This window comes from Aequorivita echinoideorum (assembly GCF_018476645.1).
In the GTDB taxonomy this organism is placed as follows: Bacteria; Bacteroidota; Bacteroidia; order Flavobacteriales; family Flavobacteriaceae; genus Aequorivita; species Aequorivita echinoideorum.
Genome location: NZ_JAHCTB010000001.1, coordinates 461,372 through 519,042 on the forward strand (window position 1 = coordinate 461,372; position 57,671 = coordinate 519,042).

The window sequence follows — 57,671 nt, forward strand, 5'->3', positions numbered from 1 at the left end:
GAAGAGCGTTATCTCAGTCTTGATGCGATAGCGCGCCGCGCTCTGGCCATTGCTACTGCGCACCACCTTTACGTCATATTCGTCAAATATAATTTCCTTTTCGTGATAACTGGGATGTTCCTCATCCAGAAAGTTGCATTTCAAAAAATTATCCTCAATCTTCACATTCTTGCAATGTATGGAGGAGGTATAGGCCCCGGTATCTATTTTCACTTCAATATCAAATAAATTTAGGAGTGGGAAATCTGCCTTGTCTATTCTTCCTATGTTTCTTTTCAAATTTTTTTAGAATTTTATTTCGATAGCTATCGGAATTGCAATTTAAATAATAAAAAACCCAAATTGCAAATCGCAAATCGCAAATCACAAATCACAAATTGCAAATTGCAAATCGGAAATCGGAAATCGGAAATCGGAAATCGGAAATCGTAAATTCAAAATAATAAAGTTTAAAAAAAGGACGGCATCTTTGGTTCAATGGGACGGCATCTTTTTATTGGAACGTGCGCTTCAATCGTAAAATACTATCACTTAAGTTACTATGAACCAATTGATAACTTTCAAATTTTCTGGTCGCAAGACCTACTTTTTATTCCGTTCAATAAAACCTATCACACTTTTTGATACGTTTTTCCCCGAGGTGTTCTCAATGCCCTCAAGTCCCGGCGTACTATTGATCTCCAAAACTAGCGGACCATTTTTGGACTGTAAAATATCCACCCCGCAAAAGGATAGATTCATCGCCCAGGCTGCCTGCACCGCTATTTTTTCCTCTGCCGCAGAAAGGGAAATTATTTCTGAAGTTCCTCCGCGGTGGAGATTACTTCTAAAATCCCCAATCTTGCACTTGCGCTTCATAGCGGCGACCACTACCCCATCTACTACAATGGCACGAATGTCTGTTCCTTGTGCCTCCTCAATATATTCCTGAAGGATAAATTTTACCCCGGCGGCGTTTAATGTTTCAATGGTTGCCAAGGCATTCTGGGCGCTTTCCGAAAGTATAACGCCCTCGCCATGCGTACCCTCCAAAATCTTGATAATTACCGGCCGGCCGCCAAAACTTTTAAGTTGTTCCTCAAATTCATAATAGGAAGCGAATAAGGTTCGCGGCATCGAAATTTTATTTTTTGCCAAAAGCTGAAAACACGTCCATTTATCGCGGCTGTTTACAATTCCCTGTGAGGACACCACCGTAAACACCCCCATCGCCTCAAATTGCCGAACTACATTAGTGCCATAAAAAGTGTTGGAAGTCCCAATACGCGGAATGATAGCATCAATGTTTTCCACTTTTTCATTCTCGTAATAAAGTACGGCGCTGTTATTTTCCACGGACAACCTGCAGTAGGTTGGATCCAAAACTTCCATAGCATGGTTTCTGGCCTCGCCCGCCTTTATAAGGCTTTTGGTGGAATAAAGAGCTTCCCCGCGGGAAAGGATGGCAATGTTCATAAATACATATTGTTGCCGCAATTTAACGAAAAAGAAGGATGGCAATATTGCCCTAAAAAACTTTAATCCTTAATTAACATATTGCCCCTAAAAACGTTTTCAATAAAATATACAAACAAGTATCTTTGATGCTATGGTCAAGGCTTCGGTAACTCTTCAAATTTCCACGCTTCCCGATTCTCCCGGGGTTTACCAATACTATGATAAAGATGGAAAATTGCTGTACGTGGGGAAGGCAAAAAACCTAAAAAAACGCGTTTCATCCTATTTTACAAAGAAGTTTGACAGCAACCGTACGCGCGTTCTGGTAAAGAAGATTGAAACCATAAAACACATTGTTGTAAAAACCGAAACCGACGCGCTTTTACTGGAAAACAACCTCATAAAAAATTACCAGCCGCGGTACAATATTATGCTCAAGGATGACAAGAGTTATCCGTGGATTTGCATAAAGAATGAACGCTTTCCCAGGGTTTTCCCCACCCGTAGGCTTATAAAGGATGGCAGCGAATATTATGGCCCCTACACCAGTATGAAAACCGTACACACACTGCTGGATTTAATAAAAGGCCTCTACCCGTTGCGCACCTGCAATTATGATCTTGCGGAAGAAAAAATAAAGGCCGAAAAATACAAGGTCTGTTTGGAATTCCATTTGGGGAATTGCGCCGGCCCTTGCGAAGGGCTTTATTCTGAAAAGGAATACCACGAAAACATTGAAGCCATTCGCAATATTGTAAAAGGAAACTTCAAAGATTCGCTGCAAAAATTTAAGAGCCAGATGAAGCAACTGGCTGCCGACCTAAAATTTGAACAGGCCCAACGCGTAAAGGAAAAGATTGATATCCTTGAAAATTACCAGAGCAAGTCCACCGTGGTTAACCCCAAGATCAATAATGTGGATGTTTTCACCATAATTTCTGATGACAGCTACGCGTACGTCAATTTCCTGCAACTCTCTCACGGTGCCATTATTCGCTCCCATACGCTTGAAATCAAAAAGAAATTGGACGAGTCTGATGAAGAGCTGCTTCAACTGGCCATAATTGAACTTCGGCAGCGGTTCAATTCACTTTCAAATGAAATTTATGTTCCTTTTGAAGTTGAAGTTGGCGAGGATATAAAAGTGCACGTTCCAAAACTTGGTGATAAAAAAGCGATACTCGATCTATCTGAAAGAAATGCGAAATACTTCAGAATGGAAAAATTCAAACAAGCAAAGATTGTTGATCCAGACCGTCATGAAAAAAGAATCATGGCGCAGATGAAGAAAGACCTACGCCTTTCCGAAGAACCCCGCCATATTGAGTGTTTTGATAACAGTAACATTCAAGGAACAAATCCCGTGGCGGCGTGCGTAGTTTTCAAAAATGGAAAACCGAGCAAAAAGGACTATCGTAAGTTTAACATAAAAACGGTGGAAGGACCGGATGATTTTGCCTCGATGGAAGAAGTAGTGTACCGCCGTTATAAAAGATTGCTCGCCGAAGAGCAACCTTTACCGCAGCTCATCATCATAGATGGTGGTAAGGGACAGCTTTCATCCGCGCTTAAAAGTTTGGATAAATTGGAGCTCCGCGGAAAAATAGCCATTGTGGGTATTGCAAAAAGACTGGAAGAACTTTTTTACCCGAACGACCCCGTGCCGCTTTATTTGGATAAAAAATCGGAAACGCTGAAAATAATCCAGCAACTGCGGAACGAGGCACACAGATTTGGGATTACCTTTCACCGAAGCAAACGAAGCAAACAAGCGCTCAATACCCAGCTGGAGACCATTCCCGGCATCGGTGAAAAAACGGTGGTTGAGCTGTTGAAGCATTTTAAAAGTACAAAACGGATTGCTTCGGCAAATTTTGATGAACTCTCAAAAGTTGTGGGCAGCAGCCGCGCCAATAAGTTGATAGCTCATTTCAATAGTAGCAATTAGCAAAAAAATTAAAAATTATAAACACTTAAACCTGTGATCTTATAAACTTATAAACACTTAAACCTGTAATCAACAAACTCAACAATGAAAAAAATACTTTTTATAGTATTTGTTTTAATAAGCACCGTAGCCTTTCCGCAGCAAAAAGGTGAGGATCTAAAAGTAGGTCTGGTGCTGAGCGGCGGCGGCGCCAAAGGTCTAGCGCATATTGGGGCGTTGAAGATTATTGAGCAATCCGGAATTCGAATTGATTATATTGGCGGGACCAGTATGGGTGCCATTATAGGTTCGCTTTATGCTGCCGGATATTCCGCGAAGCAACTGGACAGTATTTTCTTGGCGACGGATTTCAACACGTTGATACAGGATGAAATTCCGCGCAGCGCAAAAACTTTTTATGAAAAGGAAGAATCTGAAAAATATGCGCTTGTGCTTCCTTTTGATAATTTTAAAGTGGGTTTTCCATCCGGTCTTTCCAAAGGGCAGAATGTTTACAATCTCTTTTCAAGATTGACAAGCCACGTAAACGATATTTCGGATTTTAGCCAGCTGCCAATTCCTTTTTTTTGCGTTGCTACAGATGTGGAAACCGGAAAGGAAGTAATTCTTGACCGCGGCTACCTGCCACGGGCGGTTACGGCGAGCGGTGCGCTGCCCTCGCTTTTTAGCCCGGTAGTTATCAACAATCAGGTTTTAATTGATGGTGGCGTGGTAAACAATTACCCCATAGAGGAACTGCGCGCCAAGGGAATGGACATTATTATAGGCGTGGATGTGCAGGATAGTTTGAAATCCCGGGAAAATCTAAAGTCGGCTTTTGAAGTTTTGGTGCAGGTAAACAATTACCGAACAATCAAGGATATGACCGAAAAACGGAAAATGACGGATGTGTACATCAACCCAAATATTGAAGATTTTTCCGTGGTTTCCTTTGATGCGGGAGAGGCAATTATAGATGCGGGAGCAGAGGCTTCTGCTCCATTTATTGAGCAAATGATGGATATTGCGAGCAGGCAACTTCCGCGTGAGCGCAAAAAAATAGAATTTCTGGAAAGGGATTCCCTATATGTAAAGGAAGTAAAGATTGAGGGCACAAAAAATTACACACGAAGCTATGTTCTTGGAAAACTAAAACTTCGCACGCCTTCAAAGATTACATACAAAAGTTTGAGCGAGGGAATTAATAATCTATCTGCCACCGGAAATTTTCAGGATATAAATTACCGGATCTTTACGGATGATAATGATAAAAGCACGCTGCTTTTCAGTCTAAGGGAAAATGACAGCAAAATGTTGCTTCGTATTGGCGCACATTACGATGATCTTTATAATGCGGCGGCACTCTTAAATGTTACGCGCAAACGTGTTTTCACAAATAACGATATTGCTTCGCTGGATTTTATAGTGGGGGACAATATTCGGTACAATTTCAATTATTATATAGACAAAGGATTTTACTGGAGCGTAGGCTTCAACAGTAGTTATAATAATTTTGAAAAAAATGTAGATTTAAGTTATGTTTCATTGGATCAGCAACAAGCGGAACAGAACGTAAGCTTAAATAAAATTTCTTTGGATTATAGTGATTTCACCAATCAAATATTCGCAGAAACCCTTTTTCAACGCATATTTACTTTGGGCGTAGGTGCAGAGCACAAATATTTACGTTATCTATCTGAAACCATTGGTATAGACGAAAACAATCTGCCACGGACGGTTTTTGAAAGCACAAATTATTACAGCGGTTTCGGGTTTTTGAAGTACGATACGTTCGATAATAGTTTCTTCCCGAATAGCGGCGTTTATTTTGAAGGTGATTTCCATTTATATCTTTTTGCCGAAGGAAGGAATGATGATTTTGAGCAGTTTTCCATAGCAAAAGCACGCTTTGGGTATGCAAAATCTTTTCTGAAGAAATTTTCGGCAGTGTTAACCACGGAAGGCGGATTTAAGATTGGCGGAAATAATACGCGCTCGCTTGACTTTTCATTGGGAGGTTATGGTTTCAAGGAAATCAATAATATTATTCCGTTTTATGGATATGAAGCGTTAAGTCTTCGCGGCGACACCTATTTGAAGTCTTCTTTGTTATTTGATTATGAAATTTTCAGAAAAAACCATCTTAACATCGCAGTAAATATCGCAAATGTTGGTGACGATCTATTTACCGATGGTAAATGGATTGACGGTTTGGACTACAGTGGATTTGCATTGGGCTATGGACTCGAAACATTTTTTGGCCCCATTGAATTGAAATATTCATTTTCTCCGGAAACCCACAATAGTGAATGGTTTGTGAATGTAGGCTATCGGTTTTAATAGTTTCTTGGCCCAAAGGCACATATATTTTTACGATATTTGTAAAGCAAACTTAGAAAATATGCCATTTTATCATCAATTGGGAAAAATTCCTCCCAAACGCCATACACAATTTCGCAAGCCAGATGGATCACTTTATTCCGAACAACTTTTTGGGACCATTGGTTTTGACGGAATGTATAGTAACATTTATCACGAAAATAGGCCCACGCAAGTAAAGGAGATAAAAAAGCAGTATAGCGTGGCGCCGAAAATTGCAAAACAGAATAACATTCAATCATACCGCTTAAAAGGATTTGAAGTAAACCCAGAAAAGGATTATCTAGATAGCAGAAAAACGGTGCTAACCAATAGCGATTGCAGCATTATTTTGGCCGCTCCGCAAGAATCCCAACGCGATTATTTCTATAAAAATACCGATGCCGACGAATTGATTTTTATTCATAAAGGTTCGGGTAAACTTAGAACTTTTTTGGGCAATCTTGATTTTAAATACGGAGATTATCTGCTGATACCGCGTGGTGTTATTTACAAAATTGACTTTGATACAGATGATAACCGTCTCTTTATTGTAGAATCACGCCGACCTATTTACACACCAAAAAGATATAGGAACTGGTTTGGCCAACTTTTGGAACATTCACCCTATTGTGAGCGCGATATTCGGAAACCGCAAGAGCTTGAAACCCACAATGAAAAAGGGGAATTTCTAATAAAAGTGAAAAAAGGTGATGAAATTATAGAAATGGTTTATGCCGCACACCCATTTGATGTGGTAGGGTATGATGGTTATAATTTCCCGTACGCCTTCTCCATTCACGATTTTGAACCCATAACCGGCCGAATCCACCAGCCGCCACCGGTACACCAAACCTTTGAAACAGATGCGTTTGTAGTCTGCAGCTTTGTTCCGCGGTTGTATGATTACCACCCAAAAAGCATTCCCGCGCCCTACAATCACAGTAATATTGATAGCGATGAGGTACTTTATTATGTAGATGGCGATTTTATGAGCAGAAATGATATTGCGGCCGGGCACATTTCATTACATCCCGCGGGAATTCCGCACGGGCCACACCCGGGCGCAACTGAGCGAAGTATCGGCAAAACGAAAACAGATGAACTTGCCGTAATGGTAGATACCTTTAAACCTTTAATGGTAACTGAAGATGCCATGAAAATTGTTGACGGTACGTATTACCAAAGTTGGTTGGATCATTAAAACCTAAAATATATTGCCTACAATTTTAATAAAAATGGATTTCGATTTTATTTTTACAGCAATGATCATTTGCCAAAACATATTCATATTGAAAAAGAAAATAAAACAGCAAAATACAATCTCGAACCTATTGAACTAGTCAAGTCACGTAAATTTACTACTGCTGAAATAAGTAAAATACGCATTCTAGTGGAAGAAAATTTAGAATTATTTAAAAACAAATGGGATGAATACTTTAACAAATAATAAATCAAGTAATGCTGTTGACTTGTCTTTTTCAAAAGATTTTATAAAAATCACTTTTGAAGATGCCAGACAACTTTCGGTTCCCTTAGAATGGTTTCCGAGGCTCCGAAATGCTTCAAAAGAAGATTTAAACAATTGGAGATTTATTGGTGATGGAGAAGGTATCCATTGGGAAAGTTTAGATGAAGATATTTTAATTGAAAACCTTTTGATATAATACTATCAATTTTTTAAAAATAAATTATGAGCAAAGAAGTAAAATCAGTCGATTATGGGCTGGAGAAAATATTTGAAGGAGCAGAAGATTTTCTGCCATTGTTGGGTACCGATTACGTAGAATTTTATGTGGGTAATGCTAAGCAATCTGCACATTTCTACAAAACCGCTTTTGGATTTCAATCCTATGCTTACAGCGGTCTGGAAACAGGATCACGAGATTCGGTAAGTTATGTTTTGAAACAGGATAAAATACGTTTGGTTTTGACTACGCCGCTCAATAGTGCTTCACCTATAAATGACCATATTGTAAAGCACGGTGATGGTGTAAAGGTAATTGCACTTTGGGTTGATGATGCGCGTAGTGCTTTTGAGGAAACTACAAAACGAGGCGCAAAACCCTATATGGAGCCAAAAGTTGAAAAAGACGAAGACGGCGAAATAGTGAGAAGCGGAATCTATACCTATGGTGAGACCGTCCATATGTTTGTGGAACGGAAAAACTATAACGGGAAATTTTTACCGGGCTTCCGTGAATGGAAAAGTGACTACAACCCAGAACCTACCGGCTTAAAATATATTGACCATATGGTAGGAAATGTTGGTTGGGGCCAAATGAACAAATGGGTAAAATGGTACGAAGATGTTATGGGTTTTGTGAATTTCCTATCATTTGATGATAAACAAATCCATACTGAATATTCAGCATTGATGAGCAAGGTAATGAGCAACGGTAATGGCCGAATAAAATTCCCCATAAACGAACCAGCTGAAGGAATAAAAAAATCACAGATTGAGGAATATCTGGATTTTTATGAAGACAGTGGCGTACAGCATCTAGCAGTGGCAACGGACGATATTATTAAAACCGTTAGCCAGCTAAAAGCACGTGGTGTTGAATTTTTACCGCCACCGCCACAAGCCTATTATGATGATATTCCAAGAAGGCTTGGTTCCCATATGGAAATGATGAAAGAGGACATCAATGAACTGAAAAATCTTTCGATTATGGTTGATGCCGATGAGGAAGGATATTTACTTCAAATTTTCACAAAACCTGTTGAGGACAGGCCAACCCTCTTTTTTGAGATAATTCAGCGGATGGGAGCCAAAGGCTTTGGAGCTGGAAATTTCAAGGCGCTTTTTGAATCCATAGAGCGTGAACAGGCCCAGCGCGGAACTTTGTAAAAAGTATGAAATATTCTGGAGACTCCATCGTCTATAGATGGAGTTTCCTTATTTTGGAACAATAGTTGTAAAACCAAAACCGAAAACTTAATTGCCGGTTCCATGAAAAAGCTACTTACGCTTTTATTTCTTTTCAATGTATTTTTAATTTCTTCCCAAGAGAAGGCCTATGGCGACGGTGAATATTTTAAATTCCGCGTCCACTATGGCTTTGTTACCGCCGGTTACGCAACGCTGAATGTAAAAAGCACCACGCTTAACGGAAAAAATGTATACCATGTTAAGGGTTTTGGTGAAACCGTGGGTATGTCCAGTTGGTTTTTTAAGGTCCAGGATGATTATCAATCCTACATAGATAAGGAATCAAATACACCCTATCGTTTTATTCGAAAGATAGATGAAGGCGGCTATACTAAAGATATTGTTATCGATTTTGATCATTACCGAAACAAGGCAACCGTTAACGATAAAAAAAAAGATGAAGTTGAGGTATTCAGCGTTTTGGACGGAACACAGGATATGATTTCCGCTTTCTATTACCTTCGAAACAAGCTCGATATTTCAGACATAAAAGAAGGGGAAACAGTAGAAATGAATATGTTTTTTGATAAGGAAAACTATAAATTCAAACTTAAATTCCTTGGCCGCGAAGTTTTAAAAACAAATTTTGGTAATATTGCAACTTTAAGGTTTCGGCCATACGTGCAGTCTGGCAGGGTTTTCAAGGAAAAGGAAAGTTTGACCGTATGGATAAGTGACGATGCCAATAAAATTCCGCTTCTCATAAAGGCAGATTTGGCAGTGGGTTCGTTAAAGGCAACCTTAACTGAATTTAAAGGACTTCAGCATTCTTTCAAAATAATTGCTGATTGAAATAGAATATATAATACAGAAATTTCCCCGTATTGAAGCATTTAATTTTAGCAACATTAGCAGCCATAATTTTTACCGCGTGTGAAAACACGAAAGACGATATAATTGAAGAAACCATTCCGCAGGAAACCATTATTGAGCAATATGGTTATATTCTTAACGATTTTAATGTAGTCCGCGATACCATTAGAAATGGAGATACTTTCGGGGATATTTTGAATGCGAATGGTGTATCGCAGGATCAAATCCTTGAGGTAGCAAATAAATTCCGAGATAGTTTTGATGTTCGAAAAATAAGAGTTGGAAAACCCTATGTGTTGCTAAATTCAAAAGATTCCCTGAACAAAACTCAGGTCTTTATCTATGAAACCAATAAAGTAGACTATGCAGTTATTGATTTCAGAAATGAAATAAACTGCTACAACAGCCAAAAACCCGTTCATTATGTAGAAAAAGTTGCTTCCGGGGTTATTACCAGCAGTCTTTCAGCCACTATGGAGGAGCAAAACCTGAGTCCTTACATGACGGACCAATTGGCGAGTATTTATGCTTGGACTATCAATTTTTTCAAACTACAGCCGGGCGACCGTTTTAAAGTTGTTTACTCACAGAAGTTTATAAATGATACAATTCCGGGTGGTCTAGATGAAATAAAAGCCGCATACTTTGAGCACGGCGGAAAAAAACTGTACGCCTTTAAATATACCACGGACTCCATTGAAAATATTTCAGGTTATTATGATGAAAATGCGAATAATTTGAAGAGAGCATTTTTAAAGGCACCGGTAAAATTCAGCAGAATTTCTTCGCGATATAACCTCACACGCAGAATTAAATATTACGGCTACAAATTGCGCCCACACCGCGGGACAGATTTTGCAGCGCCCATTGGCACTCCCATTCTTGCCACGGCAGACGGAACCGTAACCAAATCAGAACGAAAAGGCGGAAATGGAAATTATGTGAAAATAAACCACAATAGCACCTACGATACACAATATCTTCATATGAAAGCGCGCAACGTAAAAGTAGGTCAGCGCGTGAGCCAAGGTGATGTAATTGGCTGGATAGGAATGACTGGCAACACGGGAGGTCCCCACGTTTGCTATCGCTTTTGGAAAAATGGTAAGGAAGTAGATCCGTTCAAGGAAGATACACCATTTTCACAACCATTGCCCAAAGCAATCCACGAGCAATATTTTTCAACCATTGCGCCCATTAAAGATAAAATGGACTGCCTGGTTTTTTAATCTTTCCACCATTTAAATTTGTTAATAAACTGTTACTAAGTAACAGGCAAGAGCCTATTTTTCAATTATTTAATTGAATAATTTTAAGATGCCAATAAATTCTTGTTGATTTCTTAACTATTATTTATTGAATAAACACATACAGAAATATAATTTTGACCCTGTTTTAATTAAATAACTACTTATGAAAAAACTCTTACTTATTATGCTGTTTCTGAGTACTTTTGCTTCGTTTTCGCAAGGGAAGGTCACCGGAAAAATTATTGATGCACAATCTGGACAACCCCTTTCTGGTGCTAATGTGGTAGAAACGGGAACATCGAACGGGACAATCGCTGATTTTGATGGCAACTTTACAATCAACGTAAAATCTAATTCGGGAACCCTTACTTTTTCTTTCGTAGGTTTTCTTGAGACAACAGCATCATACACCTTAAATAACGGAATTGCGAATGTGGGTCAAATTTCAATGACTACAGATACAGATGCTCTTGAAGAGGTAGTAATTACTGCTTCCGGAGTTGTAGATATTGCAAAGGATAGGGAAACTCCCGTGGCTGTTTCAACCATTCGCTCTGAAGAAATTCAGGAAAAATTAGGATCGCAGGAATTTCCTGAAATCTTGAACAATACACCTTCCATTTACGCCACCAAGCAAGGGGGAGGTTTTGGTGATGCGCGTATCAACATTCGTGGTTTTGATACGCAAAATTCGGCAGTGCTTATTAACGGTATCCCCGTGAACGATATGGAAAATGGTATTGTATACTGGAGCAACTGGGCGGGACTGTCTGATGTAGCTTCTGCAATACAAGTTCAGCGTGGTTTGGGCTCTTCAAAACTTACGGTTTCTTCCGTGGGTGGAACCATCAACGTTATTACCCGTAGTGCGGATAGGCAAGAAGGCGGCTTTTTCAGCGGAACCGTGGGCAACAACAATTACATTAAAAACGTAGCTTCCTATTCTACGGGCTTATCTGAAAATGGATGGTCCGGTTCATTCCTTTTCAGTAGAACTGAAGGGGATGGTTATGTAGATGGAACTGAGTTTGAAGCATACAATTACTACATAGGCGTAGGTTACAAACCGAATGATTCACATTCCTTTGAATTCACTTTAACCGGTGCTCCCCAACAGCACAACCAGCGCGGTTTTGCCCCGGCAATTTCAGATTATATTCAATATGGAAGTAATGGCGAGCCTAGAATAAAATACAATAGCGATTGGGGACTGCGCAACGGTCGCGAATTCACATTCGCCGGAAATTTTTATCACAAACCATTGGCATCGCTTAACTGGGAATGGGATCTTAGCGAAAATTCAAAAATAAGCACTTCAGCCTATGCCTCTTTTGGTCGTGGGGGCTCTGTAGGATCTATCGGTAGAATTAATAGAAACCAATCTTTTGCACTTCCCAAAACCGAAAATGGTTTAGTTCCAGTCGATGCCATCATTGCCTATAACTCGGGTGGTTTTGTACCAGAATTGGGCGGTGTCCGCTTTGGATATTCTGGCGGTGGCGGTGCTTTCCAGGGCCAATTTGTTAATGGAAACAACAGCAGTTCACAATTTGTAAGTGATTCCGGTTTTATCAATGGAAGGCAAAACGGTATATCCCAACGGTCTTCGGTGAACTCCCATAACTGGTATGGTTTGATTTCAAATTTTGAAACAAATCTAAATGAAAACCTTACCATGGATTTTGGTATCGATTTACGTTCATACACAGGTTTCCACTACCGAAGATTGGTAGACCTTTTGGGAGCTGACGTTTATGTGGATAGCGATAATATTAATAATCCATACAGATTTTTAACTGAAACATACGAGCCCACCGTCGGCAACACCTTCAATGTATTTAAAAGTATTGATGATGAGGAAAAAATTGATTACTATAATGATGGAAACGTAAGCTGGCTGGGCGCTTTCGGGCAGTTGGAATATTCAAATGAAACCATTTCAGGTTTTGTGCAGGGCGCAATTTCAAATCAAGGTTTTCAACGGGTTGATTATTTCAACTATTTGGATTCTGACCCTGAGCAGGAATCCAAAACCGAAAATATTTTAGGTGGTAATATTAAAGGTGGCGTTAACTTCAATATTGATGAAAAGAACAATATTTTCGCAAATGCTGGGTATTATTCAAAACAGCCACTTTTTGATGCCGTTTTTCCGAGTTTTGTTTCCAATGAAATCAATGAAAATTTGGTCAATGAAAAAATTATTGGAACTGAAATAGGTTACGGGTTCCGTACACGCGGGTTTCGTGCCAATTTGAACTTGTACCGTACCAGTTGGGATGATCGTTTTTCAACCATTTCGCAAAATATTGATGTAAATGGCACCCCGGAAGATTCAAACGATGACATACGCGGAACGGCAAATATCCAAGGCATCAAGCAGGTACATATGGGAGCTGAATTTGATTTCACTGCACGCATTAATGATGTGCTTTCTTTCAACGGTATGGTTTCTTACGGAGACTGGCGCTATGACGGAAACGTTTCCGCCGCCTTTTTTGATGAAAGTAACCAGCCCATTCTTGAAAACGGGCAGCCAAGCGTGGGGACATTGTATCTAGACGACATCAAAGTAGGAGATGCGGCCCAATTCACGGCCAGTTTGGGTACTTCGGTAAACATCTTAAAAAACTTAAAAGTGGATGCAAACTACCGTTTCGCCGATAAACTTTATGCAGAAATAAATGCCGAGGATTTTGACACTCCAGACAATAATGGTTCTTTGGAATTGCCGAGTTTTGGCCTGCTGGATGCGGGATTGTCCTTCAGTGTTCCTTTTATGGAAAGATATAAAACGTTGGATTTCAGATTGAACATAAACAACGTTTTGGATAAAACCTATATTTCTGAATCTGATACCAATTTCTTCGCACAGCCCGGTGATCCAACCTACGATGGTATCGCTACTTCAAACCGTGTATTTTTCGGTTTTGGAACTACTTGGAATGCCAGCGTTCGCTTGAATTTCTAAAAAAGAATTTCTTCTAAAGATGAAAACATTCTCCAAAGTACTATTTTGGGGAATGTTTTTTATTTAAATAAAACTATCTTTGGAAACATTCCGAAAAAATCGAAATTTATGTATTCCACTATTCAATTTATACATTCTTACTGGGCATATTTAGTAGTAATTGTAGTGCTTTTGGCAACATTGAATGCCCTAGCGGGATTGTTCACAAAAAAGGAATATGGCGCAAATGATTTCAGGATTTCGCTCTTCGCATTGATTATTACGCACATTCAGTTCTTGATTGGGCTAGTTCTTTTTTTCATTTCACCCTTTGGGCTAAAAAATATTATGAATTTAGGAATGGGTGAAGTAATGAAGGATCCAAATTATAGATTGCTTGCGGTTGAGCATCCACTTGTTATGATTTTGACGGTAACATTCATAACCGTTGGATATTCCAAGCATAAAAAGAAATTACTTTCTGGGAAAAAATTTAAAACCTTGGCCATATTTTATACCATCGCGGCTATTCTATTATTGAGCAGAATTCCTTGGGGACAGTGGTTTTAGAAAAAATTAAATGAGCATAAAAAAGAAAAACCTGTTAGCCAAACTAACAGGTTTTTTTTATTTGTAAAATATTAATTTTATTTCTGAAGATTCTTTGCCTCGATACTAAGCGTGGCGTGCGGAACCAAACGAAGACGATCTTTGTTGATGAGCTTCCCGGTTACGCGGCAAATTCCATACGTTTTGTTTTCAATGCGCACCATCGCATTCTTCAAATCACGGATAAATTTTTCCTGACGAATTGCAAGCTGGGAGTTTGCCTCCTTGCTCATTACTTCGCTGCCTTCGTCAAAAGCTTTGAACGTAGGCGAAGTATCATCCGTCCCATTATTGCTATCGTTTTTATAGGAGCTTTTAATGAGTTCCAATTGTTCAATTGCTTTGTTTATTTTATCCTGTATCAAACCTCTGAATTCATCCAACTCAGCGTCTGAAAATCTTGTACGTTCTTGTTCTACCATTTCCATTTTATTTTGTTATTTCAAACCCGAAGGTTATCTTTTTTTAATACTTATTTTAGTTTCAATATCATCAAATGCAATCTCGATTCCGTTTGGGATATCCGTTTCAAAACGAAGTTCGTCCGTTAACGTTTCTTCTTTTATGTATTGAAGGTTTTGTTTTACTGCTTCCTTCAATATTTCATTTTCACCAAGGGTTATTTTTACCCTATCCGTTACCTCAAACCCGCTGTCCTTTCTCAGATTTTGGATTCTGTTTACCAATTCCCTTGCAATACCCTCGTTTTTCAATTGGGGGGTAAGGGTTACGTCTAGCGCTACGGTTATGCCGCCAGCATTTGCAACCAACCAGCCCTCAATATCTTGCGAGCTTATTATTACATCAGCGAGCGCCAAAGTAGTATTTTTTTCGTTAACCAAAACAGTTATTTCACCATCTTTTTCAAGTTTGGAAATTTGTTTTTGGTCAAAGCCCGAAATAACCGATGCCACTACTTTCATATCTTTGCCGAAACGTGGGCCTAGCGCCTTGAAATCTGGTTTTATCTGCTTTACCAGCATTCCAGAACCTTCATCGATTAATTCAATTTCCTTCACGTTCACTTCACTTTTAATCAATTCTGAAACCGCAAGTATTTCTTCTTTTTCTGAAGTTTCCAAAACGGGAATCATAATTTTTTGAAGGGGCTGCCGCACTTTTATTTTCTCGCGCTGCCGCAATGAAAGAACAAGCGATGAAATGGTCTGCGCCTTTTGCATCTTGTGTTCCAGCTTTTTATCAATGAACGAATTGTCCGCTTTTGGAAAATCGGTCAAATGTACCGAAGCTTTTTTATCTTTTTCAATAGGTTGTGTTAAATCTATGTAAAGCCTATCCATAAAGAAAGGGGCAATGGGCGCACCCAATTTTGCAATGGTTTCCAAACACGTAAAAAGCGTTTGGTATGCTGATATTTTATCATCATTGTAGCTGCCTTTCCAGTATCTTCTTCGGCTGAGGCGTACAAACCAGTTGCTCAAATTTTCTTGGACAAATTCTGAAATTGCCCGCGTTGCCTTTGTTGGCTCATAATCTGTGTAATAATCATCCACTTTCTGTATAAGCGTGTGCAATTCTGAAAGTATCCAGCGATCAATTTCCGGGCGATTTGCCAGCGGAAGGTCTTCTTCAATATACTTAAAATTATCGAGATTGGCGTACAAACTGAAGAAACTATAGGTATTATATAGCGTTCCGAAGAATTTATTTCGCACTTCCGCGATGCCATCTTGGTCAAACTTCAAATTGTCCCACGGATTTGCATTGCTAATCATATACCAGCGTGTGGCATCTGGCCCATAAACGTCTAAGGTTTCAAAAGGATCTACTGCATTGCCGAGACGCTTGCTCATTTTTTGGCCGTTTTTATCTAAAACCAGTCCGTTTGAAACCACATTTTTGTAGGCAACATCATCAAAAAGCATAGTCGCAATGGCGTGAAGCGTATAGAACCAGCCACGTGTTTGGTCCACTCCTTCGGCAATAAAATCGGCCTTGCGCCAGGTATTTTCAACTTTCGCTTTATTTTCAAAAGGATAATGCCATTGCGCATAGGGCATGCTTCCGCTGTCAAACCAAACATCAATCAAATCTGCTTCACGTTTCATCGGTTTTCCGCTGGGCGAAACGAGCGTGATTCCATCTACAATATTATTATGAAGATCCACCTTTGCATAATTTTCTTCTGAAAAATCGCCTATTTTGAAATCCTCAAAAATATCGTGTTCCATGAATCCGGCCGAAACTGATTTTTGCATTTCAGTTTTTAATTCTTCCACAGAACCGATGATAATTTCTTCTTTTCCATCCTCTGTTCTCCAGATGGGAAGCGGAATTCCCCAATATCGTGAACGCGAGAGGTTCCAATCATTTGCATTTGCAAGCCAATTTCCAAAGCGTCCTTCACCGGTAGCTTTCGGTTTCCAGTTTATTTCTTTATTAAGTTCAAACATCCTATCCCTAAATTCAGTCACTTTTATAAACCAGGAATCTAGTGGATAATACAAAATGGGCTTGTCCGTGCGCCAGCAATTGGGGTAGCTGTGCAAATATTTTTCAACCTTAAATGCTTTGTTCTCGGTCTTCAGTTTTATCGCAATTTCAACATCCACGGATTTTTCGGGAACGTCAGCATCATCATAATATTCATTTTTTACGTATTTGCCAGCAAATTCCTTCATCTCTGGGCGAAATTTTCCCTGAAGATCTACCAATGGAACCAAATTTCCATTTTCATCTTTTACCAACATAGGTGGCACCTCTGGAATTGCCTCTTTTGCCACCTTGGCGTCATCTGCACCAAAGGTTGGTGCAGTGTGCACAATACCAGTTCCATCTTCGGTTGTAACAAAATCACCAGAAATTATTCGAAACGCATTTTCGGGATTTTGAAACGGGTGCGCATAATCCAGCAATTGTTCATATTTTATTCCCACCAAATCTGCTCCCTTAAATTCCTTCGCTATAAAATACGGAATGGTTTTATCGCCCTGTATATAGGATTCCAAAACATCCTCATTTGGTTTTTCCTCGTAGTTTTTTGAGAATTGACTGGACACCAAATTTTTTGCCAGCACCACATTTATGGGTTGGAAGGTGTATTGGTTAAATGTTTTCACCAACACATAATCAATCTTTGCTCCCACGGTTAATGCCGTGTTACTTGGAAGTGTCCACGGAGTTGTGGTCCAAGCGAGAAACCAGATATTATTGGATTCCTCAGCAAGAAAATCCGGCAAAGTCTCTGCCATTGCCTTAAATTGTGCAACTACTGTAGTATCCGTAATATCTTGGTACGTTCCCGGCTGGTTGAGCTCGTGCGAACTCAAGCCGGTACCCGCTTTTGGGGAGTATGGCTGAATGGTATAACCCTTGTAAAGTAAGTTTTTATTGTAAATTTCCTTAAGCAGAAACCATACGGTTTCCATATACTTTGGCTCGTAAGTTACGTACGGATCTTCCATATCTACCCAATACCCTGCGCGTTCGGTAAGATTGTTCCAAACATCGGTGTAGCGCATGACTGCTTTTTTACAAGCCTCGTTGTACGCCTCCACTGATATTTTTTTGCCGATATCCTCCTTCGTGATTCCCAATTCTTTTTCAACCCCAAGTTCTATGGGCAATCCGTGCGTATCCCAACCCGCTTTTCTATCAACCTTAAAGCCCTTCTGCGTTTTGTACCTGCAAAAAATATCTTTTATGGCGCGTGCCATCACATGGTGGATGCCCGGAAGCCCGTTGGCAGATGGCGGTCCTTCAAAAAACACAAAAGGCTGGGCATCTTCACGAATGGCAATACTCTTTTCGAAAATATTTTCGTCTTTCCAAAAAGTGAGTATTTCTTCCGCAAGTTTTGGCAGATCCAAGCCTTTGTATTCCTTAAATTTTGTGCTCATGAATTTTATTCTTTTGATAAAGAGTGCAAAAGTAAGGAATAAAAAAGAAAATAGAATGCGCGAAACAGATGCAAAATACTTGAAATACCAATGCCGAATAGCTGTGGAATTTCAAAAAAAAGCGCTTAATGAATTTTTTCCGAAGATTTCAATTTCAATTATTTGCTTTTTCATCAAAACGGTGATATAATTTTGATTAATGCATTTTTTCCCTCAAATTTGAAGTTCTTTTTTTAAATAGCATAACAAAATTCGACAATGAAAAAATGCCTGCTACTTCTTATTGCCCTTCTCTCGATTGCCTCTGTAAATTCTCAAATTCTCGACCCCGTAAAATGGTCCACAAGCATTAAAAAAATATCTGAAACCGAATATGATTTGGTTTCAAAAGCATCCATTGAAAAAGGCTGGCATTTGTATTCACAGGAAGTGCCGGAAGATGGGCCGCTGCCCACATTATTTACATTTGAAGAAAATAGCGCTTACAAAACCATTGGAAAACCGAAGGAAAGTAAAGGCCATACGGTAAATGATCCTGTTTTTGACATGGTTATTACTTTTTTTGAAAATTCAGCAACTTTTACACAGCGAATTAAACTCACCGGAAATACTGGCACCACCGTTAAGGGTGAAGTGGAATTTATGGTTTGCGATGATCAACGTTGCCTCCCTCCGGCCTATGTGGATTTGGTCTTTAAAATTCCAGCTCCCGAAAAAACAACAGAAAATGCCGTAACCGAAAACACCACCGAAACTCCGGAAGAAACGATTGATACTCCAGTAGAAATTCAGGACACAACTAAAATTGATTCTTCTGAAACTGCTATTGCAAATGATTCTATACGCGCCGCATCGGGAAATGAGGCATCGGTCGCCGCTTTGGAACAAAATGAAAAGCACGAGAAAAAAGGACTTTGGACTATTTTTATAATTGCATTTCTTTCAGGATTTGCTGCTTTGCTAACCCCTTGCGTATTCCCAATGATACCGATGACGGTAAGTTTTTTTACCAAACAGAGCAAAACCCGAGCTACCGGGATTAGAAATGCCATAGTTTATGGGATAGCAATTATTTTAATTTATATTTTTTTAGGCGCGGTCGTAACATGGGTTTTTGGCGCGGATGCTTTAAACGCATTGTCTACCAATGTTTGGTTCAATGTGATATTTTTTATTCTTTTAGTGGTTTTTGCCTTTTCATTTTTGGGCGCTTTTGAAATTATGCTTCCAAATTCTTGGGCAAATAAAGTTGATAGGCAAGCAGACCGTGGGGGAATGATAGGTATTTTCTTTATGGCACTTGCCTTGGCAATTGTTTCATTTTCCTGTACGGGACCCATTGTGGGAACGCTTTTGGTTGAGGCAGCTTCGAAAGGCGGAATTGCTCCGTTTGTTGGAATGTTTGGCTTTTCATTGGCTTTGGCATTGCCCTTTGCACTTTTCGCGGCTTTTCCGGGTTGGATGAATTCTTTACCAAAATCTGGAGGATGGCTTAATACCGTGAAAGTATTTTTGGGCTTTTTGGAGCTGGCATTAGCCTTCAAATTTTTATCAAATGCAGATTTGGTTCTTCAGCTTCACTGGCTGGAACGGGAAGTATTCCTCGCAATTTGGATTGCTATTTTTGGCACACTGGCACTTTATCTCTTTGGAAAGATACAATTGCCGCACGACTCGCCACTCTCAAATATTTCAGTTGGCAGATTGAGCTTGGGACTTCTCATTTTGGCTTTCACAGTATATATGATTCCCGGACTTTGGGGCGCACCTTTAAAATTAATTAGCGGATTTCCTCCACCAATGCAATATAGCGAATCTGCCTACGGCGTTGGTTATACTAAAACAAGCAGCGCTGGTGGAATTTCTGAAAAAACGGATTTTCCCGAAGGTGCACATTTGGGACCGCAAGATATCCTATCCTTTGACGATTACGAGACCGGATTGGCCTATGCGAAAAAAGTGGGAAAACCAGTAATGATTGATTTTACGGGTTATGCTTGCGTTAATTGCAGAAAAATGGAGGAGCGTGTATGGAGCGAACCAAAAATTTTGAAAGTTTTGAATAATGATATCGTGCTCATTTCGCTTTATGTGGATGACAAACGCCCGCTACCGGATGGCGAAGAGATTGTTTCAGAAATTTCTGGTAAGAAACTTCGTTACATTGGCCAAAAATGGAGTGAATTCCAAATTCTGAAATACAAGGCAAACGCCCAGCCATTTTATGTTTTGATGAACCATAACGAAGAAAATTTAATTGATCCCGTTGGCTACACGCCAGACATCGATGAATATTATAATTGGTTACGTACAGGGATTGAAGCATTCGAAAAATAGTAATGACCGGAGGATAAATTAAACGATTCCCTTTTGAAAAAATATTGTTATTTATTCCTCATCATCCCAATGATGGCACATTCACAAAATTATGTGGACCTACTTAAAATAGGATATGGCCAAACTTTCAATAATAATTTTGAAGACGCAAACAGCAGTACATATGTAAAATCGTTTGACGTTGGCCTTACATTGCCCATAGTTTTAAATAAAAGTCACGCATTAATAACGGGAGCTGATTTCAGCCGAAATAATCTGCAGCTTTTCCCAGAAACCAATTTTAAAAGTCTTTACAGTACCAATGTGAAATTGGGATTGGCCTCTACGTGGACTGAGAAATGGAGCACCACGGTTGTTTTGCTTCCTAAAATTGCTTCCGATTATCACATTATTACTTCCAAAGATTTTTACGTGGGCGGTTTTGCCTTGCTTAAATTGAAGAAAAAGGAAAATCTCATCTATCGTTTCGGCGCATATGGTTCCCAGGAGGCTTTTGGGTTTTTCACCACTCCCATAATTGGATGGTATTATTTAAGCCCCAATAAAAAGTTTGAAATGGATATGAGCTTGCCTATTTCAGCTGATGTCAATTATACTTTCGGAACAACCACTTTGGGCCTAGATTACTACGGAATAGGAAGAAGTTTCAGGCTTCATTATGAAAATAGCACTTCACTCTATGCAGATCTAAGTTCTTTGGAATTTGCCGCCTATGCGCAATTCAACACTTTTGAAAAAAGCGTTCTATTGCGTGCGAAAGTGGGATACAGTAGCAACGATTACGAGGTTTACCGAAGCGATGAAAAAATAGATTTGGGCGTTTCAGCATTTAGTTTTGGGGATGATAGAACACAATTAAACCCAAGTATTTCTGGCGGATTCTTTTTTCGAATGGAAGCCATTTATAGATTTCAAATTGAAGCGAAGAACGATACCGAAATTCCTACTTCAAAATAAGTTAATTTTCAGCTTAAGCTAGTACTTCAATACAATAATTTATTATTGAATATGTTGCTTCCATCTCAAAATTTCTATCTTTAATATATGGAAAGAGCTTGTCCTGAGTGCGGGAGAAAAATTTTGGGGCGTGCAGATAAAAAATTCTGTAGCGATGCGTGCCGCAATTCGCGCAACAATCTATTGAACAAGGATAATAAAAACTTGATACGGAATATCAACAATATGCTCCGAAAAAACTATCGCATTCTCGAATCCCTTAATATTGAAAATAAAACCAAGACTACCAAGGATAAACTCCTGCGATTGGGCTTCAGTTTTGATTATTTCACGGGAATTTATACCACCAAAACTGGTTCCACTTATTTCTACTTATACGATCAGGGCTATCTTCCGCTAGAAAATGATTATTATCTACTCGTTAAAAAAGAGATTTAGCTGAATTAAAAATCATAAAAAAACCGCTTTAAGTTTTCTTTATATTGGGGAGAGAAAACTTAAAACGGGAAATTGAATTTTTCCGAAATTGGAAAATTCATTTTTTATCTTCTAAATTATTCAAAGGCTGTATAATCAAACTTTTGGCCGCCAACTGATACCTCAGCCATTAAGCCGCCTTTGGGCATTGTAAATACGGCGACACCATCATTATATTTTACATTTAAAGTAGCATCTTCTTTTACTGCAACCGCAGAAACCTGTCCAGTGAACTCAAGGTCGTCATCCATAAATTCCTGTAATGCCGCGTCAGTTTTAAAGAATATAACCTCGCCATAAGCTTCTCCGCCTATTTGCGCACCTATATCAAGTTGTTTCATCTTCGCCATTCCTACCAAAGTGCCACGCTCGTAAACGGCACCGTTTCCTGAGGCTGCACCTACTATCAACGCTCCTTTCCCAACATTCGGGAAAATTACATACGCCTTTGCATCATCAAAATAAGTTTGGATTTTTTTGTTTGTTTTAATCATTTCTGCTTTTACCATTTCAGCATCCTTGATTACTTTTTTGTCATCTGAATTTTGCGCTATTAATGTCGTTCCGATAAATAGCACCACAAGGGTAAAAATTTTTGTCAGTTTCATATGTGTAGTTTTTTTTGTTACCGACAAATCTAATGACTAAAAAATAACACTGGCGTTAATTACCTGTTAGTAAGTGTAAAGGGAATGCCAAAATTTAAACGTAGATATTTGTAAAAAGAAAACTTCATTACAAAAGAGTAATGAAGTTTTTTATGATGCCAAATTGGATTTTATAAATATTCGCTAAAGTGCATTTTTATAATGTCCGTCAAATAATCTTCATTTAACGGTTTGCTGTAAAAACCGCGCACGCTGCTGTACACATTTGCCCTTTCTTTGTCCCTCTCGTCAATGGAATTGCTGAGCATGGTTAAAATAATTTCACCTTTTTGCGCTACCTCCAGTTTTTCATATTCCTCTAAAAATTCCCAACCATTCATTCCGGGCATATTGATATCCAAAAAAATGAGGGTGGGTTGTGGATGGACGCCCTCCAATTCACTTCTTAAATAATCCAGTGCCTCTTGGCCACTATAGGAAATGTGGATATTATCCGTGATTCCCATTTTGCGGATTTTGCGCTCGTGGTAAAAGTTATCACTTTCTGAATCGTCAATCAATAAAACATTTTTCAGTTTTTTCTTCATTGGTTATTTTTTTATGGTGAAATGAATGGTGCTACCAACACCAAAATCTGAGGTAACCCAGATGTTTCCGTGGTGCAATTCTACGATTTTTTTACAAAATGCCAAACCTATTCCTTGTCCGTCATAATCTTTGGTGCTGTGAAGTCTGCTGAACATATCAAAAATCTTCGTGAAATCCTTATCCGGAATACCAATCCCGTTATCCTTTATATGAAAGTTGAAATAACTGACCGTTTCATCAACAGTTATCTGAATATTCGGGGTTACATCTGGCGCGGTGAATTTAATGGCATTGCTAATTAAATTTTGAAATAATTGCTTCAGTTCAAGCTTGTAGCCGTGGATTTTTGGCATTTCATCACTCTCTATTACTATTTCACGTTCTTCAATAATAGCATCAAAATCATCAATAATATCATTCAATATTTCATTAACATCAACTTCTTCCATTTCGCCGCTTGTGCCCAATCTAGAAAATGACAGCAATCCGCTTATCAATTTTCGCATCCGGTCCACGGCACTGTTTATAAATTCAAAATACATGGTTGCCTCACCTTCCACTCGCTCTGGATAATCTTCCTGAAATATTTCAAGATAATTTGAAACGGTACGTAGGGGTTCCTGGAGATCATGCGAGGCAACATACGCAAAATGGTCCAATTGCTGGTTTTTTGCCAATAGCGAAGCATTTAAATTTTCTGATTCCAAAACGGCCTTTTCCTTAGCCAGAATTTCAGCTTCCTTTTGAAGGTTTGAATTGTGAAGATCCGTCAAAGTGCTTTTCAAATTTGCGTTTGAAAATTCCAGTCGCTCCTTTGTTTCCAATAATTCATTCATTAAAGGTTGTACGCGTTTTACCAAATTATAGATACTCAAAAACAGAATTACCGCCGCAATGCCTATGGTTATCAAAATAATGTATTTCCATATTTCGTAATTGTCCGCGCGCTCATCCAATAGACTGTTCTCAAAATCAATCATCATCTCCAAATTAGCCTGGATTTGATCTGCATTTTCTTGGTCCAACTTACCTTTCAAGACAATTTCCTCGACGTTACGCTCTTCGGAAAAAAGAATTACTTCAAAATCTGAAAAATTGAGATTTACTAGGCTGTCAACTAATTTTAACCGCTGCAATTGATTCTCATTATCCTGCATTAAAACAGATATTTCGGTAAATCTTTCATTATAATCCTTGCGCGCATTCTCAAAAGAATGCCTGTACCCAATCTGGTTCGTAAAAAGATAGCCTAACTTTTTACTTTCCATTTCGTTAATGGAGGACATCAACCGCCTAATATTGTTTTTAACCTCCCAGGTGTGGGCAACCAATTCTGCCGAAGCCGCATTTTTTATAAAGGAAAATGTTATCAAAAAAACAACCAATAACAGTGAGGAAATGAGCACTATAAAGTTATTGAGCCCAATATTTCGGATTCTTTTCATTTAACAGAGTTGTGAAGTTTCGGATTAATGCGTTAAATTTAGTTTTTAATTTGTTAATGAACTGATGCAGTATTAAATAATTTTAACACTTTAAATAAATTCTGAACCACCAATGAAATTACCAGATTGCCTTAATTTTTTAATTGTAGAAGATCTGGTTTCAGATTCATTTTTACTTCAGCGACAAATCAAAAAACTTTCAGACCACCCAGAAATTCGTTTTGTGGATACTGAGATTTCCCTCATCAACGCTCTAAAAACCTACATTCCAGATATGGTAATCACAGATTTTAACCTCGTGGGGATGGACGCTTTTGATGTGATACGGATCATTAAAGACTATAACAGCAAAATTCCGGTGGTTGTTATTACCGGAAATTTAAAAAATGAGGAAGATTCCCAGAAATTGCTGGATGCGGGCGCTTCCGGATTTTTTCTGAAAGAGCCCATAAATACTTTACACGAACGGTTGCTGCCAGTTTTCGAAAAAATTATAACCCAAAGCCAAAAACAATTGGAAACATTGGGCAACGAGCGTAAAAAATATGATAACCAAAAAGCCCAAAGTGATTTTTTAAGGGAATACACATTTAGTGAGACCAACTCCCGTAAAGCTCCACAAGAGAAAGAATCCGGATTTCTCTATTCAATTTTGAAATTCTTTGGAATGAAGGGTTCGTAAAAACCTTAAACATAATTGAAACTGAGAAATGGTTTCAGAATTGCCAAGATATTTCGGCCGTAGTCGGGATCTTTCTGCATTTCAATATAAGTGGCAAGTTCCACAATTTCCTCATCACTATAAAGCGTGCTGAAACCAGAATGGTACAGTTCAAAAATACCATCATTTATAGGTCTTTCTAATATTTTGAAGATTTTGTCATGTCTTTCATCGTGACGAATTTTTTCAAATAAATCTTCAACTACTTTTTTTTCGCCTTCTAAAATTTGAAAATGTGCCTTCCTTGTACAGTAAAATCCCAGTAATATGATGCAGATTATTATATGATTCAACCTGATGGAACAAGTTGTGAAGGACAATATTGTCCATTAAATCTACTGAATTGCTGATATAACATATTGAGTGAGGCATGAGCTTGGGACTACAATTTAAAATTAGATATTGTTTTTAAGAATGGTTTTTAAAGTATTGTTAAATGTTATTTAATTAAAATTTTTAAAGTGCAAGCCATCATTAACTTAGTAGAAAAACATAATAAAAAACAAATGCTATGAAAAAGACTAAGATTTTATTTTTGGCGGCGGTAATGATTGCAGCCGTCGGATTCGCGCAAACACCACTTCAAATCAAAGATTTGAACAATGACGGAAGTTATGACATTGATGAATTCAGCAATTCCTATTCAAAAGGATATAACGATTATGATGCCGACAAGGACGGTAGAATAAACGATGTGGAATTTTATGATACTACGTACAACCGTCTGGATATAAATAGGGATGGAAGATTGACAAACGAGGAATGGACAGCAGGAAATCGTTATTATGGAAACTACATCCCCGCAAATAGATATGCAAATAATCCACCCCAATATATTTCTAGGGCTGAATTTGCTGACAGATTTAAGGATACAGATTATTACAGAAGTTACGATACCAACAGCGATGGCTACATAGATTCTTCAGAAATGAACCAGAATACATTTAATTTAATCGATAAAAATAAAGATGGAACATTGGACGCAGATGAATTGAAGGATTTTCAATAATCTGTTTTTGAAGAGACATAAGAAAGCTTCTTCCAATGTTGGAAGAAGCTTTTTTATGTAAAAAACCATTCCGTAGTGGAATGGTTTTTTGGCTAATTCGATTATGTATTTAATAATACTGCTTTACAAAGCTGATAAATCACTTATTTTTTTGAAACTTGTCTCGTGATTTTTTGTTTCTTTTTTCAATTCATCATACATTTCCTCCAATTTTTTTAAAATTTAATAGATCAAATATAATCTCTTAAATCATTGTTTGTTAATTCATTACAAATTTTATGTAACTCAATAAATCGAAATTTTTGGATTCTTTATTCTTCCTCCCATAGGCGTTTGCCTTGTCCCGGTTGCAAATTGACGTAAGTATCTACAGAATCTTCATCCGTTTTATTTTCTTCAGGCTTGTCTAATTTTCCTTTTTTTTGTTTTCTATACTCGCGCTCTTGTTGCGCATTGTGTTTTTTAGGGTTTTCAGTTCTTTGTTCTGGCTCTTTCTTATTTTTTTCCTTTGTGCTCATACCTAAATTTTTTTGTTATATCTAAAATAACCACGTAAAATCATTTTTTAAATCTGTATAACACAGCTTTGGGAGATATTTCTCATAAGTTTAACTTCATCAGATAACTAAGCAATAAGAAATAAACAGTCAAAAAAAAAACCTTTACATATTGTGAAGGCTCTTTCGGAAAAAATTAATGTTATTTATTTCAAATTTTGATTTTTCCTTCCTCTCCCAAATCAGGTTCGTTACCAGTTATTGCACCCCCGACCATTTTTAAGAGCGAAACAAATTTTCCATTTTTGGTATCCCAGTAGTAAACTTCATTGGGCTTTACTTCAATTGCAGAAATATTTGGATCATCAATGCCATCAAACCAAGCATCATCACTATTCCCGTAAAGTTTTTTAATTATGGTTTTATCGGTACGAATACTAGCAGACCCGTAAACGCTCAAAAATTCAAAAGAACTTGTTTTTGAATAAATAAGATGCGTTTTTCCATCGGTTTCAATCGATTTATTATGCGTACTGGTTTTATTGCTTAAAAACCAAATGTTTCCAGCATCATCCACCTTTTTCGTGCTCATGGGAACCACATGAAATGGCTGGTTATTCAAATGTGTTGCCATCATACAGAAATCAATGGATTCCGCGAGTTCTTTCAATTTTTTCTTAGCTTCATCGCTATACAAATTTTTTGTGCTCATAGTTTTTTATTTTGAAGGTAACAAACTATATGTTTCTTCAGATTAAGAAAATCATAATTTTTAGGAAGAATTATTTCTTCGGAAGATAAACTGACTTCACATTAACAAATTCCTTCATCCCGAAGCCTCCGTGCTCCCTTCCATAGCCTGAATCCTTGACCCCACCAAAGGGCATATTGGGCTGTGCAAGACCAAAACCATTGATAAAAACCATTCCGGTATCAAAATGATCGGTTGCGAGTTTTATGGCATTTTTCTCATCCTTTGAAAAGATGGCGCCGCCGAGACCAAATTTACTGTCGTTGGCAATGCGCATGGCGTCTTCGGTATCCTTGGCTTTTATTAACGAGGCCACCGGCCCAAAAAGTTCATCATCGTATGCCGGTTGGCCAGGTTTTACATTTTCCAAAACGGTAGCGGGATAGTAAAAACCTTTGCCTGTGGGTTTTTCTCCGCCACATAAAACCTTGGCGCCTTTTTTCACACTTTTAGTAACCTGTTCGTGAAGGTCATCACGCAAGTCCTCTCTTGCCATAGGCCCTATCTTGGTATCACTATCCATGGGATCTCCGTGTTTCATTTTTTTCATTTGCGCTACAAATGCTTCCTTAAATTCATCATATATTTTTTCAACAGCTATAAATCTTTTTGCTGCCACGCACGTTTCGCCATTGTTGTAGATTCTACCTTGTACGCACATTTTTACCGCAAGATTTAAATCAGCATCATCCAGAATAATGTAGGCATCGTTGCTCCCCAATTCCATTACGGATTTTTTGAGCGCAGCTCCAGCTTTTTTTGCAATTTCCTTCCCAGCTCCGGGGCTTCCCGTAAGTGTTACACCGCGAACCAATTCGTGTTTTATGATGGCGTCACTTTGGTTATGGCTTATTTTTAGAACGGTAAATAAATTTTTCGGCAAACCTGCTTTTTCAAATATTTTTTCTATCAATAATGCACAGCCAGTTACATTCTCGGCGTGCTTCAAAAGAACACCATTTCCTGCCATAAGATTGACAATTGCGTACCGAATTACTTGATAGGTGGGAAAATTCCAGGGCTGGATACCATAGATTACGCCAATGGGAGAATAGGCAATCAATCCCCTTCCCCCATCCTGAAGCTCACGCTCCTCATTCTTCAACATTTCCGGGCCATTTGTGGCGGTGTACTCGCAAATGCCAGCGCACAAGTCCACTTCCTGTTTTCCCTGTTTGAGCAATTTGCCCATTTCTTGGGTCATCAATTCGGAAAGTTCGTCTTTATGGTTTTTTAATTCTTTACCAATGGCTTTGATAATTTTTGCCCGTTCTTTATGCGATTGCTTTTTCCATTCCAAAAAAGCTTCGTGGCATTTTTTTACGGCCTTGTCTGCCTGCTCATCGGTCATGAAATCGTATTTTTTGATTGTCTTGCCCGTTGCCGGATTTATGGTTGTAATTGAAGTTTGTTCTTGGGTTTTCATAAATTTTCTTTTTGATGAAATATAAAATTTCTAGATTTTAAATCATGCCAAAGAATTGTTATTATTAGAAGGCGAGGAATATTCTTTCATAAAAAAATCGACGAAAAACCTTTCCCAATCAAATATTTCTTAATTTTAACCTTTCAAATTTATTTTCTGAAATATAAAACACTCCTCTCCCGTTACGAAAACATTATTAGAATAATATTTCATTCAATTAAAACAGAAACGCATAAGATGCGTTATTAAAAAGTGGTACAAAAAGTGCAAGCCACTTTACATAGCATTGAGAGTACAAAATCACAAAGAATTATGTGAGGTATTAATTTGTGATTTATTTGTGGTGGCGTTCCTTTGGAGCGCCATCTTTTTTTAATTTTGAAATGAATATGAAATTGAAAATACGGTCTGCCACGCCTGAAGATTATTTGTCTGTGGCCCCATTGATGGTGCAGGCTATGAATTCCTTGGCGTGTTCGTTTGCCAATTCTGAAAATATGGAAGATGCCGTCCCGCTGTTTAAACATTTTTTTCAGAAAAAACAAAATCAGTACAGTTATGAAAATACGCTGGTGGCAGAAATTTCAAATAGCATTGTGGGGTCAATCACCGGTTATGATGGCGCTTTACTTCTAAAATACCGCAAGCCGTTCTTGGAGTATATTTCAGAAAATTATGGGGTTCAAAATTTAATTCTGGAAGAAGAAACCGTTGCTGGAGAATATTATATTGATACGCTTAGCGTGGCAGGTGCATTTCAAAATAGAGGAATTGGCGGACATTTGGTGCGACATTTTATTGAAAAAGCTTCAAATGAAAGTTTCGAAAAAGTTGGCTTACTCGTAGAAACTGAAAATATCCGCGCTGAAAAATTGTATTTATCACTGGGTTTTCAATGTGCTGGTGAAAAAAGATTAGCAGGAACTATTTATAAGCATTTGCAAATTTCCTTTTAAAATTTACGAGTATAGTGCATTAAGTACGGCAAGTGATTTTGGGGCTTGGTAGCCTTGAACGTGAAACCGATAATAGGTAAGCATTAAATCCAAAACTTTGCTCCTGTTGGCTTTCGACATTTTTATCTCGCTGATTTCTTCTGTTTTCTTATTGAAAAATAGCTTCAAATATTCTACGTTTTCGCCTTCAACGCAATAATTTCCAGTATCCTTCTCTTGAAAATTTCCTTCCAAAATATTGAAAAATTGATATTGAAGATTTGATGAATCTGGATAGAAACCTAAATATGCGCTTAATTCCAACAGAAAATGAATGTGAAAATTGGCGACCTCATCCACGCTATCCATCCAAATAAAGGATTTTTCCATAAACGAATACAATTCCGGATTCGGTTCTTCCTCCTTTATGCAATTTTTTAAAATTTCTGATAAAAACATCACCAACCCAGATTTTACAATATCTGTATGAAGCGTTTGATAGGGAAAATGGATTTTTGCTTCCTTTATGTATTCAAGGGTTCCCTTATTTTTGTGCTCGGCAACAATTTCCAGCTGTGTTAATGGTTGGAAAAATGAGGTTTTTAGTTTTCCCTTTTTTGATTTTAATATGCCGCGGAGGAGGTAATTTTTTATACCCGAGGTTTCGGTAAAACAGGAAACAATCAAATCGGCCTCCGCATATTTTATAGCTGAAAAAACAATGGCTTTGGTGGTTACAACCATCAGCGAATAATCATAATCTTTGAAACCTTTGTTTCTAAACCATCTTCTGTAGTAATGAGCGCCAAGTAAACGCCGGAGCGCACTTTGTATCTTCCAAACGCAGTAGTGTCCCAAAGAACGCTTCCACCTTCTGAAGTAGTTTCAAAAACGAGGTTTCCTTCAATATCAGTAATTTTTACGTTCGCTTGTGATGTGAGACCATCAATAGTAACATTGCCCGCAAATCCTGGTCTTACGGGATTTGGGAAAGCATGAACGTTCTCCAAATTATCATTGGGTGCGGTGGCGGTTCCTTTATATGCTACCAATCCGTTTACGGTAGCAAAATAAACGACGCCAGTAAAAGGGTCTATAGCAATATCCTGTACGTTATTGGATGGCAAAGGTGAATTTTCCCGCGTAAATCGTAAGAGTGTTTCTTGACCGTTCGGGGATAAATAAAAGACACCCGCTGTGGCGGTTGAAATCCATTTGTTGTTGGAACCATCTACTTCTATATCTGTTATTGATTGATTGAATAATAATTCTTGCCCCACACCATTTTCATCGATAATAATAGACTGTACTTCGGGCGTAGCACTATCTTCAAAAAAGCTGCCGGGGCTAAATAGAACGCGCAACCCTTGACGTGTACCTATCCAAATCCTGTTTTGGTTGTCCAGGGCGAGAGCGCGGATATCTGGATTTGGAAGACCATTGTCCACGCCTACAATATTAAATCTATTATTTGAAGGATTGTACCCGACAAGACCACTTTCAACAGCACCAAAAAAAACATTTCCCTCTCTGCTGATGACAACTTTTGAAAGTGCGATTTCATCTTCGCCCGTAATAATATCTGAAATATCTATTTTTTGAATTTGACCTTGGGGGTTTACCCTAATTAAACCTTCATTTGTTCTTGATTGAACGGTCCATAGATTACCCTGCCGGTCAAAATCCATCCCGTATAATCTTATACCCAAAGCTTCATCATTTCCGGGAATAACTAATGGACTATTTGTTTCATCGTAAAGAATTGTTGGGTTTAGCCCCTCAATTTTCAGCAATCCTTTTTGGTAGGATGTCATATAGACTTCATCGGGATTTTCCGGATTGATTGCCACTTCAATTAAATCATTTATTTCCTTTCCAATGGTGCCGGATAATTCTTCGTATTGAATATTTGTCCAAGTGCTGTCCTTTAAATTGCTTATTCCAAAAAAACTTAAGGGATATGGATTAAATGTAACCGTTATTTCCCCATAATTTACCCATAATTGTCCCGGAGACGCATCAATTGAAAATGGTCTGTTTCTAAGAGGCCCGCTGGGTAAAACTTGTGTGGGCTGGTTTGACCCAAAGGGTACGATGAGCAATCCATCCTCGGCGGTTCCCAAAAATAAATTTTCGTTAAAGGCATACCCCGTTTGTAATTGAAGGTCGAACCCTGTAACCGAGTTGGCAGAATCCTCTAAAACAAATCCTTCCGAATATGCTTGAATTGAGGTGGTGGTTGTAATCGTCAAATAATCTTCATTTGCTTCAAAATCTACAACATTAGAAAAATTTCCTACCGGATTCAAGGTAGCATCTCCGTCATAAATTGCTACTCTTCCTATGGCATCGAGCACATATATTTCGTTCCCAATAAGTTGCACACCTCTATAATTTCCGAAGACAGCCGTGGGCCAATTTTCAAAATCAATGAGATTATCATCCGCAACCATCGCGCGCTGCAATCCATTCTCAGCTGAAACTGCATAAATAAAAGGCTCTTGAACAGTAGTTTGATAAATATTTATTTGGCTTCCCAACGGCCCTATGAAATAAGTGTCACCAAATTCAAGCGCTTCAAGATCATATACTGAAATGCCGTATTGTGTAGCGATGTAGATGTTACCATTAAACTCGTGAAAATGATTGATACGCTTTCTATTAGGTGGAATGGTCTGCTTTTCGAGGATATCCACCACTTTTAGAATTCGATTCTGGTTAAGGATGACCACTTCAATCAAGCCTGATTCATAGCCAATGATTAACCTATCAAAAGCTTCACTGTAATAAATGGTCGAAATAGGTTCTCCCGAAAGTCCTTGCACCGAAGAGATAGTTTCGGTTGCGCGCGTAGCCAAATCATACACAAATATGGCATTCTCTGAGGCTACAAAAATCTGGTTGTCACCCTGCGAAATGTCCTGAATGGAAGAATACGAAAAATAACCAATCCAGCTATCTTCAAAATTCTGGGCAGTGAGCAGAAGAGGAAAGGAAAAAAGAAGTGTGAGTAATAACCTCTTCATATTTGAAAATCGTTTTTCTTTATTAACACGCTAAAATACTATTTATTGCTGTATGGCAATGAAAAAGCCTTTTCAAAACCTTCCAAAAATGAAGATCTTAAAAAGGCCTTTTATTAATAAGTTTATTAATTATACAACACCCTGTGCGAGCATGGCATCGGCAACTTTTACGAAACCAGCAATGTTTGCACCTTTTACATAATCTACATAACCATCTCCATCCTTACCGTACTTTACGCACGCTGCGTGAATATCATTCATAATGTTATGAAGTTTTTCATCCACTTCTTGGGATGTCCAACTTAGGCGCAATGAATTCTGGGACATTTCAAGACCGGACGTTGCCACACCTCCTGCATTTGAAGCCTTTCCAGGCGAGAATAAAATTTTTGCTTTGTGAAATTCAGCAATAGCTTCTGGCGTGCAAGGCATATTGGCACCTTCGCCTACACAGATACATCCATTGTTAACCAATGTCTTGGCTTCGCTTCCGTCAAGCTCGTTTTGGGTAGCGCAAGGGAGCGCGATATCGCACTTTACACCCCAAGGACGCTTTCCTTCCACATATTTCGCTCCGCGGAATTTTTCAACATATTCTGAAATACGTCCGCGTTTTTCATTTTTAAGCTCCATCACAAAGGCGAGCTTTTCTTCATTTATTCCTTCCTCATCATAAATGTACCCATCAGAATCTGAGAACGTAACTACTTTCCCGCCAAATTCCATAGCTTTTTGTGCGGCATATTGTGCCACGTTTCCTGAACCGGAAATAACCACAATTTTTCCTTTGAAGCTTTCACCTTTGGTCTCTAGCATATTTTTAGCGAAGTAAACATTGCCATATCCCGTAGCTTCCGGGCGAATAAGTGAGCCGCCATAAGAACGACCTTTACCAGTCAAAACGCCGGTAAATTCATTACGTAAGCGCTTATACTGTCCGTACATAAAACCTATTTCACGACCGCCCACGCCTATATCCCCTGCAGGAACATCAGTATCTGGGCCTATGTGGCGGGCCAATTCAGTCATAAAGCTTTGGCAGAAACGCATTATTTCAGCGTCGCTCTTTCCTTTAGGATCAAAATTTGATCCCCCTTTACCACCGCCCATCGGCAATGTGGTCAAACTATTTTTAAAGGTCTGCTCAAAGCCCAAGAATTTCAAAATGCTAAGATTTACAGATGGATGAAAACGAAGTCCCCCCTTGTACGGTCCAATTGCAGAATTGAACTGAACACGATATCCCTTATTTACTTGAATCTCACCTTTATCATCCGTCCAAGGCACTCTAAATAATATAGTGCGCTCTGGCTCTACCATACGCTCAAGCAATTTTTTATTTTGGTACATCTCATTTTCCTCAATAAAAGGAATTACCGTCTCGGCAACCTCGGTTACTGCTTGAAGAAATTCTGGTTCATTGGGATTTTGTTTTTCAACGTAGGAAATAAATTCTTTTACACTTTGTTTCATTTTTCTGAAATTTTTTCGCCTAAAGCTTTGCTGAGCTTTAAACCCTTGTTTTTATGTAATTTAACAAATAATTTTTTAAATACTCCAACAATTAAAACCGTTACGATAACGTTTGATTTTAAGGTCGTGCAAATATAAGTTTTATGCGAAAACTTAATGCTAAAATTTTTCAAATTAGCTAAATAGAAATTATAAATTTCCCTGTTACAGATGTTTTTATATATTTGCTATGTCTCAATCTAAACCTATTTAATAATGAATGCCAAAGTATTATTATTGGTATTTTCCCTTTTAATCTTTTCAGGTGAGAAAATTTATAGCCAATTTGGGTTTTCACATGAGGTTGGGGTAATTGTTGGTCCCGTTGCTTTCTATTCAGATTTTGGACAGCGAAATGATTTTGAAACAAATGCCGGAAATACTGGAATTGGCGTTGGTATAATCCATTATTTAAATTTTGCCTATCGCGCAGATTGTAACTGCTATACGCGGGACAAATATTTTAATGATCATTTCAAGGTTCGCACAGAGCTGGATTATCATAAAACAAGTTTGGAGCATTACGGCGAATCCGTAGAGCCGGATAAAACTTCGTTATTTGCTGACCAATTACGGGCAACAACGGGTTCCTCCGAAGTTATTGAATTAGGTGCCCAATTGGAATTTTACCCCTTTAGCATTCGTGATTTTATGGCAGGATCCTATAAAATTGCTCCATTTCTTTCCTTTGGGATTCATTATGTAAATTTTAATCCGGAAATAAAAAGTGATATTTTCCCACCGCTGGACACCCACCCCAAATACATCAATTCATTTCAACAGGATTCTGGCTCTACAACGGCATTTGTGGGCAGTTTTGGATTCCGTTTCAAACTCACGCAGCTGAGCGATCTGATGCTTGATAGCCGTTGGCATTATTATAATTCTGATTGGGTTGACGGTTTGAATCCTTCTGAAAGAAACAATAACGGTGCGGTTCCCGTTCCCGAAAACAAAGCCAATGAATGGATATATTGGCTGAATATTGGCTACGTTTATTATTTAGATTGAAATTTTAAAAAATAAAAAAAGGGCGATTTCAAATAAAATCGCCCTTTTTTTTTATAACGAATTCTAATTTATCCGATTGCTTGTGTCAAATCGGCAATTAAATCATCGGCATCCTCAATTCCCACGGAAAGTCTTATTAGAGAATCCACAACTCCTGTTTTTTCCCTTTCCTCCTTAGGAATACTTGCGTGCGTCATACTCGCCGGATGGCCCGCAAGACTTTCAACACCTCCCAAACTTTCCGCCAATGTGAAAATTTTCAGGTTTTCAACAATTTTTATGGCGTCTTCATAATTGTTCCCTTTTGTCACGAAAGAAATCATTCCACCAAAATCCTTCATTTGTTCTTTGGCAATTTTATGATTTGGATGACTTTCAAAACCGGGCCAGTACACTTTTTCAATCTTGGGGTGGTTCGCCAAAAATTCTGCAATAGCCTTTCCGTTTTCAGAATGGCGTTGCATACGTATATGCAAAGTTTTGAGACCGCGTAAAACTAAAAAACTATCCTGCGGCCCGCAAACCGCACCACTCGCATTTTGAATAAAATAAAGCCGTTCGGCCAATTTTTCATCCTTTACCACAAGCGCGCCCATGACCACATCACTGTGTCCGCCGAGGTATTTAGTGGCGCTGTGCATAATTATATCCGCGCCCAAATCCAACGGTTGTTGCAAATATGGCGTGGCAAACGTGTTATCAACTCCTAAAAGAATGTTGTGTTTTTTTGCGATTTTTGCTGCCGCTTTGATATCTATAATATTAAGCATGGGATTTGTTGGCGTTTCTACCCAAATCAATTTTGTTTTTTCATTTACATAATCTTCTATTTTTGAAGCATTTTCCATCCCAATAAAATGAAACTTTATTCCAAAACCTTCAAAAATTTTGGTGAACAATCGGTATGTTCCGCCGTAAAGATCATTTGTGGAAATCACCTCATCGCCGGGTTTCAAAAGTTTCATAACAGCATCAATGGCTGCTAAACCACTACCGAAAGCAAGACCAAATTCACCATTTTCAATACTCGCAAATGCACGCTCCAAAGCGGCGCGGGTTGGGTTTCCGCTTCGCGAATACTCAAAACCCTTGTGCCCGCCAGGCGTGGATTGCGAATAAGTGGATGTTTGGTAAATGGGAGGCATTACAGAACCATATGCGGGATCTACATTATGTTGGCCGCCGTGTATCGTCTTTGTGTTAAATTTCATATATAAATTAAAAGTTTTAGGATGAAAATTGTGAATGCCAAATATCGATTTCAGGATTTAATATAACTTTCACAATAGCTCATTTTAAAGTTATTACTTTTGAATAGCAAATGTACTAGTTTCATTTGTGATAGCTAACCGACTCTTAGTTTTAACGTATGAATAACAGAATAGCTCTCTTGCTTTTGGCCATCTTGTTTTTGGCAAGTTGTGATAAAGAAAAAAATATTGAAATAGCTTCGGAAAGTTTTACGGAAAAGGAGCTTTCTATCTGCGAGGGCGTTGAATGCCCAGAGGTAACTATCAATTATGTTGAAATAATTGGTGACGGTGAAATTTCAGAAAAAATAAATAAAAAGATTAAAAATTTCATTTTCAGTTCCCTTTTAATGGGCGAGGATACCATTCCCACGGCCAAAACAATTCAAGAAGCGGCAACCGGTTTTGTGGAAGTTTACAATGCGGATAAAGCACAATTTCCAGATTTGGCGGGAGCCTATTTTGCAGAGATTTCGGTCAACGAAATTTATAATTCTCCAGAGCATTTATGCTTTGAGCTTCGGCAATACTTGTACACCGGCGGCGCACACGGATACGGTACTACTTCATTTTTGAATATCGACAAAAAAACTGGGGAGGAACTTACCTTCAAGGAAATTTTCAAAAATGAAAAGGATTTCAAATCTTTCGCCGAGAAAAAATTCAGGAACCAACAGCAAATCCCTTCCGAAGCACCCATTACCGCAACGGGACTTTGGTTTGAAAATGATAAATTCTTTTTACCGAAGAGCGTTGGATTCACAAAGGATAGCCTCATTTTTGTGTACAATCAATACGATATTGCCAGCTACGCAGACGGCCAAATAGAATTGAAAATTGAGATGAAGGAAGTGGCTCCTTTTTTAAACATTCAATAAATTTATGTTATGCAGAAAGTATATTATCTATCTACGTGCGATACCTGTAAAAAAGTGATGGAAGAAATTGAAATACCTTCCTCTTTTATAAAACAGGATATTAAAGTACAAGGAATTACGGAGGAAGAACTTGAGCAGCTTTTTAATCTAACTGAAAGTTATGAAGCGCTTTTTAGCCGAAGGGCAAAACTCTACCAAGAGCGAAATTTAAAGGATCAAGAACTTTTGGATGAAGATTATAAAAACCTATTGCTGGAACACTATACGTTTTTGAAACGCCCCGTTATTGTAAACAATGACAAAATATTTATAGGAAGCAGCCCTAAAACTGTAGCCGCTGCAAAGAAATCAATTCACAGCAATTAATAATTTAAATTTCAATTATTTGCGAAAAAAAACCCGAAGGAAAACTTTATAGATCTTTTGGCTTTTCCCCATACTTTCTGGTTTCTTCCTTGGTGATCACTTTAAAATTCTCGGTTTTTTCCATTGTTCTTAAATTCTTCAATAAATTTTCTGGGAGGCCGACCAATTTTCGTTCATTCAAATCAATCCAACCGCCCATCATTTCGCAACGGGCAAAATTTTTCCCGTCGTGGTCATAAAAATTATGCAAAAACTGAAAATACATCCCATCTTCAGAAATTCCCTTTAATTGAAGTGAAACCCGAACCGGCTTTCCTGGAAAAACTTCCTTAAAATAAAGCATTCTTTCAGAAAATGCCACTGGGCCCAAATTGAATTCCTCCAATTGGCGTTGATCCAACCCACTTTCCATCAAAAAGCTCATGCGTGTATGGCTCATAAAGTCAATATATGCACTGTTTCGAAGGTGCCGGTTAGCATCTACATCACTCCATCTTATTTCAAATTCTTTCAAATACATAATTTCGTTTTTTACAAATTTAAGCTACTTTTGTTATGCAAGCATAGTAAATTTGTTTTGTTTCTGTTAAAATTTCCTTTTGAAAATGCCCATAATCTCATCAATCTACAAACCAAAATTTCCCTTTAAAAATGCGCATTTCAGTACTATTTATTCCGCAAAATTTCGTCCGTCACCTCCCCTTCTTCAACAACGCGAACGATTGGTTTTGGCGGACGGCGATTTTCTGGATATTGATTGGTCTTTCTCAAAAAACACTACCCACAAGGTTGCAATTTTATTGCACGGTCTCGAGGGAAATTCGCAAAGAACCTATATTAAAGGAGCCGGAAAAATCCTGAGCGAAAATGGGTGGGACATTGCCGCAATGAATTATCGCGGGTGTAGCGGGGAGGAAAATTTGGCATATCAATCTTATAACGCTGGAAAAACAGATGATCTTGAAGCGGTAATTAACAACATTCTCGAAAAAGATAAATATGCTGAAATCGCTCTTGTAGGTTTCAGTTTGGGCGGAAATCTTTTGCTTAAATATTTGGGGGAACGGCCAACTATTCCGAATGAAATCAGCAAAGCCGTTGCCATTTCTACACCACTATATCTGAAAGGTTCTATGGAAGCGCTCTCAGAATTTTACAATTGGGTGTATCGCAATACATTTTTGAAGAATCTTAAACAAAAATATAAACTGAAAATGAAGGATTTTCCCGAGAAAATGAATCCGTCAGATTTGAAAAAAATAACGTCCCTGCTTCAATTTGACAATATTTATACCGCCCCAGCACACGGATTCACGGATGCTTTCGATTATTACGAAAAAAACAGCAGTCTGTATTTTTTACCGCATATTGAAATTCCCGTCTTCATTTTAAATGCTGAAAATGATAGTTTTCTATCCGAAAAATGTTATCCGCGCAATCTTGCTTCAGAAAAAAAGAACGTGTTTCTTGAAATTCCAAAATATGGTGGACACGTAGGTTTTCATCAATCAAATAATCTCTATTATAACGAAAGCCGAACGCTGGAATTTTTGGACAAAGCATCGTTTACCATTTGATTGGTACACAAACAATTCAGAATTATATACCTTTGCGCTTCACAAAATTTGCGATATGATCCAATCGATGACCGGCTACGGCAAGCAGGTAGTGCAATTGCCCTCTAAAACAATTACCATTGAAATAAAATCCTTGAATAGCAAAGGGCTGGATCTTAACACTCGGGTTCCTTCTGCATATCGTGAAAAAGAGCTTGAAATCAGGGATCTTTTGGCAAAAAACCTGCAGCGCGGAAAGGTTGATTTTTCATTGTACATTGAGGTAACTGGAGAGGAAACTACAACCCAGATTAATGAAGCTGCCGTAAAAAATTACATTAAACAGCTGGCACACGTAGTAGATGGCGATCCCGTGGAATTACTGAAAATGGCAGTTAGAATGCCCGATGCTCTTAAAACGGAGCGCGAGGAGATTGATGAAAGCGAATATGCTGCAATTTTAGGTGGAATTGGTGATGCGCTTGAAGCAATTAATAAATATAGGACTGATGAAGGTCTGGTATTGGAAAATGATTTTTTTGAACGATCGAAATCCATTTCCAGTTTATTGGATAATGTTATCGCTTTGGATCCGGAGCGCATCGATAATGTAAAGGAAAGACTTCGCAAAGCAGTTTCAGAGATAAAGGAAAAGGTCGACGAAAATCGTTTTGAGCAGGAATTGATTTACTATCTTGAAAAATATGACATTACGGAAGAAAAAGTGCGGCTGAAAAATCACCTCGATTATTTTGAGGAATCACTGAAATCACACGATTCCAATGGAAAGAAATTGGGGTTTATTACCCAGGAAATCGGTCGGGAAATCAACACGATTGGCAGTAAGGCAAATTATGCGCCAATGCAGCAAGTTGTGGTACAAATGAAGGACGAATTGGAAAAAATCAAGGAACAAGCACTTAACGTTTTATAGATGGAAGGAGGAAAATTATTGGTTTTTTCAGCTCCTTCGGGAAGTGGGAAAACTACTATAGTGCAACATCTGCTGAAACAGGAAGACCTTAATCTTGAATTTTCGGTATCGTGTACATCCCGTGAGCCGCGCGGAGATGAGGAGCACGGTAAAAATTACTATTTTATTACCCTCAAAGATTTTAAGCAGCACATTAAAAACGGTGATTTCCTTGAATGGGAAGAAGTGTACCGGGACAATTTTTATGGCACTTTAAAAACAGAAGTCGAACGCATTTGGAGCCACGGAAAAAACGTGATTTTTGATATAGATGTGGTAGGCGGACTTCGTATAAAAAAGAAGTTTCCGGATAAAACGCTTGCCGTTTTCGTAAAGCCACCAAGCATTGATGAACTTAAAATACGTTTAAAAAAGAGAAAGACCGAAAGCGAAGAACGCATCAATATGCGGATTGCCAAAGCTTCGGTAGAGCTTGCCACGGCGCCACAGTTTGATAAAATCATCGAAAATCACGATCTTAAAACCGCGCTTCAGGATGCGCATGATTTGGTTGCAAAATTTATCAATTCCCCATCAGAAGATTCTTCTAAATAAGCTTTCAATTAAAAAAAACGAATTATAAAGACTTCAAAAAAAATCGGGCTATACTTTGGGACTTTCAACCCCATTCACATTGGGCATTTGATAATTGCAAACTATATGGTGGAATTTAGCGACCTCGACGAAGTTTGGTTTGTTGTTACACCGCACAATCCCCACAAAATCAAAAAAACGCTTTTGGAAGACCACCACAGGCTAGCCATGGTACAACTTGCGGTAGAGGACTATCCCAAATTGAAGGCGAGCAACGTGGAGTTCAACCTTCCCCAACCCAATTATACGGTAAATACCTTAATTTATTTGGAAGAAAAATTTCCTGATCAAAATTTTTGTTTGATTATGGGGGAAGACAATTTGAAAAGCTTACAAAAGTGGAAAAACTATGAAGTGATTTTAGAACGATATCATCTTTATGTTTACCCAAGAATTTCAGAAGGAATTGTTGAGAATCAATTCAGCAGTCATCCAAAAATCCAGCGAGTTCCTGCGCCGGTTATGGAAATTTCTTCCACATTTATAAGAAAAAGTATTAAATCCAATAAAAACATAAGGCCGATGTTGCCTCCGGAAGTTTGGAATTATTTAGATGAAATGAATTTTTACAAATAATTCTACAAAAATAAACCGCCCCAGTTAATTAACACTTAATGGAGCGGTCTCAAACTAAATAACCAACCAAAATTATTGAAAATACCTTCTTGATTATCAAATATGCAGTTTCAACATTTTAAAAAAATAACGCTTCCGTAGATTGAAACATTGCCTGCATAAATCATAATCTATTGTTAAAATTGAAAATGGTCTTTTGTTCCCATATTTTTGCGTTAATTTTCGGGAAACCTCTACATACTAACAATAAAAAACCAAATCTATGTCCCATACACCAAAATTTGCCGTTTTTGGCGGAGGAAGCTGGGCCACAGCAATAGTTAAAATGCTTTGTGAGACGCAGCAAGAAGTTTGCTGGTATATGCGCAGCACTTACGCGCTGGAACACATCAAAAAGCAACAACACAACCCCAATTATCTCAGTTCGGTTGAATTTAATTTGAAACAATTAAAACTGAGCAATAACATCAACGAGACGGCATCGTGCGCCGACTATCTTATTTTTGTAATTCCTTCGGCTTTTCTGCATCAGGAGCTGGATAAATTGACGGTGTCGCTTGAGGAAAAGGTGGTTTTCTCGGCTATAAAAGGAATTGTCCCAGAAACAAGCTTGATTGTAGGAGACCATTTCAATACATTTTACAAAGTTCCGTTCAACAATATCGGCGTAATTTCTGGCCCTTGCCACGCCGAAGAGGTAGCACTGGAACGCCTTTCATACCTTACCATTGCCAGTGCAGATGAAGAAAAAGCGAAAATTGTTGCAGATGCCTTAAGCAGTGATTACATAAAATGCACCTTGAGCGATGATGTTTTGGGCACCGAGTACGCGGCAATGCTGAAGAATATTTATGCTGTTGCTGCCGGGATTGCCCACGGACTTGGCTACGGCGATAATTTTCAAAGCGTGCTAATGAGCAATGCCATTAGGGAGATGAAAAAATATGTGAAAAAAGTCCACAAAATGAAGCGTGACATTAATGATTCTGCATATTTGGGCGATCTTTTGGTGACGGGATATTCCGTTTTTAGCCGAAACAGACTCTTCGGAAATATGATTGGAAAAGGGTACACGGTAAAAAGTGCACAACTGGAAATGAGTATGGTTGCCGAAGGTTATTATGCCACAAAAAGTGCTTATTTACTGAATCAACAAAAAGGTAAAAAGAAAGCGAAAACACCAATAATAAATGCAGTTTACGAAATTCTTTATGAAAATAAAGACCCAAAAAAAACCATCAAAAAATTGACGGAAAAATTAAATTGAAATTTAATTTTAAAAACAAAAAACTCCGCTAATGCGGAGTTTTTTTATGATACATTTCGAAATAAAACTACTCGTTTTTCAATTTTGGTAATTCCTCAAAACCCATATTATAAAATGTAAAGGCAAAAATATCTGCATATTGCTCGATGGTTTTACTTACGGGAGTACCAGCGCCGTGGCCGGCATCGGTTTCAATTCTAATTAAAACAGGATTACTTCCAGTTTGTTTCGCTTGCAATTCCGCAGCAAATTTAAAGCTGTGTGCAGGTACTACCCTATCATCGTGATCGCCAGTAGTAATGAGTGTTGCCGGATATTGCACGCCTTCTTTTACATTATGCACCGGTGAATATCCTTTTAAATATTCAAACATTTCTTTACTATCCTCGCCAGTGCCATAATCATACGCCCAACCCGCACCGGCTGTGAATGTATGGTAACGAAGCATATCTAGCACGCCAACTGCCGGAAGTGCAACTTTCATTAAATCTGGGCGCTGGGTCATTGTAGCACCCACCAAAAGTCCACCATTTGAACCACCGCGAATCGCCAAATATTCTTTTGATGTAAAATTATTTTCAATCAAATATTCTGCGGCAGCTATAAAATCATCAAAAACATTCTGTTTCTTGGTTTTGATGCCTGCGTCGTGCCATTTACTTCCATATTCACCGCCCCCGCGAAGGTTTGCCACCGCGTAAATGCCTCCACGCTCCATCCATACCGCATTTGTGATGCTAAAGCTTGGCGTCAAACTTATATTGAATCCACCATATCCATATAAAATGGTCGGGTTTTTCCCGTCAAGTTTTATCCCCTTTTTGTGTGTGATAATCATCGGAATTTTTGTTCCATCCTTTGACGTATAAAAAATCTGCTTGCTTTCGTAATTTTCTGGATTAAAATCGATTTCTGGTTTTACATATAATTCTGAATTTCCAGAAGCAATATCGTATTTGTAAATACTGCCTGGCGTAACGTAATTTGTAAACGAATAATATAATTCCGTGTTTTCTTTTTTCGTTCCGAAGCCTCCCACAGAACCTATTCCGGGTAATTTTACTTCACGCGTTAAATTGCCATCATAATCATACTGCTTCACATTTGAAACCGCATCTACCATATAATTTGCGAAAATGGAACCACCTCCCTTTCCAGCAGAAAGTACATTTTCGGTTTCCGGGAGAAAATCCTTCCAATTATCCGGCGTGGGATTTTTAGCATCTACGGTAACAATTTTCTTGTTTGGCGCATCCATATTGGTAACTATATAGAGCTTAGAACCTACATTTTCAAGTATGTAGGAATCACTATCAAAATTATCCAGCACCGTCACAAAATCTGATTCCGGTTTTGTAAGATCTTTTATAAAAAGTTTGTTTCCGGTGGTCGAAGTACTCGCAGAAACCACTAAATAACGGTTATCCTCGGTTACGTTTCCACCCACGTAGCGGTATTTTTCATCTGGTTTTGCGCCAAATATTACTTTATCCTCACTCTGCGGAGTTCCCAATTTGTGAAAATAAAGCTTGTGCTGATCCGTCTTTGCAGATAGCTGGCTCCCTTCAGGCTTATCATAACTTGAATAATAAAAACCTTCAACACCTTTCCAGGATAGACCGCCAAATTTTACATTGGTAATGGTATCGCCACGCAATTCCTTTGTTTCGGTATCCATTAAAAGTACTTTTCGCCAATCGCTTCCACCTTCAGAAATACTATAGGCAAGCAAACTTCCATCTTTGGTAAAACTTACGGCACCCAGTGAAGTTGTACCATCTTCCTTGAATTTATTGGGATCTAAAAACACTTCAGCGCTCTCGGGATCATCGCCTATTTTGTAACGATAGATTACGTATTGGTTTTGCAAGCCATCATTTTTGTAAAAATATGTGTAGTTGCCTTCCACGAACGGGGCACCCACTTTTTCGTAATTCCAAATTTCAGAAAGCCTGTCCTTCAATTCATTACGGTATGGAATTTTTTCCAAATATCCGTACGTGACTTCGTTTTGAGCTTTTACCCAATCTTCGGTTTCTTTGCTACGGTCGTCTTCAAGCCATCGGTATGGATCTTTTACGTCAACCCCGAAGTAGGTATCTACGGTATCAACTTTCTTGGTTTGTGGGTAGTTCACGGAAATTTCTTCTTTTTTTGGTTCTTCTTTACAGCCAAATATGGCGAATAAAACAATTGCGGGAAAAATGCTGAATTTCATTTTTGAATTTCTTTTAATGAATTGTAAAAATAACGTTTTATGCCGAAAGGAAACAACATACAAAAAGGCTTCCGAAGAAACCTAATTTTGAAATTTGTTTGAAAACTTTCAGTGAAACAGTGGCCTGTAAACTTTCCAGCTTTTATAAATGAGAATAGTATTTAAAATTACCACCACCAGTGCCATATACAATCCAGGAATATCCAGAAATAAATGGAATAAAAGGATGTTAATGGATATGGGCGCAAGCAGCAATAGCGCAAAGGCAACCCATTTATTAGCGAGGAGCAGAACGCCTACAATAATTTCAAGCATACCAACTAATTTTAAGAAATAGCCAGTACTGCTGAGCGAATCTATAAAAATGGCAGCTTCGCCAGTATAGATGTGGGTGGGCAAAATATTGAAATCAATAAATTGGCTCAATCCAAAAGGAATCAACAAAACTCCTAAAACAATTCGAATAATCTTAGTAAAGGTAGAATTCATAGGCTTGGTTTTAAGGTTATTCCTTTAAAGATACAGAAAATAAAAAACGCATCCTTAATTTGAGAATGCGTTTTTTGCTTATTTATTAATATTATAAATAATTCTGTAGCAATATGCTAAACCAAATCTTTAGAAACTAAATATTCCGCAATCTGTATGGCGTTTGTGGCAGCTCCTTTCCGAAGGTTGTCGCTCACTATCCACATATTCAAGGTATTCTGTTGTGTTTCATCCCTCCGTATTCTACCCACAAAAACATCATCCTTATCGTTTGCATAGATAGGCATTGGGTAAGTATTGGTCTGCGGATTATCCTGTACAACAATTCCCGGGGTTTCGTGCAAAATTCTCCTGATGTCCGCCAAATCAAAATCCCGCTCAAACTGAACATTAACCGCCTCGCTGTGGCCGCCAGCAGTAGGGATTCGAACGGCTGTTGCCGTAACCGAAAATGAAGAATCATCCAGTATTTTTTGAGGTTCGCGTGCAAGTTTCATTTCTTCTTTTGTATACCCATTGTCCTCAAACACATCACAATGCGGCAATGCATTTTTATGGATTTGATATGGGTAGGCCATTTCTCCCTTTACACCAGCCATTTCGTTTTCCATTTGCTGAACGGCTTTGAGGCCCGTACCGGAAACAGATTGATAGGTAGAGACCACCACACGTTTCATTTTATATTTTTTATGAAGTGGCGCCAACGCCATAACGAGCTGTATTGTAGAGCAATTTGGGTTTGCGATGATCTTGTCATCCTTGGTCAATAAATGTGCGTTAATTTCGGGGACTATCAGTTTTTTATCGGCTTCCATTCTCCAAGCTGAAGAATTGTCTATAACAGTGGTTCCTGCAGCCGCAAATTTTGGCGCCCACTCCAAAGAAGTGCTTCCGCCAGCGGAAAAAATTGCAATGTTGGGTTTGGCCGCCACAGCTTCGGCCAAGCCTATTACCTCATATTTTTTTCCGTTGAATTCCAATTTCTTCCCAATTGATTTTTCTGAAGCCACCAAAAGCAGTTCATCAATAGGAAAGTTGCGTTCTTTCAGCACTTTCAACATTACTTCGCCCACCATTCCGGTGGCGCCAACCAAAGCTAATTTCATTGTATTGAATTTTGTTCCAAAAATAGTTTATAGAAATTTATTTCTTTTGAATTATATCCAAAAAAAGACCCTCCCAAGCTTTCGCAAAGGAGGGTTTAGGGTTGAAATATATAGTGTAGCGGTGGCTACGAAATGGTGTTTGATGATTTCAAAACTTATCTTTTTCGAAGCTCATCACGAATTTCCTTCAATAAATCTTTTTCGGAAGGTCCCGGATCTGGTGCAGGAGCATCCTCTTTTTTCTTGCGCACTTTAGAATATCCCTTCATTATCAAGAATAATACAAAACCTACAATTACTAAATTAATAAGCGTATTTACCCACTTACCGTACAAAATAGCGTTTTCAGGCTTGGTGATTTCTCCATCCGCGCCAACAATTTCTTCGGATAGTACCACTTTTAAATCTGAAAAATCCACGCCTCCAGTAAATTGACCAACAATTGGCATCATTACATCATTGGTGAAGCTGGAAACCACACTCCCAACCGCAGCGGCAAGCAATACCGCAATGGATAGGTCGACCACATTCTTGGTCATAATAAAATCCCTGAATTCTTTTAGCATACTTAAAAATTTTATTGGTTAATTGTTGCTAATTTATAAAAACACCGCCGTTTTATAAAAACAATGTTCCTTAATTTCTTACGACAATGCGTTTTACCCGTTGCGATACTGCCGTAATCAGCTCATACGAAATGGAATTGATTGCCGCTGAAAGTTCATCAGCCGTTGTCTGCGGACCAAAGATTACAGCTTCATCGCCTTCTTCGCAATTAATATTAGTTACATCTACCATAATCATGTCCATACACACATTACCTAAAATATGTGCTTTTTCGCCATTGATGGTTACCCAGCCTTTCCCTTTTCCGTAGGAACGCGGAATTCCATCCGCATGGCCAAGAGGTAAAGTTGCCGAACGTGTTATTTTTTCAGCAATAAAACCTCTATTGTAGCCTACGCTCTGGCCAATTTCAACAGTGTGAATTTGCGAAATAATTGTTTTTAACGTTCCCACAGGCTTTAGGTGTTTGTTTTCTTCCTCATCATTCCCAAAACCATAAAGCCCGATTCCGGTGCGCACCATATCGAAATGTGCATTGGGATAATTAATGATTCCAGAAGTATTCGCACAATGGAAGAGCGGCCGATAACCCAATGTATCTATTATTTTTTCTGAAATTTTCTGAAATTGGGAAATTTGGGATTTTGTAAAATCAATTTCCTTTAAATCTTCACTGGCAGCCAAATGTGAAAATACTGATTTCACCTTTACAGCCTTGGTGCTTTTAAGTTTTTCACAAATAAAGGAAATATCCGTTTCTTGAAAACCCAATCTATTCAATCCGGTATTGAATTTCAGATGGATGGGATAATTTTTTTGGTTTTTTGTTTCCGCGAAAGCGATAAAATCCTCCAATATTTTTCGGGAATAAATACTGGGTTCCAAACAGCGGTTTACAATATTTTCGAAATTTGAAGGCAATGTATGCAGCACTAAAATGGGCGTTTCAATGGAAGCATTTCTAATAGCTTCACCTTCATTTGAATAGGCAACGGCAAAATAATCCACACCAAGTTGCTCCAATTCCCGGGCAACCGCCACAGAATCGCTTCCGTAAGCAAAGGCTTTTACCACAGCCAAAACCTTGGTCCCGGGCTCAATTTTTGAAGTAATGTATTGGTAATTTTTATCCAGCGCGTTTAAGTCTATCTCTAGAATAGTTTCGGTGGCTTTTGGCATGTTATGCTTGTTTTCCTGCCTGTTTCGGGGGCAGATTTTGGGTGTTTTCCTGCCCACTGGCAGATACGGCTTCGGGGTCTTTTACTTCCAGTCTTACCACCTTTTCGCGAAGCATTGCTTTGTAATAAGCGGCACGGCTTAAAGGCTCATACTCTTCCGTTTCGCCTAACAATACCAAAGCTTCACTCTTGGCTTTGCGGTAACTGTAATTTGCAAGATTTCCGGTTCGCGTGCATACTGCGTGCACTTTGGTTACATACTCGGCGGTTGCCATCAAAGTTGGCATTGGGCCAAAGGGATTTCCTTTATAATCCATATCCAGCCCAGCCACTATTACCCGGATTCCGCGGTTGGCAAGGTCATTACACACCTTTACAATTTCATCATCAAAAAACTGTGCCTCGTCTATACCCACTACATCGCAATTGTCTGCCAAAATAGGGATATTTGCCGCAGCTGGCACTGGCGTGCTCCGTATTTCGTTGCTATCGTGGGAAATTACTTTATCTTCAGCGTAGCGAACATCAATTTCGGGCTTAAATATTTCAACCTTTTGGCGGGCGAACTGTGCCCGTTTCAGCCTTCGTATAAGTTCTTCGGTCTTTCCTGAAAACATTGAGCCGCAGATCACTTCTATCCAGCCAAATTGTTCTTTCTGATTTACGGTATTTTCAAGAAACATAGGTTAATTTTATACGCAACAAAAATAGTTGACGTTTACAAATAGGTTGCGTAAATTTATAAAAACAAAATAGAAATTCAGGTTAATTTAAAAAGATATGAAGAAGAAACTACGCGAGCAGATTAAGGCACTCGCAACAAAAATACTAAGTGATGAAAAAAGTTTTAAAACAGCTTCCATAAAGGAATCTGTGGCATCTCTTTATGAAAAACTATGTGTCTTGGAATATCTTGAAAATGAGATTGGCGATACTGCTGAAAATGTTCCGCAAGTAGATGCCAAGGATTCTATGGATTCAAAAAGTTTTCGTGAGGAAAATTGGTTTACTGAACCAGTACCCGTGCCACAGCCGCAACACACCGACGATCTTATTGAACCCTTGATGGAAAAAATAAAGGACATCGTAGCCCAAATGCCAGAAGAGAGTGATAAGATTGATGAAATGCTAGATGAAATGCTCCCAAAGACTCAGGAACCGCAGAAATCTCCAGAGCCAAAAAAACATACGCGGAATGACCTAGAGGAATTTGCATCCACATATCAGCAAATGCCTACCTTTGAAAGAAAACCCTCCGAAAATTTTCCAAAATTCACAGAATTTACCGAGCCCAGCAAAACCCTCACCGAGTCCCGCGCTAAGTCTTTAAACGATTCGGTAAAAACAGGATTGAACATTGGCCTCAATGATCGTTTGGCATTCATAAAACATCTTTTTGAAGGCCAAGCGGAGGATTACACCCGAGTGCTTTCACAGATCAATACAATGCAAAGTTTTGAAGAGGCCCAAAGTTTCATTAAAGGAAAAGTGAAGCCAGATTATAATTACTGGCTCAATAAGGATGAATATTCCGAAAGATTTATGAACATCATAGAAAAACGTTTCAACTAAAAGTTGCCTTTTATGAAAACCAACCGAATAATTTATTGGGTTGCCACAACCATCATTTGCGCCATGATGCTTTTCTCCGCCGGAATGTACCTGGCACAGACCGAGGAAGTACGCGGCATTTTTGAAGACTTGGACTATCCCGCATATTTGGTTGTCCCACTTGCGGTTGCAAAAATTTTGGGCGTGTTGATGATTCTTTGGCGACAGCCCAATTGGCTGATGAACTTTGCCTACGCGGGCTTCTTTTTCGATTTTATACTAGCATCTATGGCGCACTACCACGAGGGCGAGAGCTTTGCATTCCCTCTGGCGGCGATGGTTTTTTTATTAATTTCCTATTTCTTCGGAAAAACGGCAAGAACATAACAATGTATGGGAAAACTCTTCTTGGTGCCTACTCCCATAGGCAATCTAAAGGATATGACCTTCCGCGCGGTAGAGGTACTGAAGGAAGTGGATTTAATCTTGGCCGAAGACACCCGCAACAGCGGCAAACTCTTAAAACATTTTGAAATAGGCACCCAGATGCACTCCCACCATATGCACAATGAGCATAAAACTGTGGACGGCATCGTAAAACGGATCCAAAATGGCGAAAACATAGCACTGATAAGTGATGCCGGCACCCCCGCCATTAGCGATCCCGGATTCTTACTTACGCGCGCCTGTGTGGAAGCTGGAATAGAGGTAGATTGTCTGCCGGGCGCCACCGCTTTCGTGCCAGCGTTGGTTAACAGCAGTTTCCCCAATGATAAATTTGTTTTTGAAGGATTTCTTCCAGTGAAAAAAGGAAGGCAAACAAGGTTAGCGATGTTAGCCGAAGAAACCCGAACCATCATTTTTTACGAATCGCCACACAAACTGCTGAAAACACTCTCCCAATTTGTTGAATTTTTTGGTGAAGAAAGAAATATTTCCGTTTCAAGGGAATTGACAAAACTTCACGAAGAAACCATTCGCGGTACCGCCACAGAAGTTTTGAAACATTTTGAAATTACCCCGCCGAAGGGGGAAATAGTCGTGGTGGTAAAAGGTCGAGATTGATAAATTAATTCTTTATCAATCGGAATGTGCCAATTGAAGTTGTCATAAAATATAAACCACTTTGCGCATTTGAAAGATCAATCTTTGATTGTAAATCAGAAAATTCGCCACTTTCTATAATTTTTCCAGTAATGTCGATGATTTGATATGTTTGCTTTTCAGCAAAATTGATTTTTTCAACAGTGAAGATTCCAGTTGAGGGGTTTGGAAAAATTGATATATCTTGATTTTCAAATTCAGGAAGCGATAAAGGATTATTATTATGCCGAACCAAAATTACGTCTTCAACACCATTATACCAATATGTATTTCCCGCACTAACAATATTTCCCTCCTCTTGTAAAATAGTCTTATAATTATCAAATTCAAGAGAGGCTCCAAGAAAGGAATAATCCGATGTTCCTCCTGGAAAATACCTTTCAATTTTATAAATACTTCCTTCAAAACAATCTAACAATTTACCCGCCACAAGTATTCTTTGGTTTTCCTGAATTATTACTTGTGTAATGCTGAAACTTGAAATGGGCAATAATACTGTCCCATTATTTCCAAAACTGGAATCTGGTTGACCATCGTTTTGATATCTTATAAAATAGGGTTGCATAACAGGTTCAAAAAGATCAATACAGGCACCACAACTTCCTGCAATAAGTATTTTATTATCATTGGTAAAATCAAGGCTGGCAGTACTAAAGTTCATAGGATTCAGAGCATCAATATTTTTTATTGCCATTCCATTAGTTCCGAAGTTGTTATCCAAATAGCCATCCGCATTAAATTTCATCAAAATAATATCCGAATTGGCATTATTGTCGCGTTTACCCAAGAAATAGATATTATTATCGGCATCCGTTTTAATTTCGACCCCCTGAAAGCTATCGCCTGAAAATGTAGAGATAGCAGCTCCATTGTTGCCAAAATTTAAATCTAAAACACCATTACTTAAATAATGATTTAACGTGATTGTATTATTTGCAGAAAATTTCAACAATAAGAACGAGCCATCATCCATAAGATTCATTGCCACATAATTCCCGTCGGGAATTGTCTTTATGCCATTATCTGCAAAAGTTGTATCTAAATTTCCACTATCGAGGTATTTAGCAATTACGAAAGTTGAACTCTGATTTTTAGGCCCAGCAGCAATTATACGTTGAGAATCATCAATAAAAAGATACGAGAAGTCATAAAAACCAACATCATTTTTTAGTACTAAACCATTTAAGCCAAAAGCCGTGTCTAATGTGCCATCTGGCATAAATCTTACCAAATATGGATAATAATTTTGATTGCTTTGCATAGTAACTCCAGAAACGATTATTTTCTGATCTGCCTGTTCTGCAACGTTAAACACCAAATCCTGACTATTGTTCAAATCGGTAATTACAATTTCCCCATCTCCAAACGAAGTATCCAAACCACCGTCCTGTGAAAAAGTAACAATTGAAAATATTCCTGCCAAAAAAAGTAAAAGTGTTTTCATAAACTTAGTGTTTAAGGTTACGGGGAGAATTAACAAGATACTAAAATATCCAATACAAAAATTGACTTCTCAATATTCCGAATTTTAGTATTTTTACACCTCTCCCCTTTCAATAATTACCACAATAACTTATTTTGAAATTTGTGATTTGTGATTTGTGATTCTAAAAACTGGAACTTTAAAAGAATATGCGCTGGACACTAAAACCGAAACCCGATGCCGATAAGGTGAAATCACTTTCAAAAGCATTGAATGTGGAGCCAACTATCGCATCATTATTGGTTCAGCGCGGGATTGAAACTTTTAAGGAAGCGGAGGAATTCTTCCGCCCAAATCTTGAAAACCTCCACGATCCCTACTTGATGAAAGATATGGACCAAGCCGTTGCAAGGATTGAAAAAGCCATTTCTTCCGAAGAAAATATTTTAATTTATGGCGATTATGATGTGGATGGAACCACAAGCGTGGCGCTGCTCTCTTCCTATCTTAAAAGTTATTATCCAAATGTTTCAACATACATCCCAGATAGGTATGATGAAGGCTACGGCGTTTCCTATAAGGGCATTGATTATGCACACGACAATGATTTTTCACTGATTATAGCTTTGGACTGCGGCATAAAAGCCATTGATAAGGTTGCATACGCTTCAGAAAAAAATATCGATTTCATCATTTGTGACCACCATCGCCCCGGAAAGGAAATACCTGACGCCATTGCCGTACTCGACCCAAAGAGGAAAGATTGCGACTATCCCTACAAAGAACTCTGCGGTTGCGGCGTGGGATTTAAACTCGTACAAGCCCTTGCCGAGCTTCGTGGATTGATGTTGAAAGATTTGATTTTGTATCTCGATTTGGTCGCCACCGCAATTGCCGCAGACATTGTCCCTATCACCGGCGAAAACAGAATTCTTGCCTATTATGGCCTAAAAGTAATCAACAGCAATCCGCGCACTGGCTTTAAGGCAATTTTGAAACAAATAAAGAAAAAAACCCTAACCATCACCGATGTGGTTTTTATAATTGCCCCGCGCATAAACGCCGCCGGACGTATGAAACACGGCAACCATGCTGTGACATTACTCACCGAAAATGACGTTGATAAAGCTGAAATCTATGCCGCCGAAATTGAGAATTACAATAGGGAAAGAAGGGATGCAGATAAACAAATTACCGAAGAAGCGCTTCAACAAATTTTAAACAACAAAGAAGAGGAGCGATTGACAACGGTAGTATATCAAGAAAATTGGCACAAGGGCGTAATTGGCATCGTCGCCTCCAGATTAACGGAAACCTATTACCGCCCCACGTTGGTTTTTACAAAAAGTGGCGAAAAATTGGCAGCTTCGGCACGCTCCGTCCGTGGATTTGATGTTTACAATGCGCTGGAGGGCTGCGCGGAATATATCGAACAATTCGGCGGACATATGTATGCTGCGGGTTTGACCCTATTCGAAAAGGATTTTGAAAATTTCAAAAATGAATTTGAAAAAGTTGTATCGGAAACCATTGACAAAAACCTGCTTACCCCAGAAATAACAATTGATGCGGAAATAAATCTCAATGAAATTACCCCGAAATTTTTCAGAATATTAAAACAGTTTGCCCCTTTTGGCCCTGGAAATATGACACCCACCTTTATGACGCAAAACTTGCGGGATACCGGTTGGGGAAAATGTGTGGGCGAGGATAACAAGCATTTGCGGGTTGTGGTGAAACAGGAAAATTCAAATCAGTTTACCGCAATTGGCTTCAATTTAGCCGAAAAACAAAATATTGCCTGCGACGGAAAACCTTTTAAAGCCGCCTATTGCATTGATGAAAACGAATGGCAGGGCAATGTGAGCCTACAGTTGCGGTTGAAGGATATTATGGAGTAAACGTCTTCAACTCAAACTTTTCCCCATCAAACACGCCATAAGTATAATGGTTTATCCAATCGCCAAGATTGAAATAGGTTGAATTCGTTCCTACTTTTATTTTCATTGGCAAATGGCGATGGCCAAAAATGAAATAGTCGTAATGTTTTGTTTGCAGTTTTCGTTTGGAATATTGCGCCAGCCATTCATTTTCCTCACCCAGAAATTGCTTGTCTTCATCCCCGGAAATCAATTTGTTTTTTACCGAAAGATGCTGCGCCACGCGAACGCCAATATCTGGATGTACCCAACTAAAGAGCCATTTTGAAAGAGGATTGGTAAACACTTTTTTCATCCGCTTGTAACCTTTGTCGCCAGGGCCTTTTCCGTCGCCGTGACCTACAAAAAATGTTTTTTCATTGAAAGTAAACTCCTTCGGCTCGTGGTACACGGGGATGTTCAATTCATTTTCGAAATAATCGTGCATCCACAAATCGTGGTTTCCCACGAAGAAATGGATTTGGATTCCGCTATCCCGAAGTTCGGCAAGTTTACCTAAAACTCGAACAAACCCTTTGGGTACCACGGTTTTGTATTCAAACCAAAAATCAAAAAGATCGCCGAGCAGGAAGATTACTTCGGCATCGTGTTTTATGCTGTCAAGCCATTTAACAAAAATCTTTTCGCGTGGCAAACTCTCAGCCTGCGTTGGCGCGCCCAGATGATTATCGCTTGAAAAATAGATTTTTTTGCCTTGCGGGATGTGCATTTTCAAAGATAGGAAAGTGAAATTATGCATTAAGAAAGTTTATTCAAAAAAAATATAAAATTGTTATAACATTGTTTTAACTTTGTTTGATAATTTTCTAATTATGGAAACAAAAATAATAAAAGTCGGAAATTCAAAAGGAATTATCATTCCTGCAAAATTCCTAAAGCTTATTGGGCTTGAGGAGAAAGTTGCAATACAAATTGAAGATGAGAAAATGATTATTACTCCAGCAAAATCAAAACCACGGGAAGGTTGGGAAAACATGCTTGCCGAAGATGTAGCAAAATATGGACAACCGGAGCGCTTGCTGCCTGATACATTTGAGGATGAAGATAATACGGATTGGGAATGGTAAAACAGTATGATATCTATTGGGTGAATTTAGACCCAACCGTGGGAAGTGAAATAAAAAAAACGCGGCCTTGCCTTGTTATAACTCCAACCTTTTCAAATAAAATATTGAATACTATTCTTGTTGCGCCCATTACTTCAACCATTAGAAATTTTCCAATGCGCGTTTCCATAAACTTGAAAAGCAAATCTGGCCAAATTGCTTTGGATCAAATTAGGTGCGTTGATAAAAGTAGATTATTTGATAGAATTGAATCGTTGGATAAAGAATCAATTCAAAAATTAAAATCGATTCTTTCGGAATATTTAATTGAATAATTCTCAATTATCCCCCGCAAACCACTCCGCATAACTACTTTCAGTTTCCTGCAATTTCAGGGAATGTAGCTGGATACCGCTGGGAAGGCGTTGCTTTATTTTTTCGGCAAAATATATCACCATCATTTCGCTTGTGGGCTGGTAATCTACCAATAGCACGCTGTGGCCGCGGTCGCTCAATTCCTTGGCAAGTTCTACGTGCGGGGTGTTTTTGTTGAAAACGGTGGCGTGGTCAAAAACATCCACAATTTCCTCTTTCACTATTTTTTTCAGATCGCCGAAGTCAATCACCATCCCAAATTTCACGTTTTCGGAATCATTTATAGGATTACCAATCACGGTCACGAATAGTTTATAACTATGCCCGTGCACATTTCTACATTTACCATCGTAACCATAAAGTGCGTGGCCGGTTTCAAAGGAAAAAATCTTGGTAATGCGTATCTGGTCCATAGCTTGGTAGTTGTGTCGCAAAGATACAATTTTCTGCTCCCCACTTTTAAAGCTTACTTTTATAAAAAAGCAAGCTTCATTTCAACCAAAACATAACTGTGTTTTGAACCAAACACAACTGTGTTTTCCCAAAAAGAAGGCTATGTTTTTGGGGAGCGCAAAAACCAATGGGTTTCTGCCTTATATTTGCCAACTTTTTAAAAATCAAAAAATGACCGAAGAACTTTTTGAGCAGCTGGAATTTATTGAAAATCCATTGTTTGAAACTATTATTGATGATTTGTTGGCGAAGCAATACAGCATTGTGAACGACTTTTTTTCTTCGGAAGAAGTAGATGTTCTGCGGCACTCTCTTTTGGCGAAATACGATGCAGACCGTTTTAAGAAATCTGCCATAGGCAACCGAACCAACGAGGAAATCGACAAAACCATACGTGGCGATTTTATTCTTTGGATGGACGAAGCGAATGCCAATGAAGCCGAAAAAATATTCTTCAAAAAAATTAATGAACTTGTAAATTATCTGAACAAGACCTGCTTTTTGGGCATTCTTCAAAAGGAATTCCACTACGCGGTGTACCCTACCGGCACGTTTTACAAACGGCATTTGGATACCTTTCAGAATGATGACCGCAGAAAATTATCCATAGTCTGTTACCTGAATGAGGACAACTGGCTGCGCGAAAACGGCGGCGAACTTACTATTTATACTGAAAAGGAAGCAATTGATATTTTACCGCTTCCGGGAAGGGTGGTTATTTTTGAAAGCCAGGTGCTGGAGCACGAGGTTAAAGTGATAAAGGCTTCAGAAAGAATGAGCATAACCGGATGGCTAAAAACAAGATAAAATTTAGCCAACAGCTAACAGCTAACAGCTAACAGCTAACAGCTAACAGCTAACTTAAAGATAAATCTGATAATCGTCGCAATACCTATCAATGTAATTTCGCAGGTTTTCCACTGCGTTTTTGAAATCCACACGTTCGGTTTCCTTGAAACGTTCTGCCTCGAGATCTCGCTTTAGTTCCATTGCTATACTTTCCCGTATTTCGCGAAGCAGGATTCTCAGGTATTTTTCCTTGCCCATATCGTTTACCTGCTGTAAATCTATGAGCTCATCGCACACATTTTCATATTCAGAAATAAGTTCCTTTACTGAATTATTTTGAAGCAATTCAGCATCATTCTTGAATATTTCAGAAGGGGTTCTCACTAAAGAAAAAACTATTTGTTCTTAATTTTCTTATAAATTACAGCAATGATGACCAAAATGGCCAGGATGAGAAATAACCCCGGGCCGCCAATAAATTCTAACCAATCCATAATTCAGTGTTCAGTGTTCAGTGTTCAGTGTTCAGTGTT

Annotated in this window: 56 protein-coding genes and 1 pseudogene (1 of these 57 cut by a window edge); 31 read left to right on the forward strand and 26 right to left on the reverse strand. The window is 38.6% G+C overall.

Annotated elements, in window-relative coordinates; genetic code table 11:
* Together KIV10_RS02205 and KIV10_RS02210 are read right to left on the reverse strand one after the other, a co-directional pair.
* Positions 1-279, reverse strand: partial view of an ATP-dependent zinc protease family protein gene (locus KIV10_RS02205; RefSeq protein WP_214111848.1) — the 5' portion only. 153 nt of this gene lie to the left of the window's left edge; only the first 279 of its 432 coding nucleotides appear in the window; it begins with the start codon at positions 277-279; the stop codon falls past the left edge of the window.
* 303 nt (positions 280-582) lie between these two features.
* Positions 583-1,455, reverse strand: a complete 873-nt coding sequence (locus KIV10_RS02210; RefSeq protein WP_214111849.1) for a RimK family alpha-L-glutamate ligase — start codon at positions 1,453-1,455, stop codon at positions 583-585.
* 133 nt (positions 1,456-1,588) lie between these two features.
* Between KIV10_RS02210 and uvrC the strand changes: the two genes are divergently transcribed.
* The 10 genes from uvrC (at position 1,589) to KIV10_RS02260 (ending at position 14,240) form a co-directional block, all read left to right on the forward strand.
* Positions 1,589-3,385 (forward strand): excinuclease ABC subunit UvrC, encoded by a 1,797-nt coding sequence (gene uvrC, locus KIV10_RS02215; protein ID WP_214111850.1) that lies wholly within the window; start codon positions 1,589-1,591, stop codon positions 3,383-3,385.
* Between the two features lie 84 nt (positions 3,386-3,469).
* Complete coding sequence (locus KIV10_RS02220; protein ID WP_214111851.1) at positions 3,470-5,704, forward strand: patatin-like phospholipase family protein; 2,235 nt, start codon at positions 3,470-3,472, stop codon at positions 5,702-5,704.
* 61 nt (positions 5,705-5,765) lie between these two features.
* Positions 5,766-6,926, forward strand: a complete 1,161-nt coding sequence (locus KIV10_RS02225; RefSeq protein WP_214111852.1) for a homogentisate 1,2-dioxygenase — start codon at positions 5,766-5,768, stop codon at positions 6,924-6,926.
* Positions 6,927-6,938: 12 nt separating this feature from the next.
* A complete protein-coding gene (locus KIV10_RS14055) occupies positions 6,939-7,172 on the forward strand; it encodes a DUF4160 domain-containing protein (RefSeq protein WP_407650146.1) in 234 nt (77 codons plus the stop codon).
* Positions 7,153-7,389 (forward strand): DUF2442 domain-containing protein, encoded by a 237-nt coding sequence (locus KIV10_RS02235; protein WP_214111854.1) that lies wholly within the window; start codon positions 7,153-7,155, stop codon positions 7,387-7,389. Before KIV10_RS14055 ends, KIV10_RS02235 begins: the two co-directional genes overlap by 20 nt.
* Positions 7,390-7,415: 26 nt before the next feature.
* The gene (hppD, locus tag KIV10_RS02240; protein ID WP_214111855.1) at positions 7,416-8,576 is read left to right on the forward strand and encodes a 4-hydroxyphenylpyruvate dioxygenase; all 1,161 of its coding nucleotides are present in this window, start codon (positions 7,416-7,418) and stop codon (positions 8,574-8,576) included.
* Positions 8,577-8,678: 102 nt separating this feature from the next.
* A complete protein-coding gene (locus tag KIV10_RS02245) occupies positions 8,679-9,449 on the forward strand; it encodes a DUF3108 domain-containing protein (RefSeq protein ID WP_214111856.1) in 771 nt (256 codons plus the stop codon).
* Between the two features lie 32 nt (positions 9,450-9,481).
* Positions 9,482-10,699 (forward strand): M23 family metallopeptidase, encoded by a 1,218-nt coding sequence (locus tag KIV10_RS02250; RefSeq protein ID WP_214111857.1) that lies wholly within the window; start codon positions 9,482-9,484, stop codon positions 10,697-10,699.
* 184 nt (positions 10,700-10,883) lie between these two features.
* Complete coding sequence (locus tag KIV10_RS02255; RefSeq protein ID WP_214111858.1) at positions 10,884-13,691, forward strand: TonB-dependent receptor; 2,808 nt, start codon at positions 10,884-10,886, stop codon at positions 13,689-13,691.
* Positions 13,692-13,799: 108 nt separating this feature from the next.
* On the forward strand, positions 13,800-14,240 hold the full coding sequence (locus tag KIV10_RS02260) for a hypothetical protein (RefSeq protein ID WP_214111859.1): 441 nt from the start codon (positions 13,800-13,802) through the stop codon (positions 14,238-14,240).
* 77 nt (positions 14,241-14,317) lie between these two features.
* Here KIV10_RS02260 and KIV10_RS02265 read toward each other — a convergent pair whose 3' ends face one another.
* Together KIV10_RS02265 and ileS are read right to left on the reverse strand one after the other, a co-directional pair.
* Positions 14,318-14,701: a TraR/DksA family transcriptional regulator gene (locus tag KIV10_RS02265; RefSeq protein WP_214111860.1), complete on the reverse strand. Its 384-nt coding sequence runs from the start codon at positions 14,699-14,701 to the stop codon at positions 14,318-14,320.
* Positions 14,702-14,734: 33 nt separating this feature from the next.
* A complete protein-coding gene (gene ileS / locus KIV10_RS02270; protein WP_214111861.1) occupies positions 14,735-18,139 on the reverse strand; it encodes an isoleucine--tRNA ligase in 3,405 nt (1,134 codons plus the stop codon).
* A 258-nt stretch (positions 18,140-18,397) separates the two neighbouring features.
* On the opposite strand from ileS, the gene KIV10_RS02275 reads away from it, so the two are divergent.
* The 3 genes from KIV10_RS02275 to KIV10_RS02285 all read left to right on the forward strand — a co-directional run bounded on the left by KIV10_RS02275 (position 18,398) and on the right by KIV10_RS02285 (position 21,871).
* A complete protein-coding gene (locus KIV10_RS02275) occupies positions 18,398-20,476 on the forward strand; it encodes a protein-disulfide reductase DsbD family protein (RefSeq protein WP_214111862.1) in 2,079 nt (692 codons plus the stop codon).
* A 72-nt stretch (positions 20,477-20,548) separates the two neighbouring features.
* The gene (locus KIV10_RS02280; RefSeq protein ID WP_214111863.1) at positions 20,549-21,433 is read left to right on the forward strand and encodes a DUF6268 family outer membrane beta-barrel protein; all 885 of its coding nucleotides are present in this window, start codon (positions 20,549-20,551) and stop codon (positions 21,431-21,433) included.
* 87 nt (positions 21,434-21,520) lie between these two features.
* Positions 21,521-21,871 (forward strand): hypothetical protein, encoded by a 351-nt coding sequence (locus KIV10_RS02285; RefSeq protein WP_214111864.1) that lies wholly within the window; start codon positions 21,521-21,523, stop codon positions 21,869-21,871.
* A 116-nt stretch (positions 21,872-21,987) separates the two neighbouring features.
* Here KIV10_RS02285 and KIV10_RS02290 read toward each other — a convergent pair whose 3' ends face one another.
* From KIV10_RS02290 to KIV10_RS02300, 3 genes are all read right to left on the reverse strand, one after another.
* The gene (locus KIV10_RS02290) at positions 21,988-22,518 is read right to left on the reverse strand and encodes a lipid-binding SYLF domain-containing protein (RefSeq protein WP_214111865.1); all 531 of its coding nucleotides are present in this window, start codon (positions 22,516-22,518) and stop codon (positions 21,988-21,990) included.
* A 170-nt stretch (positions 22,519-22,688) separates the two neighbouring features.
* Entirely contained in the window at positions 22,689-23,105 is a 417-nt protein-coding gene (locus KIV10_RS02295; RefSeq protein WP_214111866.1) for a response regulator, read from the reverse strand.
* A 3-nt stretch (positions 23,106-23,108) separates the two neighbouring features.
* Positions 23,109-24,551 carry a sensor histidine kinase gene (locus KIV10_RS02300; RefSeq protein ID WP_214111867.1) on the reverse strand — a complete coding sequence of 481 codons (1,443 nt, stop codon included), beginning with the start codon at positions 24,549-24,551 and terminating at the stop codon, positions 23,109-23,111.
* Positions 24,552-24,663: 112 nt separating this feature from the next.
* Here KIV10_RS02300 and KIV10_RS02305 point away from each other — a divergent pair, with 112 nt between their 5' ends.
* Positions 24,664-25,233 (forward strand): response regulator, encoded by a 570-nt coding sequence (locus KIV10_RS02305; protein ID WP_214111868.1) that lies wholly within the window; start codon positions 24,664-24,666, stop codon positions 25,231-25,233.
* A 5-nt stretch (positions 25,234-25,238) separates the two neighbouring features.
* On the opposite strand, the pseudogene KIV10_RS02310 reads toward KIV10_RS02305, so the two are convergent.
* Positions 25,239-25,644, reverse strand: a pseudogene (locus KIV10_RS02310) (BLUF domain-containing protein).
* A 139-nt stretch (positions 25,645-25,783) separates the two neighbouring features.
* Here KIV10_RS02310 and KIV10_RS02315 point away from each other — a divergent pair.
* Complete coding sequence (locus KIV10_RS02315; RefSeq protein ID WP_214111870.1) at positions 25,784-26,281, forward strand: EF-hand domain-containing protein; 498 nt, start codon at positions 25,784-25,786, stop codon at positions 26,279-26,281.
* A 311-nt stretch (positions 26,282-26,592) separates the two neighbouring features.
* Here KIV10_RS02315 and KIV10_RS02320 read toward each other — a convergent pair whose 3' ends face one another.
* The 3 genes from KIV10_RS02320 to KIV10_RS02330 all read right to left on the reverse strand — a co-directional run bounded on the left by KIV10_RS02320 (position 26,593) and on the right by KIV10_RS02330 (position 28,955).
* On the reverse strand, positions 26,593-26,799 hold the full coding sequence (locus KIV10_RS02320) for a hypothetical protein (protein WP_214111871.1): 207 nt from the start codon (positions 26,797-26,799) through the stop codon (positions 26,593-26,595).
* A 190-nt stretch (positions 26,800-26,989) separates the two neighbouring features.
* Entirely contained in the window at positions 26,990-27,490 is a 501-nt protein-coding gene (locus KIV10_RS02325) for a pyridoxamine 5'-phosphate oxidase family protein (protein ID WP_214111872.1), read from the reverse strand.
* Positions 27,491-27,560: 70 nt separating this feature from the next.
* Complete coding sequence (locus KIV10_RS02330; RefSeq protein ID WP_214111873.1) at positions 27,561-28,955, reverse strand: NAD-dependent succinate-semialdehyde dehydrogenase; 1,395 nt, start codon at positions 28,953-28,955, stop codon at positions 27,561-27,563.
* Positions 28,956-29,344: 389 nt separating this feature from the next.
* On the opposite strand from KIV10_RS02330, the gene KIV10_RS02335 reads away from it, so the two are divergent.
* Positions 29,345-29,911, forward strand: coding sequence for a GNAT family N-acetyltransferase (locus KIV10_RS02335; RefSeq protein ID WP_214111874.1), 567 nt, complete (start codon positions 29,345-29,347; stop codon positions 29,909-29,911).
* 3 nt (positions 29,912-29,914) lie between these two features.
* Here KIV10_RS02335 and recO read toward each other — a convergent pair whose 3' ends face one another.
* The 3 genes from recO to gdhA all read right to left on the reverse strand — a co-directional run bounded on the left by recO (position 29,915) and on the right by gdhA (position 34,389).
* Positions 29,915-30,634 carry a DNA repair protein RecO gene (gene recO / locus KIV10_RS02340; protein WP_214111875.1) on the reverse strand — a complete coding sequence of 240 codons (720 nt, stop codon included), beginning with the start codon at positions 30,632-30,634 and terminating at the stop codon, positions 29,915-29,917.
* Positions 30,634-32,916, reverse strand: coding sequence for a type IX secretion system anionic LPS delivery protein PorZ (gene porZ, locus KIV10_RS02345; RefSeq protein ID WP_214111876.1), 2,283 nt, complete (start codon positions 32,914-32,916; stop codon positions 30,634-30,636). The genes recO and porZ overlap by 1 nt, the downstream gene beginning before the upstream one ends.
* A gap of 129 nt (positions 32,917-33,045) precedes the next feature.
* Positions 33,046-34,389 (reverse strand): NADP-specific glutamate dehydrogenase, encoded by a 1,344-nt coding sequence (gene gdhA, locus KIV10_RS02350; RefSeq protein WP_214111877.1) that lies wholly within the window; start codon positions 34,387-34,389, stop codon positions 33,046-33,048.
* A gap of 255 nt (positions 34,390-34,644) precedes the next feature.
* Here gdhA and KIV10_RS02355 point away from each other — a divergent pair, with 255 nt between their 5' ends.
* Positions 34,645-35,439 carry a THC0290_0291 family protein gene (locus KIV10_RS02355; protein ID WP_214111878.1) on the forward strand — a complete coding sequence of 265 codons (795 nt, stop codon included), beginning with the start codon at positions 34,645-34,647 and terminating at the stop codon, positions 35,437-35,439.
* Positions 35,440-35,507: 68 nt separating this feature from the next.
* Here KIV10_RS02355 and KIV10_RS02360 read toward each other — a convergent pair whose 3' ends face one another.
* A complete protein-coding gene (locus KIV10_RS02360; RefSeq protein WP_214111879.1) occupies positions 35,508-36,650 on the reverse strand; it encodes a cystathionine gamma-synthase in 1,143 nt (380 codons plus the stop codon).
* Positions 36,651-36,808: 158 nt separating this feature from the next.
* Between KIV10_RS02360 and KIV10_RS02365 the strand changes: the two genes are divergently transcribed.
* A complete protein-coding gene (locus tag KIV10_RS02365) occupies positions 36,809-37,567 on the forward strand; it encodes a DUF3298 and DUF4163 domain-containing protein (protein WP_214111880.1) in 759 nt (252 codons plus the stop codon).
* 9 nt (positions 37,568-37,576) lie between these two features.
* Positions 37,577-37,933 carry an arsenate reductase family protein gene (locus tag KIV10_RS02370; protein WP_214111881.1) on the forward strand — a complete coding sequence of 119 codons (357 nt, stop codon included), beginning with the start codon at positions 37,577-37,579 and terminating at the stop codon, positions 37,931-37,933.
* Positions 37,934-37,979: 46 nt separating this feature from the next.
* Here KIV10_RS02370 and KIV10_RS02375 read toward each other — a convergent pair whose 3' ends face one another.
* Positions 37,980-38,453, reverse strand: a complete 474-nt coding sequence (locus KIV10_RS02375) for an acyl-CoA thioesterase (protein WP_214111882.1) — start codon at positions 38,451-38,453, stop codon at positions 37,980-37,982.
* Between the two features lie 85 nt (positions 38,454-38,538).
* On the opposite strand from KIV10_RS02375, the gene KIV10_RS02380 reads away from it, so the two are divergent.
* The 5 genes from KIV10_RS02380 to KIV10_RS02400 all read left to right on the forward strand — a co-directional run bounded on the left by KIV10_RS02380 (position 38,539) and on the right by KIV10_RS02400 (position 42,899).
* On the forward strand, positions 38,539-39,510 hold the full coding sequence (locus KIV10_RS02380; protein WP_214111883.1) for a YheT family hydrolase: 972 nt from the start codon (positions 38,539-38,541) through the stop codon (positions 39,508-39,510).
* Positions 39,511-39,565: 55 nt separating this feature from the next.
* Positions 39,566-40,423 (forward strand): YicC/YloC family endoribonuclease, encoded by an 858-nt coding sequence (locus tag KIV10_RS02385; RefSeq protein ID WP_214111884.1) that lies wholly within the window; start codon positions 39,566-39,568, stop codon positions 40,421-40,423.
* Positions 40,424-41,017: a guanylate kinase gene (gmk, locus tag KIV10_RS02390; protein WP_214111885.1), complete on the forward strand. Its 594-nt coding sequence runs from the start codon at positions 40,424-40,426 to the stop codon at positions 41,015-41,017. It abuts the gene before it with no gap.
* 24 nt (positions 41,018-41,041) lie between these two features.
* On the forward strand, positions 41,042-41,632 hold the full coding sequence (gene nadD, locus KIV10_RS02395) for a nicotinate (nicotinamide) nucleotide adenylyltransferase (RefSeq protein ID WP_214112143.1): 591 nt from the start codon (positions 41,042-41,044) through the stop codon (positions 41,630-41,632).
* Positions 41,633-41,894: 262 nt separating this feature from the next.
* Entirely contained in the window at positions 41,895-42,899 is a 1,005-nt protein-coding gene (locus KIV10_RS02400; protein ID WP_214111886.1) for an NAD(P)H-dependent glycerol-3-phosphate dehydrogenase, read from the forward strand.
* A 67-nt stretch (positions 42,900-42,966) separates the two neighbouring features.
* Here KIV10_RS02400 and KIV10_RS02405 read toward each other — a convergent pair whose 3' ends face one another.
* The 6 genes from KIV10_RS02405 to KIV10_RS02430 all read right to left on the reverse strand — a co-directional run bounded on the left by KIV10_RS02405 (position 42,967) and on the right by KIV10_RS02430 (position 49,140).
* Positions 42,967-45,117 carry a prolyl oligopeptidase family serine peptidase gene (locus KIV10_RS02405; RefSeq protein ID WP_214111887.1) on the reverse strand — a complete coding sequence of 717 codons (2,151 nt, stop codon included), beginning with the start codon at positions 45,115-45,117 and terminating at the stop codon, positions 42,967-42,969.
* 108 nt (positions 45,118-45,225) lie between these two features.
* On the reverse strand, positions 45,226-45,606 hold the full coding sequence (locus tag KIV10_RS02410) for a DoxX family membrane protein (protein ID WP_214111888.1): 381 nt from the start codon (positions 45,604-45,606) through the stop codon (positions 45,226-45,228).
* 116 nt (positions 45,607-45,722) lie between these two features.
* A complete protein-coding gene (locus KIV10_RS02415; protein WP_214111889.1) occupies positions 45,723-46,712 on the reverse strand; it encodes an aspartate-semialdehyde dehydrogenase in 990 nt (329 codons plus the stop codon).
* 155 nt (positions 46,713-46,867) lie between these two features.
* Entirely contained in the window at positions 46,868-47,278 is a 411-nt protein-coding gene (gene mscL / locus KIV10_RS02420) for a large conductance mechanosensitive channel protein MscL (protein WP_214111890.1), read from the reverse strand.
* A 70-nt stretch (positions 47,279-47,348) separates the two neighbouring features.
* Entirely contained in the window at positions 47,349-48,458 is a 1,110-nt protein-coding gene (alr, locus tag KIV10_RS02425; protein WP_214111891.1) for an alanine racemase, read from the reverse strand.
* A gap of 1 nt (position 48,459) precedes the next feature.
* Positions 48,460-49,140 carry a thymidine kinase gene (locus tag KIV10_RS02430; RefSeq protein WP_214111892.1) on the reverse strand — a complete coding sequence of 227 codons (681 nt, stop codon included), beginning with the start codon at positions 49,138-49,140 and terminating at the stop codon, positions 48,460-48,462.
* Between the two features lie 97 nt (positions 49,141-49,237).
* On the opposite strand from KIV10_RS02430, the gene KIV10_RS02435 reads away from it, so the two are divergent.
* From KIV10_RS02435 to rsmI, 3 genes are read left to right on the forward strand one after another with little or no spacing between them, the layout of a single operon-like run.
* The gene (locus tag KIV10_RS02435; protein WP_214111893.1) at positions 49,238-50,029 is read left to right on the forward strand and encodes a hypothetical protein; all 792 of its coding nucleotides are present in this window, start codon (positions 49,238-49,240) and stop codon (positions 50,027-50,029) included.
* A gap of 12 nt (positions 50,030-50,041) precedes the next feature.
* Positions 50,042-50,395 carry a DoxX family protein gene (locus KIV10_RS02440; protein WP_214111894.1) on the forward strand — a complete coding sequence of 118 codons (354 nt, stop codon included), beginning with the start codon at positions 50,042-50,044 and terminating at the stop codon, positions 50,393-50,395.
* 6 nt (positions 50,396-50,401) lie between these two features.
* On the forward strand, positions 50,402-51,073 hold the full coding sequence (gene rsmI / locus KIV10_RS02445; RefSeq protein WP_214111895.1) for a 16S rRNA (cytidine(1402)-2'-O)-methyltransferase: 672 nt from the start codon (positions 50,402-50,404) through the stop codon (positions 51,071-51,073).
* 4 nt (positions 51,074-51,077) lie between these two features.
* On the opposite strand, the gene KIV10_RS02450 is transcribed toward rsmI, so the two are convergent.
* Positions 51,078-52,556, reverse strand: a complete 1,479-nt coding sequence (locus KIV10_RS02450; RefSeq protein WP_214111896.1) for a T9SS type A sorting domain-containing protein — start codon at positions 52,554-52,556, stop codon at positions 51,078-51,080.
* Positions 52,557-52,744: 188 nt separating this feature from the next.
* Here KIV10_RS02450 and recJ point away from each other — a divergent pair, with 188 nt between their 5' ends.
* The gene (recJ, locus tag KIV10_RS02455; RefSeq protein ID WP_214111897.1) at positions 52,745-54,436 is read left to right on the forward strand and encodes a single-stranded-DNA-specific exonuclease RecJ; all 1,692 of its coding nucleotides are present in this window, start codon (positions 52,745-52,747) and stop codon (positions 54,434-54,436) included.
* Here recJ and KIV10_RS02460 read toward each other — a convergent pair.
* Positions 54,426-55,184 carry a UDP-2,3-diacylglucosamine diphosphatase gene (locus tag KIV10_RS02460; RefSeq protein ID WP_214111898.1) on the reverse strand — a complete coding sequence of 253 codons (759 nt, stop codon included), beginning with the start codon at positions 55,182-55,184 and terminating at the stop codon, positions 54,426-54,428. The genes recJ and KIV10_RS02460 overlap by 11 nt on opposite strands.
* Positions 55,185-55,287: 103 nt before the next feature.
* On the opposite strand from KIV10_RS02460, the gene KIV10_RS02465 reads away from it, so the two are divergent.
* Together KIV10_RS02465 and KIV10_RS02470 are read left to right on the forward strand one after the other, a co-directional pair.
* Positions 55,288-55,542 carry an AbrB/MazE/SpoVT family DNA-binding domain-containing protein gene (locus KIV10_RS02465; protein ID WP_214111899.1) on the forward strand — a complete coding sequence of 85 codons (255 nt, stop codon included), beginning with the start codon at positions 55,288-55,290 and terminating at the stop codon, positions 55,540-55,542.
* On the forward strand, positions 55,536-55,856 hold the full coding sequence (locus KIV10_RS02470; protein WP_214111900.1) for a type II toxin-antitoxin system PemK/MazF family toxin: 321 nt from the start codon (positions 55,536-55,538) through the stop codon (positions 55,854-55,856). The genes KIV10_RS02465 and KIV10_RS02470 overlap by 7 nt, the downstream gene beginning before the upstream one ends.
* A gap of 3 nt (positions 55,857-55,859) precedes the next feature.
* Here KIV10_RS02470 and KIV10_RS02475 read toward each other — a convergent pair whose 3' ends face one another.
* On the reverse strand, positions 55,860-56,309 hold the full coding sequence (locus tag KIV10_RS02475; RefSeq protein WP_214112144.1) for a 6-pyruvoyl trahydropterin synthase family protein: 450 nt from the start codon (positions 56,307-56,309) through the stop codon (positions 55,860-55,862).
* Positions 56,310-56,520: 211 nt separating this feature from the next.
* Here KIV10_RS02475 and KIV10_RS02480 point away from each other — a divergent pair, with 211 nt between their 5' ends.
* Complete coding sequence (locus KIV10_RS02480) at positions 56,521-57,156, forward strand: 2OG-Fe(II) oxygenase (RefSeq protein ID WP_214111901.1); 636 nt, start codon at positions 56,521-56,523, stop codon at positions 57,154-57,156.
* A gap of 54 nt (positions 57,157-57,210) precedes the next feature.
* On the opposite strand, the gene KIV10_RS02485 is transcribed toward KIV10_RS02480, so the two are convergent.
* Positions 57,211-57,522 carry a cobaltochelatase subunit CobN gene (locus KIV10_RS02485; RefSeq protein ID WP_214111902.1) on the reverse strand — a complete coding sequence of 104 codons (312 nt, stop codon included), beginning with the start codon at positions 57,520-57,522 and terminating at the stop codon, positions 57,211-57,213.
* Positions 57,523-57,671 lie beyond the last annotated feature (149 nt).

What these genes read in the sequence shown, in the direction of transcription:
- KIV10_RS02210 (WP_214111849.1), bottom strand. Translation starts at nt 1,455, where the DNA reads ATGAACATTGCCATCCTTTCCCGCGGGGAAGCTCTTTATTCCACCAAA.
- uvrC (WP_214111850.1), top strand. Translation starts at nt 1,589, where the DNA reads ATGGTCAAGGCTTCGGTAACTCTTCAAATTTCCACGCTTCCCGATTCT.
- KIV10_RS02220 (WP_214111851.1), top strand. Translation starts at nt 3,470, where the DNA reads ATGAAAAAAATACTTTTTATAGTATTTGTTTTAATAAGCACCGTAGCC.
- KIV10_RS02225 (WP_214111852.1), top strand. Translation starts at nt 5,766, where the DNA reads ATGCCATTTTATCATCAATTGGGAAAAATTCCTCCCAAACGCCATACA.
- KIV10_RS02235 (WP_214111854.1), top strand. Translation starts at nt 7,153, where the DNA reads ATGAATACTTTAACAAATAATAAATCAAGTAATGCTGTTGACTTGTCT.
- hppD (WP_214111855.1), top strand. Translation starts at nt 7,416, where the DNA reads ATGAGCAAAGAAGTAAAATCAGTCGATTATGGGCTGGAGAAAATATTT.
- KIV10_RS02245 (WP_214111856.1), top strand. Translation starts at nt 8,679, where the DNA reads ATGAAAAAGCTACTTACGCTTTTATTTCTTTTCAATGTATTTTTAATT.
- KIV10_RS02255 (WP_214111858.1), top strand. Translation starts at nt 10,884, where the DNA reads ATGAAAAAACTCTTACTTATTATGCTGTTTCTGAGTACTTTTGCTTCG.
- KIV10_RS02260 (WP_214111859.1), top strand. Translation starts at nt 13,800, where the DNA reads ATGTATTCCACTATTCAATTTATACATTCTTACTGGGCATATTTAGTA.
- KIV10_RS02265 (WP_214111860.1), bottom strand. Translation starts at nt 14,701, where the DNA reads ATGGTAGAACAAGAACGTACAAGATTTTCAGACGCTGAGTTGGATGAA.
- ileS (WP_214111861.1), bottom strand. Translation starts at nt 18,139, where the DNA reads ATGAGCACAAAATTTAAGGAATACAAAGGCTTGGATCTGCCAAAACTT.
- KIV10_RS02275 (WP_214111862.1), top strand. Translation starts at nt 18,398, where the DNA reads ATGAAAAAATGCCTGCTACTTCTTATTGCCCTTCTCTCGATTGCCTCT.
- KIV10_RS02280 (WP_214111863.1), top strand. Translation starts at nt 20,549, where the DNA reads ATGGCACATTCACAAAATTATGTGGACCTACTTAAAATAGGATATGGC.
- KIV10_RS02285 (WP_214111864.1), top strand. Translation starts at nt 21,521, where the DNA reads ATGGAAAGAGCTTGTCCTGAGTGCGGGAGAAAAATTTTGGGGCGTGCA.
- KIV10_RS02290 (WP_214111865.1), bottom strand. Translation starts at nt 22,518, where the DNA reads ATGAAACTGACAAAAATTTTTACCCTTGTGGTGCTATTTATCGGAACG.
- KIV10_RS02295 (WP_214111866.1), bottom strand. Translation starts at nt 23,105, where the DNA reads ATGAAGAAAAAACTGAAAAATGTTTTATTGATTGACGATTCAGAAAGT.
- KIV10_RS02300 (WP_214111867.1), bottom strand. Translation starts at nt 24,551, where the DNA reads ATGAAAAGAATCCGAAATATTGGGCTCAATAACTTTATAGTGCTCATT.
- KIV10_RS02305 (WP_214111868.1), top strand. Translation starts at nt 24,664, where the DNA reads ATGAAATTACCAGATTGCCTTAATTTTTTAATTGTAGAAGATCTGGTT.
- KIV10_RS02315 (WP_214111870.1), top strand. Translation starts at nt 25,784, where the DNA reads ATGAAAAAGACTAAGATTTTATTTTTGGCGGCGGTAATGATTGCAGCC.
- KIV10_RS02320 (WP_214111871.1), bottom strand. Translation starts at nt 26,799, where the DNA reads ATGAGCACAAAGGAAAAAAATAAGAAAGAGCCAGAACAAAGAACTGAA.
- KIV10_RS02325 (WP_214111872.1), bottom strand. Translation starts at nt 27,490, where the DNA reads ATGAGCACAAAAAATTTGTATAGCGATGAAGCTAAGAAAAAATTGAAA.
- KIV10_RS02330 (WP_214111873.1), bottom strand. Translation starts at nt 28,955, where the DNA reads ATGAAAACCCAAGAACAAACTTCAATTACAACCATAAATCCGGCAACG.
- KIV10_RS02335 (WP_214111874.1), top strand. Translation starts at nt 29,345, where the DNA reads ATGAAATTGAAAATACGGTCTGCCACGCCTGAAGATTATTTGTCTGTG.
- recO (WP_214111875.1), bottom strand. Translation starts at nt 30,634, where the DNA reads ATGGTTGTAACCACCAAAGCCATTGTTTTTTCAGCTATAAAATATGCG.
- porZ (WP_214111876.1), bottom strand. Translation starts at nt 32,916, where the DNA reads ATGAAGAGGTTATTACTCACACTTCTTTTTTCCTTTCCTCTTCTGCTC.
- gdhA (WP_214111877.1), bottom strand. Translation starts at nt 34,389, where the DNA reads ATGAAACAAAGTGTAAAAGAATTTATTTCCTACGTTGAAAAACAAAAT.
- KIV10_RS02355 (WP_214111878.1), top strand. Translation starts at nt 34,645, where the DNA reads ATGAATGCCAAAGTATTATTATTGGTATTTTCCCTTTTAATCTTTTCA.
- KIV10_RS02360 (WP_214111879.1), bottom strand. Translation starts at nt 36,650, where the DNA reads ATGAAATTTAACACAAAGACGATACACGGCGGCCAACATAATGTAGAT.
- KIV10_RS02365 (WP_214111880.1), top strand. Translation starts at nt 36,809, where the DNA reads ATGAATAACAGAATAGCTCTCTTGCTTTTGGCCATCTTGTTTTTGGCA.
- KIV10_RS02370 (WP_214111881.1), top strand. Translation starts at nt 37,577, where the DNA reads ATGCAGAAAGTATATTATCTATCTACGTGCGATACCTGTAAAAAAGTG.
- KIV10_RS02375 (WP_214111882.1), bottom strand. Translation starts at nt 38,453, where the DNA reads ATGTATTTGAAAGAATTTGAAATAAGATGGAGTGATGTAGATGCTAAC.
- KIV10_RS02380 (WP_214111883.1), top strand. Translation starts at nt 38,539, where the DNA reads ATGCCCATAATCTCATCAATCTACAAACCAAAATTTCCCTTTAAAAAT.
- KIV10_RS02385 (WP_214111884.1), top strand. Translation starts at nt 39,566, where the DNA reads ATGATCCAATCGATGACCGGCTACGGCAAGCAGGTAGTGCAATTGCCC.
- gmk (WP_214111885.1), top strand. Translation starts at nt 40,424, where the DNA reads ATGGAAGGAGGAAAATTATTGGTTTTTTCAGCTCCTTCGGGAAGTGGG.
- KIV10_RS02400 (WP_214111886.1), top strand. Translation starts at nt 41,895, where the DNA reads ATGTCCCATACACCAAAATTTGCCGTTTTTGGCGGAGGAAGCTGGGCC.
- KIV10_RS02405 (WP_214111887.1), bottom strand. Translation starts at nt 45,117, where the DNA reads ATGAAATTCAGCATTTTTCCCGCAATTGTTTTATTCGCCATATTTGGC.
- KIV10_RS02410 (WP_214111888.1), bottom strand. Translation starts at nt 45,606, where the DNA reads ATGAATTCTACCTTTACTAAGATTATTCGAATTGTTTTAGGAGTTTTG.
- KIV10_RS02415 (WP_214111889.1), bottom strand. Translation starts at nt 46,712, where the DNA reads ATGAAATTAGCTTTGGTTGGCGCCACCGGAATGGTGGGCGAAGTAATG.
- mscL (WP_214111890.1), bottom strand. Translation starts at nt 47,278, where the DNA reads ATGCTAAAAGAATTCAGGGATTTTATTATGACCAAGAATGTGGTCGAC.
- alr (WP_214111891.1), bottom strand. Translation starts at nt 48,458, where the DNA reads ATGCCAAAAGCCACCGAAACTATTCTAGAGATAGACTTAAACGCGCTG.
- KIV10_RS02430 (WP_214111892.1), bottom strand. Translation starts at nt 49,140, where the DNA reads ATGTTTCTTGAAAATACCGTAAATCAGAAAGAACAATTTGGCTGGATA.
- KIV10_RS02435 (WP_214111893.1), top strand. Translation starts at nt 49,238, where the DNA reads ATGAAGAAGAAACTACGCGAGCAGATTAAGGCACTCGCAACAAAAATA.
- KIV10_RS02440 (WP_214111894.1), top strand. Translation starts at nt 50,042, where the DNA reads ATGAAAACCAACCGAATAATTTATTGGGTTGCCACAACCATCATTTGC.
- rsmI (WP_214111895.1), top strand. Translation starts at nt 50,402, where the DNA reads ATGGGAAAACTCTTCTTGGTGCCTACTCCCATAGGCAATCTAAAGGAT.
- KIV10_RS02450 (WP_214111896.1), bottom strand. Translation starts at nt 52,556, where the DNA reads ATGAAAACACTTTTACTTTTTTTGGCAGGAATATTTTCAATTGTTACT.
- recJ (WP_214111897.1), top strand. Translation starts at nt 52,745, where the DNA reads ATGCGCTGGACACTAAAACCGAAACCCGATGCCGATAAGGTGAAATCA.
- KIV10_RS02460 (WP_214111898.1), bottom strand. Translation starts at nt 55,184, where the DNA reads ATGCACATCCCGCAAGGCAAAAAAATCTATTTTTCAAGCGATAATCAT.
- KIV10_RS02465 (WP_214111899.1), top strand. Translation starts at nt 55,288, where the DNA reads ATGGAAACAAAAATAATAAAAGTCGGAAATTCAAAAGGAATTATCATT.
- KIV10_RS02470 (WP_214111900.1), top strand. Translation starts at nt 55,536, where the DNA reads ATGGTAAAACAGTATGATATCTATTGGGTGAATTTAGACCCAACCGTG.
- KIV10_RS02475 (WP_214112144.1), bottom strand. Translation starts at nt 56,309, where the DNA reads ATGGACCAGATACGCATTACCAAGATTTTTTCCTTTGAAACCGGCCAC.
- KIV10_RS02480 (WP_214111901.1), top strand. Translation starts at nt 56,521, where the DNA reads ATGACCGAAGAACTTTTTGAGCAGCTGGAATTTATTGAAAATCCATTG.